The sequence below is a fragment of the Prosthecodimorpha hirschii genome (assembly GCF_001305515.1).
Taxonomy (GTDB): domain Bacteria; phylum Pseudomonadota; class Alphaproteobacteria; order Rhizobiales; family Ancalomicrobiaceae; genus Prosthecodimorpha; species Prosthecodimorpha hirschii.
This window is the reverse complement of sequence record NZ_LJYW01000001.1, coordinates 3,556,447-3,612,649: the sequence shown is the minus strand read 5'-3', so window position 1 is coordinate 3,612,649 and position 56,203 is coordinate 3,556,447. Positions and strand designations below refer to the sequence as shown.

The following is a 56,203-nucleotide window of genomic DNA, read 5'->3' as shown; positions in this document are numbered from 1 at the left end:
GATCGCCATTTCGATCGCGCCGCCATCATGGCGCGCTACCCCGGCGAATTCCCCGCCGCGGGCTTTGCCCCGGCGACCGCGCTGGCCGCCCTGGTGGCGATCGGCGGCATCGTGGCGTCCCTGGTCATCGTCGCCGGGGTCACGCCCGGGGCGTTCGGCCTTGCCGTGATCGCGGCCGGCCAGTCGATCGTCGGCGGGCTGGGCGAAGCCGGGCAGGCCCTTGCGGCGGCGGCCGCGCTCTTCGCCGGCGACCTTTCGGCGGCTGGAGGCGCCCTGGCGTCGGGCCTCGGCACCCTGATCACCCGCGTCGCCGCACCGCTCGGCTTTGCGGCGGTCGTGCCGTTCATGCTCTACGTCCTGTTCGTGGTGGTCGATGCCTTTCGGGCCTCCGGATCGAGCCGGGCGCTGACGCTCCTGATCTTCGGGGTGCTGGTCTCGCTCCTGATCGTCGGCCTCGGCGTGATGGGCTTTTCGATCGCGCGGATCGCGGCCGGGATGTCGCAGCTCGGCGTCTTCGCCAAGCTGATGCTGCCGCCCGACTGGGGATCGTCCGGAAAGCTGGCGCTCTACCTCCATGCCCTCGGCGAGACCCTGGCGATCGCCTTCCTGGGCACGCTGATCGCCGCCACGCTGGCCTTTCCGTTCGGCTTCCTGGCCGCACGCAATGCTGTCCCGGTCTGGCTCCTGCGCTTCGTCACAAGGCGGACCTTCGATACGCTGCGCGGCGTCGACACGCTGATCTGGGCGCTGATCTGGATCAACGTCGTCGGCCTCGGCCCCTTTGCGGGCGTGCTCGCCATCGTGTCGTCGGACTTCGGCGCCTTCGGCAAGCTCTTTTCCGAAGCGATCGAGACCGCGGACCGCAAGCCCGTCGAGGGCGTCCTGTCGACCGGCGGCTCGCGCCTGCACGCGGTGCGCTTCGGCATTCTGCCGCAGATCCTGCCGGTGATCCTGAGCCAGGTGCTCTACTACTTCGAATCCAACACCCGCTCGGCGACCATCATCGGCATCGTCGGGGCCGGCGGCATCGGCCTGCACCTGTCCGAGTCCATCCGGACGCTGGAATGGCAGCAGGTCTCCTTCCTGGTGCTGATGGTCCTGGTCACCGTCGCGGTGATCGACACGCTGTCGCAGCGCCTGCGCTTCGCCATCATCGGCGAGCGTCGGGCAGTGTGAAACCGGCCTTCCGTCATCGCAACGTCATGGCAAGGCGGCAAACCCGTCGCGCCGAACGGAGAGGGCGATGACAGGTTCCGCAATCGATTCCGAGACCGCCGCCCGCCGGCGCGCCATGGCGGCCTTCGCGGCGGCCACCCCGGCCGAACTCGCCGCAGCCTTCGATGCCGACACGATCGCCGGCGCGCGCGACCTGCGCCCGGCCGAGGCCGGCCTGGTCATGGTGCGTGGCCGGATCGGCGGCGGCGGATCGGCCTTCAATCTCGGCGAGGCGACGGTGGCGCGGGCCAGCATCCGGCTCGCCGACGGCCAGACCGGCCACGCCTACCGGCTCGGCCGCGACGTGGCCGCCGCCCGTCTCGCCGCGATCGCGGACGCGCTCTGGCAGGACCCCGCCCGACGCCCGTCGATCGAAGCGGCCCTCGTCGCCCCCGTCGAGGCCCGCCTCGCCGCTGCCGACGACGCGGCCTCCCGCCGGGCCGCCGCAACCCGGGTCGACTTCTTCACCATGGTCCGCGGCGAGGATTGAGACCGTCATGACCGCGATCGTATCCGCGGCCGGGTTCGAGAACCCGGTTCACGAAGCCCAGGCCACCTTCAGGGCGGCGATGCGGGCTCTTGCCGAGCCCGGGCTTGCCCAGGCGGTGACGCCGGCCCTCCTGGCGCCCCCGCCGCTGCAGCCGGCGACGGCCGCGCTCCTGCTCGCGCTCGCCGATTTCGAAACGCCGATCTGGCTCGATCCGGCGGCCTTGGCGATGGACGGGCTGGCCGATTTCCTGCGCTTCCAGACCGGCGCGCCGATCGTCGCCGATCCGTCGCGCGCCGCCTTCGGGGTGATCACCGACGCGGCCGCCTTCGACGGGCTCGACAGGTTCGCCCAAGGCACGCTCGACTATCCGGACCGCTCGACGACGCTGATCCTCCAGGTCGACGCACTGGCCGCCGAGGGCGCATTCGAGTTGTCCGGCCCGGGCATCGCGGGCCGGCGGCGGCTGGGCGTGACGCCGGCGATACCCGGGCTCGCACGCGCGCTGGCCGGAAATCACGAGATGTTTCCGCGCGGTGTCGACCTGCTGCTGGTCGCCGGCGACACCGTCGTCGGCCTGCCGCGGTCCACGCGCGTCACGGAGGATGCGGCATGTATGTAGCCGTCAAGGGCGGCGAACGGGCGATCGACAATGCCCATCGCCTGCTCGCCCACGAGCGCCGCGGCGACCCGGCCATTGCCGAGATCGCGCCCGAGCAGATCGCCGGACAATTGACCCTGGCGGTCGATCGCGTGATGGCCGAGGGCTCGCTCTACGATCCCGAGATCGCCGCCATCGCCATCAAGCAGGCCCGCGGCGACCTGATCGAGGCGATCTTCCTGGTTCGCGCCTATCGCACCACCCTGCCGCGCTTCGGCTGCTCGCAGCCGGTCGATACCGGCGCCATGCAGGTCGTCCGCCGCGTTTCGGCGACCTACAAGGACCTGCCGGGCGGCCAGGTGCTCGGCCCGACCTTCGACTACACCCATCGGCTGATCGACTTCGATCTCGCCGGAACCACGACGCCCGCCGCCCCCGCGGAGGCAGCGGCACCGCTCGACCCGGCCCCGCATGTCACCGCATTGCTCGACGGCGAGGGCCTGATCGAAAGCAATCCCGACCGGGCGGCGGAGCCTGGCGACCTGACCCGCGAGCCGCTCGCCTTCCCGGCGGGCCGCGACCTGCGCCTGCAGGCGCTCGCCCGCGGCGACGAGGGCTTCCTGCTCGCGCTCGGCTATTCGACCCAGCGCGGCTACGGCCGCACCCATGCCTTCGCGGGCGAGATCCGCATCGGCGATGTCGAGGTCGAAGTCTTCGCCGAGGAGCTCGGCTTCGCGGTGCCGCTCGGCCGTCTGCGCGTGACCGAATGCGAGATGGTCAACCAGTTCAAGGGCTCGGCGACCGTGCCGCCGCAGTTCACGCGCGGCTACGGACTGACCTTCGGCCAGCTCGAACGCAAGGCCATGTCGATGGCGCTGGTCGATCGGGCCTTGCGCGCCGAGGATCTGGGCGAGGAGACCGGGTCTCCGGCGCAGGACCAGGAATTCGTCCTGTCGCATGTCGACAACGTCCAGGCGACCGGCTTCGTCGAGCACCTGAAGCTGCCGCACTATGTCGACTTCCAGGCCGAACTCGGCCTCGTCCGGCAGATGCGGCGCGAACAGGCGGCCGCGCAGACTGAAGCGGACGGGCGGGCCGAAGCGGACAAGCCGGCCGAAGCGGACGACCTGGCCGCCACGGCCGCCACCCTCGATCGGGAGGCCGCAGAATGACGGCAGCCGCCTACAATTTCGCCTATCTGGACGAACAGACCAAGCGGATGATCCGCCGCGCCATCCTGAAGGCGATCGCGATCCCGGGCTATCAGGTGCCCTTCGCCAGCCGGGAAATGCCGATGCCCTATGGCTGGGGCACCGGCGGCGTGCAGGTCACCGCCTCGATCCTCGGCCGCGACGACGTGCTGAAGGTGATCGACCAGGGGTCCGACGACACCACCAACGCGGTCTCGATCCGCAAGTTCTTCCAGAAGACCGCCGGTGTGGCGACCACCACGGCGACCGCCGAGGCGACCGTCATCCAGACGCGCCACCGCATCCCCGAGACCCCGCTGCAGGCCGGCCAGGTGCTGGTCTACCAGGTGCCGATCCCCGAGCCCCTGCGCTTCCTGGAGCCGCGCGAGACCGAGACGCGCAAGATGCATGCGCTGGCCGAATACGGCCTGATGCATGTCAAGCTCTACGAGGACATCGCGCGCCACGGCCATATCGCGACCACCTACGCCTATCCGGTGATGGTTGCCGGCCGCTACCTGATGGACCCCTCGCCGACGCCGAAATTCGACAACCCGAAGATGCACCGCTCCGCCGCCCTGCAGCTCTTCGGGGCCGGCCGCGAGAAGCGCATCTACGCGGTACCGCCGCATACCGAGGTGGTCAGCCTCGATTTCGAGGATCATCCTTTCGAGGTCAACCGCTTCGAGCAACCCTGCGCGCTGTGCGGTGCCGAGGGCGTCTATCTTGACGAGGTGGTGCTCGACGACCGCGGCGGGCGGATGTTCGTGTGCTCCGACACCGACCATTGCGAGACCCGGCAGGCCGCCGGCCACCGCGGCACGATGGCCTCGCCAATCGCCGCCGGAGAGGGAGGCCGCCGTGCCGACTGACGAAGCCCCGCTCCTGATGGCGCGCGGCGTCACCAAGCTCTATGGCCACCGCATCGGCTGCCAGGACGTGACCTTCGATCTCCATGCCGGCGAAGTGCTGGCGGTGGTCGGCGAATCCGGCTCCGGCAAGTCGACGCTGCTCTCCGTGCTGTCGACCCGGGCCGAGCCGAGCGCCGGGCGGATCGAATACCGCATGCGCGACGGCGTCGCCCGCGACCTGTTCCGGCTCAACGAGGCCGAGCGCCGGCTTCTGCTCCGCACCGATTGGGGCTTCGTGCATCAGGACCCGCGCGAGGGCCTGCGCATGGGCATCTCGGCCGGCGGCAATGTCGGCGAGCGGCTGATGGCGGTCGGCGAACGGCACTACGGCCGCATCCGCGAAACCGCGATCGACTGGCTCGGCCGGGTCGAGATCGACGAGAGCCGGATCGACGATACCCCGCGCGCCTATTCGGGCGGCATGCGCCAGCGCCTGCAGATCGCCCGCAACCTGGTCACCGCGCCGCGCCTCGTCTTCATGGACGAGCCGACCGGCGGGCTCGACGTGTCCGTCCAGGCGCGGCTGCTCGATCTCCTGCGCGGCCTGGTCGCCGATCTCGGCCTCGCCGCCATCGTGGTCACCCATGACCTGGCGGTCGCCCGCCTGCTGTCGCACCGGATCATGGTCATGCGCCACGGCCGGGTGATCGAGACCGGCCTGACCGACCAGGTGCTCGACGATCCGCGCGAGCCCTATACCCAGCTTCTCGTCGCCTCGGTGCTGACATGACCGCGATGCTGCGCCTCGAACGGGTCTCCAAGAGCTTCGTGATGCACCTGCAGGACGGCAAGGTGCTGCCGGTCGTCTCCGGCGTCAGCCTGGAGGTCGCTGCCGGCGAATGCGTCGTGCTCGGCGGCCCGTCTGGCGCCGGCAAGTCGTCGATCCTGAAGATGATCTACGGCAACTATCGCTGCGATTCCGGCCGCATCCTGGTCCGCGATCGCGACGAGACCGTCGACGTGGCGAGCGCCGAACCGCGTCGGATCGTGCGGCTGCGCCGGACCACGCTCGGCTATGTCAGCCAGTTCCTGCGCGCCATCCCGCGCGTCTCGGCGCTCGATCTGGTCGTCGCCGCCGCGCGCGACCAGGGCGTCGCGGCCGACGAGGCGGAGGCGCGCGCGCGCGGCCTGCTCGGCCAGCTCAACGTGCCGGAGCGGCTCTGGAGCCTGCCGCCGGCGACCTTCTCGGGCGGCGAACAGCAGCGCGTCAACATCGCCCGCGGCTTCGTCGGCGACCACGCCGTGCTGCTGCTCGACGAGCCGACCGCCTCGCTCGACGCGCGCAACCGGGCCGCCGTGGTCGACCTGATCCAGACCAAGAAGCGCCGCGGCGTCGCCCTGATCGGCATCTTCCACGACGAGGACGTGCGCGACCGCGTCGCCGACCGGATCGTCGACGTGACCGCCTTCGCGGCCGCCGCGGCGGCATGACCCCATCCGATGAGGAGCCCGACACCGTCATGCTGAAGAGAACCGACCCGACGGAGGCGCGGGGTTCGACCGCGCTCGCCGCCCGCCGCATCGTGCTCGGCGACCGCGAGATCGACGGGACGGTGGTGGTCGAGAACGGCACCATCGTGGCGATCGAGGAGGGCCGCGCGCTGTCCGGCGCCATCGACTGCGGCGCGGACGTGCTGATCCCGGGCCTTGTCGAACTGCATACAGACCATCTGGAGCCGCATTATTCGCCGCGCCCGAAGGTGTTCTGGAAGCCCTTCTCGGCCGTCATCGCCTATGACGCCCAGATCGCCGCCTCCGGCATCACGACGGTGTTCGACAGCCTGCGCGCCGGCTCCGACGGCGACCGCAATTCTTTGGCCGGCGGCCTGTTCGCGCTCGGCGAGGGCATCGAGCACGCCCGCGCGACCGGATTGCTGCGCGCCGACCATCACACCCATCTGCGCTGCGAGATCTGCTCCCACGACGTGGTCGAGATGGCGCGCGACTATGTCGAGCGCTTCGATGTCCGGCTGATCAGCCTGATGGACCACACGCCCGGCCAGCGCCAGTTCCGCGACGAGCAGAAGCTGCGCGACTATTACCGCGGCAAGGCGAGCAAGACCGAGGCCGAGCTCGACGTCTATATCGCCGCCCGCAAGGCGCTGCACGAGAGCCATCATGACGCCCATCGCCGGGCGCTGGTGGCGCTCGCCCACGAGGCCGGCGTCGCGCTCGCCAGCCACGACGACACCACCGAGGACCATGTCGCCGAATCGCTCGCCGACCGGGTCGCGATCGCCGAATTCCCGACCACGCTGGAGGCCGCCCGCGCCTCGCACGAGGCCGGCGTCGCGGTGCTGATGGGCGCCCCGAACGTGGTCCGCGGCGGCTCGCATTCCGGCAACGTCTCAGCCTTGGAACTGGCCGAGGCGGGCTTTCTCGACATCCTGTCGTCCGACTATGTCCCGGTCAGCCTGATCGAGGGCGCCTTCGGGCTCGCCGGCGTCGCGGCCATGGGCGGTCTGCCCGGCGCGATCCGCACCGTCACGGCCGGCCCGGCCCGGGCGACCGGGCTCGACGACCGCGGCGAGATCGCCCTCGGCAAGCGCGGCGATCTTGTCCGCGTCGCCCTGCACGGCGATCATCCGGTCGTGCGGGAGGTCTACCGGCTGGGGCGGCGCGTGGCGTGATCGGACGTTCGGACGGCAATGGCAACGCGATCGAAGCCGACGGCGGGCCCTGCGTGATCGCCGTGGCGTCGAGCCCGGTGCACGGCTTCTCCAAGGCGGTCCTGCCGCGCATCGCGCTCGTTGCCGGGCTCGGCGTCGCCGGCGACGCCCATGGGGGTGAGACCGTCAAGCATCGTTCGCGCGTCCGGGTCGATCCGACCGCGCCGAACTGGCGCCAGGTCCACCTGCTGGCGGCCGAACTGCTCGACGAACTCGCGGCGGCCGGCCATCCGGTCGCGCCCGGCGCTCTCGGCGAGAACATCCTGACGCGCGGCCTCGATCTGATCGCCCTGCCGGTCGATACGCGCCTTCTCTTCCCGTCCTGGGCCGCACTGCGGATCACCGGCCTGCGCAATCCCTGCCGGCAGATCGAGGACTTCCAGGCCGGACTGCTCGACCGGGTGCTGGTGCGCCGGCCGGACGGCAGCCTGGACCGCCGCGCCGGCATCATGGCGGTGGTCGAGGCGGCCGGACCGATCGCGCCGGGGGATGCGGTCAGGGTCGTGCTGCCCGAACCGCCACATCGGCCGCTCGAAAGGGTCTGACCATGGGTGCCCCGATCGCCGCTGCCCGTTATGCGCTCTATTTCGCCCCGGCCCCGGAAACCGCCCTGTGGCGCTTCGGCTCGGCGGCCATCGGCTATGACGCGGCGACCGGTGCCGACCTGCCGATCCCGGCAGTTGCGGGCATGTCGCCGGAGCGGCTTCTGGAGATCACCGCCGAGCCGCGCCGCTACGGCTTCCATGCCACGCTGAAGCCGCCGTTTCGCCTCGCCGATTCGACGGATGTCGCCGGTTTTCTCGACGCCGTCGCGCGCTTTGCGGCCGAACGCCGCCCCTTCGAACTCCCGGATCTGCGCGTTGCGGCGATCGGCGACTTCCTCGCCCTCATGGTGGCGGGACGTCCGCAAGCGCTGCACGATCTCGCCGATGCCTGCGTCGAGAGCTTCGATCCCTGGCGGGCCGCCATGGACGCCGCGGAGGCAGCCCGGCGCGGCGCGGCGGGACTGTCCGAACGCGAACGCGATCATCTCGCCCGCTGGGGCTACCCGTATGTCTTCGATCGATTCCGCTTCCACATGACGCTGTCGGGCCGGCTCGGCGACCCCGAGCGCAGCGCTCTCGCCGACGCCCTGTCCGACCGCCTTGCCGCCATCGCGGCGCCGGTGCCGGTCGATGCGATCACGGTCTTCGTTCAGCCGGACCCGGCCGCCCGCTTCCGTGTCCTGGCGCGCTTTCCGTTCGGCTGAGCGATCGCGATGCCGGCCGCGATCCGCCGGAACGCAGGAACGACGCGAAGCCGGGCGGCGAAACGGGGATCGCCGCCCGGCTGCACGTCCGTCAGGCGGCCGGAGCCGCCAGGGTCGGCTGGTGTGCCGCCGGGACGGCCCGATCGCGCAAGGCCTCGAACAGGGCGAGCTGGGCCGGATCGAGACTCCGATCCGCCGCGCGTCTGACGAAGATCTTGAACATGATGGTGCCGTCCCCGTCGACGAACTGGATCGAGCAGGAGCGTCGGCCGAAGAACAGCCGGTCGACGCAATAGATCGCCGCGCAGCGGCTGGCGGCGATATGGCCGTGCAGGGCTGCGCCGGAGCCGACATTGAAATAGCCCTGCCCGACCGTGCCCGGCATCAGGGCGGTATCGATCTCGAACACGCCCGCGGCGGTATGGACGATCACCAGCACGTCGCCCCAGCCGGTCAGTTCGTTCCAGACGGACGCGAGGTCGGTGCCGTCCAGCCGCACGGCATCGCGGCCGGGCAGGCGCGCCAGAACGGCCCCCGGCGTCGTGCCGGCCTTCGCGGCAATCCGTTCGATGACGCCGTCCGGTTCGGCCGCCAGGGCCGCATCGATCCGGGCTTCGACCGCTTCGAACGTCATGTCCGACAGTTCCGTCATTCCGCGGCTTCCTTGTGCTGGTCGTTGGTCAGTTCCTGCACGACCTCGAAGCCTTCGAATTCCGGATGGCCGAGATAGGCGACCGGCGAGGAGCCGGCGCGGGCATGGGAGGCGCGGAAGGCCTCGGACTTGGTCCAGGCCTCGAAGGCGTCGTAGCTCTCCCAGACGGTGTGGGAGGAATAGAGCCGGTGATCCGGCTTCTCCGGGCCGCGCAGCAGGTGGAAGGCGATGAAGCCGGGCAGCTCGGCCAGACGGCTTTCGCGCGTCAGCCAGTGATGCTCGAAGGCGGCCTCCGAACCGAGGGCGACGCGAAAGCGGTTCATGGCGATATACATGCAAGTCTCCTTTTCACCTGAGATCGTAGCGGACGAGGGTCCGGAAGGTGGCGGTGGCCGGGGCGCCGTCCGGCGCCTGCGGATAGGGGGCGGCACGCCGGACGGTGTCGAGCGTGGCGCGATCGAGATCCGGGCTACCCGAGGACCCGACCAGTTCGGCCGAAACCAGGCGGCCGTCACGGGCGACCACGAAGGCGACCGGCACGCGGCCCTCCGTCCCGCGCTCGCGGGCTGCGTCCGGATAGCGCTTGTGCCGGATCAGGTGGGCGAGGACCTGCGCCTTGTAGGAGGCGAGCACCGCAGCGCCTTCGACGCCCGATCCGCGCAAGGCGGCGCCTCCGGCCCGGCTGTCGGCCGCATCACGGCTATCCGGCTTGCCGGTCGCCTGGCCGCGGGCCGTCGCAGGCTTCTCCGGCGCCTTGGCGGCAGTCCGGCGCGGCGCCTTGGGGGGAGCCTTGCGGACGTCCGGCACGGCGGGAACGGCCGGCTTCGGGACGGGCCGGACCACCGGCTTCGGCTCTGCAATGACGGTCGACAATGCCGGGTCGGGCGGGGGGGCGGCGACCGTCGGCTTAGGCTCCGGCGGTGGCGGCTCGACGACGGCAGGCTTCGGATCGGGCTGGGGCTCTGGCGGCGGCGGCTCGGCCGGCAGCGGTTCCGCGGCACGCACTTCCGCGACCGGCGCGGGCAGCGGCTCCGGCGGTGCGACTGTCTCGACGGCGGCAGGCGCCGGCGGCGGCAGATCGACGGGTTCCGGCTCGGGCGGTGGCGGCGCCTCGGGGGTGACGGCCGCGGTCGGTTCGGCTGCGGCCGGCTCGACCGGAGCGGGTTCGGGCTCCGGCACCGCGGCCGTGGCCGTCTCCGGCGGCACCACGGGTTCCGGCTTCGATTCGGGCTCCGGTTCCAGAACCGGCACGGGTTCGGGCGTCGGCACCGGTTCTGGAGCCGGCACCGGTTCTGGAACCGGCACCGGTTCTGGAACCGGCGCGCTGGCGACAACGGCTTCGGGCCCAGTCTCGGCGATCGGGGCCGGCGGGGTCTCCGGCAGGACTTCGGCGGGCACCGTGTCCGGCGGGGCGGCCGGGCCGGCCGCGGCGATGCGGTCGGCATCCGAATCGCCCGGGGGGACGAACTCGACGACGATCGTCTCCTCGCCCCCGGCGGCGGCCTGTTCGGACGGGCGCAGCATGACGGCCGCAATGGCGATGCCGGCATGCAGCAGAAGCGACAGCAGCGCCGGCCAGCGGCGCGGCCGGACCGGTGCCGCCTTCGGCACCGGCAAGCCGGCCTGGACGATCGGAGCGACAGCCGCCGGATCCGGTTCGGACGCGGCGGCCGGCGGCGAGACGACGAGCCGCACGACCGGAGTCCAGCCCGCATCGGCCGCGCCGGGTCGATTGAGACCGGGCACGGGGCGATGCGGCGGGAGCTCGGCCATTCTTCGGCGCGCCGCGCTCATGACGGTCAGAACCGGACGGTCGCGTTGACAGCGAAGGTACGGCCGGGCGAGCGATAGAGTTCCAGCTGGGTGTTGGTCGCGAGCAGACCGGCCACGTCGCGAGCGTTGAAATAGCTGCGGTCGAAGATGTTCATCACGCCGAAATTGAGCGAGAAGTTCTTGTTCGGCTCCCAGCTGGCGAAGGCGTCGACGACCGAGTAGCCGCCCGGCTTGAACACGGTCGGATCGCTGACGCGGTCCTTGCCGGCGACGCCCTTGATGCGCGCCTCGAGCCGCCAGCTCTCGTCCGGGCTCCAGCGCAGCGCGGCGACGGCCGTCAGCGGATCGACCGAGTCGATGCCCTTGTGGGTCTCCTCGTTGGTGCCGTAGGCGTAGGCGACGGCGCCGAACAGCGACCAGTCCTTGCGGAACTTCCACTCGCCGCGGGCTTCCGCGCCCTTGATGGTCACGCGGTTGACGTTCCGGTACTGGTACTGGATCAGCCCGCCCGAACTGGTGCCGACGATCTCGGTATCGATGAAGTCACGGTAGAGATTGTAGAATCCGGTCAGCTGGAAGCTCGAGCCGTCCTCGAGCTTGCCGCGCAGGCCGGCCTCGAAACCGTCGCTGGTCTCCGGCTTCAGATTGCCGTTGGGCAGGATCTCGTAGCCGAACATCGGGTTCGAATAGGCGAAGTTGGCATTGTCGTAGGGCGGCGCGCGGAAGCCGTGCGCATACTGGGCGACGAGCCGTAGCTGGTCGTTGAGGTCGTAGGTCGCGCCGAGCTTGGGCGAGATGGCGAATTCGGTCTGCTCCTTGATCTTGAAGCCGGCCGCATTGCCGTTGGCGAAGGCCTGATCCGGCTGCGGATCGAGATGGTAGACGTCGAACCGCACGGCCGGGATCAGCCGGAAGGCGCCGTAGCGGGCGACATCCTGCACATAGGCGGCCGCCTTGGTGGTGCGCGTATCCGGGAACTGCTTGTTCGGATAGGTCTCGCCGGCAATCACGTTGGTGGTCGTGCCGGTGGTCAGATTGGTCTCGGTGCGCTTGCGCAGGCGCGAGGTCTCGGTCGAGGTGAAGCTCGCCCCATAGGTCAGGTCGTGGTCGAAGCCCCAGAACGTGCGGCTGAGCGAGGCCTGCGCGTCGGCGCCGACGATGTCCTGATGGAAGGCGCCGCTGGTCCAGCGGTAGCGGTTCGGCTCGGGGGCGCCGCCGACGCCGCGATACTGCTTGCTGATCTCGGTCCGGTCGACGCCGGTATAGAAGACGGAGGCCTTCACGTCGTCGGCGAACCACTGATCGATGGTCTTCGACCATTCGAGACTGACCCGCTTGCGGTCGGTCGTGTCGATGCCGTCGCTGTCGAAGACGGACGTCGAGCCGACCACGCGATCGGTCAGGATTTCGGTCGTCGTGCGCTTGTGGAAGCTCTCGAAGGTCAGCTTGGCGATGCCCGTATCCGGCGTGCCGAAGACGAACTTGGCGAGCACGTTGTCGAGCGCCTGATCCTGCGGATTGGGCTTCATCGAGCCGTTCGGGCGCAGTTCGTCGCCGACCCGGCGGGTATAGATGACCATGCCCTCGACCGGCCCGGAGCGCCCGGCGACCGTGGTGGTGCCGGCGATCGAGTGGTCGGCGGAATCGTAGGCGGCCTTGAAGCCGATGTACCAATCCTTTTCGAAGATGCGCAGGAAGTCCGACGGATCCTTGGTGACGAAGGAGACCACGCCGCCGATCGCATCGCTGCCGTAGAGCGCGGAGGCCGGGCCGCGCACGATCTCGACCGACTTCAGCGAGTCGAAATCGACATAGTCGCGCGTATAGGTGCCGGGCCCGATCAGGATGGAGGGCGCATCGGGAATCTCGACGCCGTCGATCTGCAGGCGGACCCGGTTCTCGCCGATGCCGCGGATGACGTAGTTGGTGGTCCCGGTCCGGGTCGGCTGGTTGCCGACCGACACGCCGGGCTCGTCGAAGACCAGATCCTGCGGCCGCTTGATCTGCTTGGCGTCGATGTCGCCGGCCTTCTTCACCGAGACCGTCGAGGGCGTATCCCAGAGCTTGGTCGGCTCGCGTTCCGCCGAAACGGTGATCTCGTCGAACCCATTATAGTTGTTTGAGGATTCCGCCTGAGCATCGGCGGACGCGGCCAGACTCGAGATTGCGGTGCCCGCCAGCAAGGCGAGCCGCAACGGTGTTACGGCACGTCGGAAGGATCGAAACATCATACCAGCCCCATCGGATGTCGGCTGGCTGGAAGCGTCCCGCTTCTGGCTGGCGTCGTTGAGTGTTCGGACGGGCAATTCACCCGCCTGCTTGACAATGCGATAACGAGACAGAATAAACCCGTCAAGCCTCTCTGTAGACGGACTGAATTATACGAATTCCAAACTACGAGAACTGAGCAAAGACTCGGCGTTCTGTAGTTTTGAATTCCTCAAAATCGAAAATCACGCCGACGACAAGGACTCGACTGTGCCAGTACAAGAGCCCCCTGCCCGGCAGCCGGCATCACCCGCCTCCGGGGTCCGCCCGGAGGCCGACCGCGGCCTGCCGACCTTCGATTCCCGCGAACTGGTCGGCATCGGCCGCGAAGCCGTGATCCTGCACGAGGGGCAGGCCTATCGCCTGCGCATCACCAGCAACCGCAAACTGATCCTGACCAAATGACCCGCTCCCTGCGCCTCGCGATCGCCCTGGTTGCCCTTCTGGCCGGTGCGACGCCGGATCTGGCCGGTGCGACGCCGGATCCGGCCGCCGCGGTCGACCTTGCCGACACGCCGATCGTTTCGGTCGGCGGTGCCGTCACAGAGATCATCGCCAGTCTCGGAGCGGCCGACCGCATCCGGGCGGTCGATACCACCAGCACGCATCCGGCGGCCGCGGTCGCCGGTAGACCCAATGTCGGCTACATGCGGCAACTCTCCGCCGAGGGCATTCTGGCGCTCGGACCGGTGCGGGTGATCGCCGTCGAGGGCGCCGGCCCGCCCGACGTGCTGAAGCTGCTCGCCGAGGCCGGAGTCCGGATCGACCGGGTGACCGACGAACCGAGCCCGGCCGGCCTGCTGGCGAAGGTGCGGACGATTTCGGCCCTGGTCGGCCGCAAGGCCGAGGGCGAGGCGTTGGCGGCCGAGATCGAGGCGGGCTTTGCGGCGCTGGCGCAAGACCGCGCGACGCGAACCGCCCATCCGCGGGTGCTGTTCGTCATCGCGCTTCAGAACGGACGGCCGATGGCGGCCGGCGCGAAGTCGGCGGCGGCCGCCATGATGGGGCTCGCCGGCGCCGACAACGCCGTCTCGGGCTTCGACGGCTACAAGCCGCTCTCCGACGAGGCGATCGTGGCGGCCGCGCCGGACGCGGTCGTGTTCATGGACCGCCCCGGCCTGACCGCCGCCGACCTGCTCGCCCTGCCGGCCATCGCGGCGACGCCGGCCGGCCGCAGGCACGCGGTCTTCGGCATGGACGGGCTCGCCCTGCTCGGCTTCGGCCCGCGCGCGCCGGCCGCGGCCCGCGACCTGATGGCGGCGCTCGACCGGCATCTCGCCGGAGCGCCGAAGTGAGCGCGGCGGAGACGGTCGCCATCGCCGATCTGACCCGGGCCCGCCGCCGGACCGGCCGGATCGCGCTGGTCGGGCTCGGCCTGCTCGCGATGGCCGCCCTGGTCCTGTCGCTCGGCACCGGGCCGCTCGCCATCGCACCGGACCGCGTCGTCGCCATCCTGGCCGAGGCCGCCACCGGACGTGCCGTGACCGGGACGGATGCGGCCGTCGTGCTTGCCGTCCGGCTGCCGCGGACGTTGGCCGCCTTGCTGGCCGGCGGCGCCCTCGGCGTCGCCGGCGCTCTGATGCAGGGGCTTTTCCGCAATCCGCTTGCCGATCCGGGTCTGGTCGGCGTCTCGGCCGGCGCCGGGCTGGCCGCGGCCCTCGTGATCGTGCTCGGCGACCGGCTCGTCGGCGCCGCCGCTCTTCCGGCCATGGCGCTGCCCTTCGGCGCCTTTCTGGGCGGGCTGGCGACAACCGCCCTCCTCTATGCGGTGGCGACGCGCGGTGGACGGACCTCGGTGACCATCCTGCTGCTGGCCGGCATCGCGGTCTCGGCGCTGGCCGGCGCCGGAACCGGAATCCTGGTCTATCTGAGCGACGATCGGCAGTTGCGCGACCTGACCTTCTGGTCGCTCGGCTCTTTCGGCGGCACCACCTGGTCCAAGCTCGCCGCGACCGGCCCGCTGCTGGCGCTGGCCCTGGTCGGCGCCCTGACGCTGGCCCGCGCGCTCGACGCGCTCGTGCTCGGCGAGGCCGAGGCGCAGCATCTCGGCATCCCGGTCGAGCGGATGAAGGCGGCCGCCGTGGTGCTGACGGCATTGGCGGTCGGCGCCGCGGTCGCCACCGCCGGTGTGATCGGCTTCGTCGGCATCGTGGTGCCGCATCTGGTCCGCCTGATCGCCGGCCCGGCCCATGGCCGCGTCCTGCCGGCGTCGGCCCTGCTCGGAGCGGCCCTGCTCGCCGGGGCCGATACGATCGCGCGCGTCATCGTGGCGCCGGCCGAACTGCCGATCGGCATCGTCACCGCCCTGATCGGCGCGCCGGTCTTCCTGCATCTGCTGATCGGCCGCGGGACCCGGCTCGCATGACGCCCATCCTGAACATGCCCATCCTGGACATGCCCATCCTGTGCATGAACGGCATCACGGTCTCGGTCGGCGGCCGCAATCTCATCGAGGATGTCTCGCTCGCCTGCATGGCGGGGACGCTGACCGGCATCGTCGGTCCCAACGGGGCCGGCAAGTCGACCCTGATGGCGGTCGCCGCCGGTACGCTCAAGCCGCGCCGCGGGTCAGTCGCGGTAGACGGCCGCCCGCTCGGACAGTGGCGGCTGGCGGCGCTCGCCGATAAGCGGGCCGTGCTGATCCAGAGCGATGCGCTCGCCTTTCCGTTCGCGGTGCACGAGGTGGTGCAGCTCGGCATGGACGGCCGCGGCCGTGGCCTGACCGAAAGGCGGCGGCTCGCCATCCTGGAGCGGGCGCTCGGCCTCGCCGATGCCATCCATCTGGCCGCGCGCCTCTATCCGACCCTGTCCGGCGGCGAGCGCCAGCGGGTGCGTCTCGCGCGCATTCTCGCCCAGCTCGAAGCCGGCCGGACCGTCCACGACCGGCAGCTGCTGATCCTCGACGAACCTCTGGCGGGTCTCGACCTGAAGCATCAGGTCGCCGCGATGGCGGCCGCGCGCGCCTTTGCCGACGAGGGGCATGCGGTCCTGGCCGTGGTCCACGATCTGTGGGCGGCCGCGCATTATTCCGATTGCGTCCTGGCCCTTCAGAACGGCCGGGCGGCCGAATTCGGCCCGCCGGAGACGGTTCTGGCCCCCGAACGGGTGCGCGCGCTGTTCGACCTGCCGCCCGGGACGGCGGTCGAGGCCTATCTGACGGCGGCGCGCGATGCCGTCGGCCGCCGGCCCTCGCGGGCCGCTCAACAAGGCAATGCCGCCGACTGAATTGATGCGGTGGCCGGATCGACGCCGCGCCCGTCGATCCGGTCAGCCCGGCGCCCTGACCCCGCCCAGGAACCGGGCCGGGTGGCGCAAGGCAGGATCGAACGGCGACAGGCGGCGACCGATCGCCTCGGCTTCGCGGTTGAGCAGTTCGACCACCTTGGCACGCCGCTCCGCCGTCAGCCGCTCGGTCAGGGTACCGACCGACAGGGCGGCGACGACCCGCCGTGTGGTATCGAAGATCGGCACGGCCACGCCGATCATGCCGGTCAGCAGGCCGTAGTCGGTCGCCGCATGGCCGCTGGCCAGGACCTTCTCGATCTCGGTGCGCAGGAAGGCTTCGTCGATCGGACCGCGGTCGATCAGTCGCGGCAGGTTGAAGCGGATCACCTCCTCGCGCTCGTCCGGCGGCAGATAGGCCAGGATGACCAGCGAGCCCTGGCCCATGCCGAGCGGAATGCGCCCGCCGATATCGCCGGTGAAGCTGCGGATCGGGAAGGGACCGTCGGCACGGTCGAGGCAGACGACGTTCAGGCCGGAGCGCACCAGCAGGAAGATCGTGTCGTTGAGTGTTGCCGAGAGCCGGAGCAATGCGGGCCGGCAGATGTCGCGCAGGTTGTCGGCGGTCTCCGCCCGTGCCGCGATCGAGAAGAAATCGAGCCCGACCCGGTAGCGCCGGTCGGGCGTGCGGTCGACGAAGCCTTCCGCGGTCAATGCGCGGGCCAGCCGATGGGCGGTCGCCTCGGTCTCCCCGGCCAGACGGGCGAGGTCGGACAGCCGCATCCCGTCCGGCGGCGCGCCGGCCAGAACGCGCAGCAGCCGCAGCCCGCGCTGCAGGCTGGTCGGGCCTTTCGGCTCGTCGTCGGTTTTCTGCATTCGGAACACGCTGCGTCAGGCTGCACGATAAATTCCGTATGCCGGAATAATTCAAAAGTTTCTTCCGCATGTCGAGAGCCGGCGTTGACTCGCCGTCGTCACGATGCCGTCATCAGGGCGATCGGATCGGGCGGTGGGCATGGACGACGGACGCAAGGTGGCGATGATTTCGGGGGCTTCGCGCGGGATCGGCGCGGAGATCGCGGCTGCGCTCGCCGAGGCCGGCTATGCGCTTTCGCTCGGCGTCAGACGGCCGGAAGCCGTGCGGGACCGCTTTGGCGCGGACGGCCCCGATCTCCTGATCCATCCCTACGAGGCGACCGATCCGGCGGCGGCCCCGGCCTGGGTGGCGGCCACTCTGGAGCGTTTCGGGCGCATCGACGTCCTGGTCAACAATGCCGGCATCGCCACCTTCGTCGGCCTGGAGGATGGCGATCCCGACGAACTCGACCGCCTCTTCGCCGTCGACGTCAAGGCGCCCTTCTTGCTGATCCGGGCCGCCCTGCCGGCGCTGAAGGCCTCCGGTGCCGGCCGCGTCGTCAATGTCGCCTCGCTCTCGGGCAAGCGGGTGATGGGGCTCAATGCCGGCTACCAGATGGCCAAGCATGCGGTCGTCGCGCTGACCCATGCGGTCCGCCGGCTCGGCTGGGAGCATGGCATCCGCGCCACGGCGCTATGCCCCGGCTATGTGGCGACCGACCTGACCGCGGCGGTCTCCGATCCGCCGCCCGAGGCGATGACGGATCCGAAGGACCTTGCGCGCCTGGTCGTGACCGTGGTCGGCCTGCCCAACACCGCCGCCGTCGCCGAACTCCTCGTCAACTGCCGCTACGAGCACATGCTGTGACTGCCGCCCCCACCCAATCAGCGGCCGCTCCGGCGCCGCTCTTCCGCCGCCTGCACCCGCGGGCTGGCGAGACCGTCGCCTTCACGATCGACGGCCGGCCCGCCGCCGCGAAGGTCGGCGACCTGCTCCTGTCGGCGATCCTGCTCAATGGCGGCGCGCTGCGCCGGTTCGAGTTCGGCGATGGCCATCGCGCCGGCTTCTGCCTGATGGGCGCATGCCAGGATTGCTGGGTCGATCTCGCCGACGGACGGCGACTGCGCGCCTGCACGACGCCGGTCGAGCCCGGCATGGCGGTCGTCATCGACGGGGTCCGGCCATGACGGCACCGAAGTCCCCCCGCGTGGTGGTGATCGGCGCCGGCCCGGCCGGCCTCCGGGCGGTCGAAGTGCTGGCCCGCGCGGGTCTGAGGCCCGTACTGGTCGACGAGGCGTCGCGGCCGGGCGGACAGATCTACCGCCAGCCGCCGGCCGGCGCCGAGCGTCCGCCCGAGGCGCTCTATGGCCTGGAGGCCGGCAAGGCGCGCGCGCTGCATGCGCTGCCGGCCGAACTCGGCGCGGCGATCGACTACCGCCCCGGAACGTTGGCCTGGGCGATCGAGGACACGGGCATCGACCTGCTCGGACCGAAGGGCTTCGAACGGCTCGATTTCGATCGCCTGATTCTGGCGACCGGCGCCATGGACCGCGTCCTGCCCTTCCCGGGCTGGACCCTGCCGGGCGTGTTCACCCTCGGCGCCGCCCAGATCGCCCTGAAGGCGCAGGGCATGGCGATCGGCGCGCGGGTGGCGCTGGTCGGCGCCGGGCCGCTCCTGCCGCTGATCGTACATCAGTACCGCAAGGCCGGCGCGACCGTCGTCGCCGCGCTCGACGTGACGCCCTTCGGCGCCAAGGTGGCAGCGCTGCCGGGCCTGCTGAACGAGCCCGTGACGCTCGCCAAGGGCCTCTGGTACACCGCACGCAACGCCATGGCCGGGCTGTCCATCCGCTCCGGGGTCGCCGCCGTCGCCGTGCAGGGACGTGATCGGGTCGAAGCGCTGGTCTGGCGCGACGCGAAAGGCCGCGAGCATCGTGTCGCCTGCGATGCCGTCGGGGCTTCGTTCGGGCTCCGCAGCGAGGCGCAGCTGGCCGATCTCGCCAAGCTGGACTTCGTCTTCGAGCCGGTCACCCGGCAGTGGATCCCGCGCCGGGACCCGGCCGGCCGGTCGAGCCGGGCCGATGTCTACCTGGCCGGCGACGGCGCCGGCATCGGCGGTGCGGATGCCGCCGAACTGCAGGGCGCTCGCGCCGCGCTGGCGCTGCTCGAGGATATCGGGCGGCCGGTCGAGGCCGCGCGCGTCGCGGCACTGGACGCGCGGCTCGCCCGGCAGGCGCGCTTCCGCGCGGCGCTGGAGCGGGCCTATCCGTTCCCGGCGCATCTGGTCGACGCCATCGCCGACGACGAAATCCTCTGCCGCTGCGAGGGCATCACGGCCGGCACCGTGCGCGCCGCCGCGCGCGACCGGGAGGCCGGCGAGATGAACCGGCTCAAGGCTCTGACCCGGCTCGGCATGGGACGCTGCCAGGGGCGGGTCTGCGGGCAGGCGGCCGCGGAGGTGCTGGCGCGCGCACTCGATCGCGATGTCGCCACGGTCGGCCGACTGCGCGGCAATCCGCCGGTCAAGCCGATCCCGATCCGGGAGGCGCTGACATGAGCGAGCGGCTCGATTGTGACGTGACCGTCGTCGGTGGCGGCGTCGCCGGCCTTGCGGCCGCGGTCGCCCTGCGCCAGAGCGGCCTGAGCGTGACGGTGCTGGAGAAGCGCCTGTGCGGCGCCGGAGCGAGCGGGGTCAATTTCGGCGGCGTGCGCCAGCAGGGCCGCGAACTGGTCGAACTGCCGCTCGCGGCGCGCTCGCGCAAGCTGTGGGACGGGCTCAACGCCTTTCTCGGCGAGGATGTCGAGTTCGAGGCGACCGGACACATCAAGCTGGCGCGCTCCGAGGCAGATCTCGCCGAACTGGAGCGCTACGCCGCAGCGGCCGCCGAATGGGGCCTCGAGCTGACCATGCTCGGGCCGAATGCGGTGCGCGACGCGCTGCCCTGGCTCGGCGAGAAGGTGGTCGGCGCCTCGCTCTCGCCGACCGACGGCCAGGCCAATCCGCGCGTCGTCGGCCCCGCCTATGCGCGGCTCGCCCGCCGGCTCGGCGTCGACATCCGCGAGATGACCCCGGTTGTCGCCGCCACACGATCCGGGACGGACCGCTTCACGGTGGAAGCGGCGGGGCTGACGGTCACCAGCCGGCATCTCGTCAACACAGCAGGCGCCGGCGGCGGGCTCCTGGCGGCCGCCTTCGGCGAGGCCGCGCCGGTGACGCCGCTCAATCCCAACATGCTGGTCACCGAGCCGCTGCCCTATTTCGTCGAGCGCTCGATCGGCGTCGTCGGCGGCGATGTCTATGTCCGCCAGATCCGGCGCGGCAATGTCATCTTCGGCGGCGGCTCCGGATGGCACGATGCCGAAAAGGGCCTCGCACGCCCCGTGACGGAACAGTCGATCGGTGGGATGCTGCGAACGCTACAGCTGGTCCCCGGGCTGACCCACGCCCAGGTGATCCGCAGCTGGAGCGGCGTCGACGGCCAGATGCCCGACCACATCCCGGTGATCGGGCCGTCTTCGACGACGCCGGGGCTGGTCCACGCCTTCGGCTTTTCCGGCCACGGCTTCCAGCTGGGGCCGGCGGTCGGAGTGATCCTTTCGGAACTGGTCCTTGCGGGCCGCACCGAAAGTCCGATCGCGCCCTTCCGCATCGAGCGCTTCGCCGGCCATGCCGGCGCGGCACCGGCGGCCGGGCCGGTGCATGTGGAACACTGATATCCGCCCGTCCGGCACCCAGCCGGGCCGGCAGACCGGAAGACCGAGAACGACGGCCGATCACGGTCGCGAGACAGGAGAGCACCGATGAAGCGACATATCATTGCCGCCACTGCCGCCGCATTCCTCATGGGGGTGGCGTTGCCGGCTTCGGCCGAATCCGTCCTGACCGTCGGCATGGCCGCCGCCGATATCGGCCAGCTCGATCCGCACCGCGCCACCACCACCCAGGACAAGCCGGTCGTCTCCTGGATGTTCAACGGTCTGGTGCGCTTCAAGCCGGGCTCCTCGAGCCTCGAGGAACTCGAACCCGATCTGGCCGAGAGCTGGGACAAGAGCGCCGACGGCCTGACCTGGACCTTCAAGCTGCGCAAGGGCGTGAAGTTCCACGGCGACTGGGGCGAGATGACCGCCGATGACGTGGTCTATTCGCTGAAGCGCGCGGCCGATTCCAAGACCTCGTCCTTCGCCTCCGACTACGCGGCCGTCGCCGCCATCGAGGCGGTCGATCCCTCCACCGTCAAGATCGTCCTGAAGCAGCCGATTCCGGCGCTGCTCGGGATCGTCGCCAACTATCACGGCGGCAACATCGTCTCGAAGAAGGCCGCCGAAGCGATCGGCCCCGACTTCAAGACCAAGCCGGTCGGCACCGGACCCTTCGCGCTGGTCGAGTACAAGTCCAACGAAAGCCTCACCTTCGTCGCCAACAAGGCCTATTTCCGCGGCGCGCCGAAGATCGACAAGATCGTCTACCGCTTCATTCCGGCGGATGCCTCGCGCGACCTCGCCTTCACGTCCGGCGAACTCGACGTGGTCTATGGCCGCCAGGATCAGCGCTGGGTCGAGCGCTTCAAGAAGGAGCCGAACGTCGTCGTCGAGGTGGTGCAGCCGTCCGAACTGTCGCTGTTCCACCTGAACCGCGCCATGAAGCCGCTCGACGACCTCCGCGTCCGCCAGGCGATCGCCTATGCGGTCGACAGCAAGCAGATGGTCGCGTTCAAGGGTGCGGCGACCGCCCTGCCGCCGGTCTCGGTCATCCCGACCGGCTATCTCGGCACCGACGAGAAGGCCAAGCTCTATCCGTTCGATCCGGCCAAGGCGAAAGCCCTGCTGGCGGAAGCCGGCTATCCGAACGGCGTCGCCATCAAGGTCCTGCAGACCAGCCTGCCGACCATGCTGAACTCCATGCAGATCCTGCAGGCTCAGCTGAAGACCGTCGGTATCGACCTGCAGATGGAAGTGGTCGACCACCAGTCCTGGCACGCCCAGATCCGCAAGGACCTGTCCGGCGCCAACTACTATTCGGCCGCCCGCTTCCCCGTAGCCGACGTCTATCTGAAGCAGTTCTTCCATTCCTCGGCGACCGTGCTCAAGCCGACCGCGGTGACCAACTTCTCGCACTGCGACGTGGCCGACAAGGAGATCGACGAGGCCTCCGTGGCGGTCGATCCGGTCAAGCAGAAGGAACTCTGGTACATCGCGCAGAAGAAGATCATTGAGGATGTCTGCGCCGTGCCGCTGTTCGAGCAGCTGCAGGTCTGGGCCCGCCACACCAACGTGGACTACGGCTACCAGTTCAAGGGCGCGATCCATCTCGGCCCGGTGATCACCGAAGCCACCACCAAGAAGTGATCCGGATCGGCCGGGCGGCACAGCGGCCGCCCGGCCGCCACCGCCCGCGACGGCGGCCGGTGAACAATCCTCGGAGAATCACTTAGGGTGGGGCGATGCTGCGTTTCGTGATCAAACGGCTGATCCTGGCCATACCGACCCTCTGGGCGGTGTTGACCACGGTCTTCGTGCTCGTCCGGGTGGTGCCCGGCGATCCGACCATCGCCATCCTGGGCGACCAGGCCTCCGAGGGCGCCCGCGCGGAACTGCGCGACAAGCTCGGCCTGTCCAAGCCGATCCTGGCGCAATATGTCGACTTCATGAGCCAGATCCTGACCGGCGATCTCGGCCGGTCGCTGTCGACCAACCGGCCGATCGCCGACGACGTGCTGGCGGTGCTGCCCTACACGATCGAGCTGACGCTGGCCGCGCTGGTGGTCGGCACCGTGCTCGGCGTGCCGCTCGGCGTCCTGGCGGCGAAGAACCGAAACGGCTTCGCCGACTGGTTCGCCCGCATCTTCTCGCTCGCCGGCGTCTCCTTCCCGGCCTTCGTCTCCGGCATCCTGCTGCTGCTCGTCTTCGCGGTGGAACTGCGCTGGTTTCCGGTCATCTCCTCCGCCAATGCGGCCGATCCGGTCGAGCGTCTGCGCGCCCTGGTCCTGCCGGCGCTCAATCTCGGCCTGCTGATGGTCGCCTATGTCACCCGCGTGACCCGGTCCGGGATGCTGAAGGCGCTCAGCGAGGACTATGTCCGCACCGCCCGCGCCAAGGGCCTGCCCTATCGGACGGTGGTCTGGCGCCATGCCTTCCGCAACGTGCTGGTGCCGATCGTGACCGTGGTCGGGCTCTATCTCGGCGTGCTGATCGGCAATGCCGTGCTGACCGAGATCGTGTTCAACCGGCCCGGCATCGGCAAGCTGATCGTGACCGCCCTGAACCAGCGCGACTATTCGCTGCTGCAGGGGCTGATGGTCGTCTCCGCCTTCGCGATCGTGCTCGCCAACATCCTGACCGACCTGACCTATGGCCTCGTGGACCCGCGGGTGAAGACACAATGAGCGCGCCAGCCCCGACCGCCGCCGCCCCGCGCTCCTCGGCCTTCGGCCGCGCGACCCGCTCCGGCGGCCTCGCCCTCGGCGTGCTGATCGTGGTCGCCTCGATCGCGGCCGCCGTGGCCGCGCCCTGGATCGCGCCGTTCGATCCGAATGCGCAGGACGTGCTGCTGGTCCTGTCGCCGCCCGATACCGTGCACCCGCTCGGCACCGACGCCTTCGGGCGCGACGTGCTCTCGCGCATCCTGTGGGGCGCGCGCATCTCGCTCTATGTCGGCTTCGTCGCGACCCTGGCCGGCGTCGTGATCGGTACGGTGATCGGCGTCGTTTCGGGCTACTACGGCGGCCTCGTCGACCGGCTGGTGGTGGCGGCGACCGACGTGCTGCTGTCCTTCCCGCAGCTGATCATGGGGCTCCTGCTGGTCGCCGTGCTCGGCGCCTCGCTGACCAACCTGATCATCGCCATCGCGGTCACGGCGGTGCCGGCCTTCATCCGCATGGCGCGCGGCTCGACCATGGCGATGCGCGAGCGCGACTTCGTCGATGCCTGCCGGGCGCTCGGCTATTCGGACATGCGTATCATGTTCCTGCATGTGCTGCCGAACATCCTCGACGAACTGGTCGTGATGGCGTCGCTCTGGCTAGCGACCGCCATCCGCACCGAATCGACCCTTGCCTTCATCGGTCTCTCGGTGCCGCCGCCGACCTCGACCTGGGGCGGCATCGTGCGCGAGGGCTTCGACAACCTGCTCGACGCGCCCTGGATGTCGATCTTCCCAAGTCTCGCCATCCTGGCCGTGATGATCGGGCTCAACCTGATCGGCGATGGCCTGCGCGACGCCACCGATCCGAGGTCGCCGCAATGACCGCTGCCCTGCGCGACGATTTCATCCCCGATGCCGAGCCGCCCGCGCTGGTGGTCGACGAACTGACCACGCAGATCCGCGTCGGCCGCACCTGGTACGATGCCGTGCGCGGCATCTCGTTCGCGGTCCGGCCGCGCGAGACCTTGGCGCTGGTCGGCGAAAGCGGCTGCGGCAAGAGCCTGACGGCCCTCTCGGTGATGGGGCTGCTGCCGGCCGGCGTCGGCCGCGTCTCCGGCGGACGCATCGTCGTCGACGGCGTCGACATGACCGCCGCCGACGAGCCGACGCGCGAAAGCATGCGCGGCGACCGCATCGGCATGATCTTCCAGGAGCCGATGACCTCGCTGAACCCGGTCCTGCCGATCGGCTTCCAGGTCGCCGAATCGCTGATCCAGCATCGCGGCCTGTCCAAGAAGGCGGCGCTCAACCGCGCCCGCGAACTGCTCGAACTGGTCCGCGTTCCCGCCGCCGCCTCGCGGCTCGACGCCTATCCGCACCAGTTCTCCGGCGGCATGCGCCAGCGCGTGATGATCGCGCTCGCGCTCGCCTGCGATCCGAAGGTGCTGATCGCCGACGAACCGACCACCGCGCTCGACGTGACCATCCAGGCGCAGGTGCTGGCGCTGATGGCCGACGTGCAGAAGCGCGAGGGTCTGGCGCTGCTGCTGATCACCCACAATCTGGGCGTGGTCGCCTCGGTCGCCGACCGGGTCATGGTCATGTATGGCGGCGACGTGGTCGAGAGCGGGCCGGTCAGGGCCTTCTTCGCGCGGCCGTCGCATCCCTATTCCGAGGCGCTGCTCGCCGCCATGCCGCGCATCGACGGCGACACGCCGCTGCAGCCGATCGCCGGCCAGGTGCCGACGCTGACGCAGATGCCGACGGGCTGCCGCTTCGCCACCCGCTGCGCGCTGCGCCACGACCGCTGCGCCGAACTGCCGCCGCTGACCCCGGTCGGCGACGATCCCAACCATCTGGTCCGCTGCTGGGCGAGGATGTCGCCATGACCGCCACGCCCCTTCTGGACATTCGCGACCTGCGCAAGATTTACAAGACCCGGCGCGGCTGGCCGATCCCGAAGACCGCACTGGTGCGCGCGCTCGACGGCGTCTCCTTCACGGTCGGCCGCGGCGAGGCGCTCGGCGTGGTCGGCGAGAGCGGCTGCGGAAAGTCGACGGTTGCCCGCGTCGCGCTCCGCCTGCAGGAAGCCGATGGCGGCGCGGTCCAGTTCGACGGCACCGACGTGCTCGCCGCCGGCAAGACCGATCTCCGCACCCTGCGCCGGCGCATGCAGATGGTGTTCCAGGACCCGGCCTCCTCGCTCGACGGGCGGCAGCGGATCATCGACGCCCTCGGCGAACCCTTGCGCGTCCACGGCATCGCCAGCGGCGCGGCGGTCAAGCCGGCGGTGGTGCGGCTGCTCGACGAGGTCGGCCTGCCGCCGAGCGCCGTCGACCGCTATCCGCACGAATTCTCCGGCGGCCAGCGCCAGCGCATCGGCATCGCGCGCGCCCTGGCGCTCGGCCCGGACCTGATCTTCGCCGACGAGCCGGTCTCGGCGCTCGACGTATCGGTCCAGGCGCAGATCCTGAAGCTGCTCGAGACGCTGCGCCGCGAGCGCAACCTCGCCTTCGTGTTCATCTCGCACGATCTCGGCGTGGTCCGCTATTTCTGCCAGCGCGTGGTGGTCATGTATCTCGGCCGCGTCGTCGAAACCGGCCCGGTACCCGAGATCTTCGTCGACCCGCTGCACCCCTATACCAGGCTCCTGAAGCTGTCCTCGCCCGAGCCCGACCCGGCGCGCGCCGTCGCGATGGCGTTCCAGGAGGGCGAGCCGCCGTCACCGGTCGATCCGCCGTCGGGATGCCATTTCCACCCGCGCTGCCCGATCGCCGTCGACCGCTGCCGGACCGAGGCGCCGGCCCTGCGCGAGCTCCGGACGGGCCGCCACGCGGCCTGCCATCTCGCTACATAGGGGTCAAGGAGTTGGTGGTTCGGATTCACGAGCCGGATGGGTGCCATCCGTCTCGATCGAACCACCAGTGGTCAAAGAGTTAGTGGTTTGGATTCACGAGACGGAGGGGTACCATCCGTCTCGATCAAACCACTAGGGCCGGACCGGGATCGGTGCGCGGCATGGCCGGCTCGGCCCGGGCGCGCCCGCCTCTCAGCCGGGGCGGCCAGGCCGGGACCGCGCCAGTAGGTGGAAGAGGCTGCTGCTCGCCACGACGCCGGCGCCGACCAGCGTCCAGAGGCCCGGCATGGCGCCCCAGACGATCCAGGTGATGCCGGTTGACCAGATCAGGCCCGAATAGGCGAAGGGGGCGAGGTCGGAGGCTTGCGCCGACCGATAGGCGAGCGTCGCAAAGCCGATGCCGAAGCTGGAGGACAGCGCCGCACCGGCAAACAGGGCCAGGTCGTCGATCCGGATGGCGAGGCCGTCGCCGATCGCCAGCGGCGCGATGAAGACCGCCGAGAAGGCCGCGCCGAAGAAGCTGACCGTCCAGAGATTGTCGTCCTGCTTGAGCCAGCGGGCGGACAGCGAGATCGAGGCATAGAGGAACGCGCAGGCCAGGATCAGCAGCGAGGCCGGCTGGAACGCCGCCGATCCGGGCCGCATGGCGATCATCACCCCGCAGAATCCGACCAGGACGGCGACCCATTTCTGCCAACCGACCGTTTCCTTGAACAGCGTGGCGGAGGCGACGGTGATGATGAAGGGCGAGGCGAACAGGATCACAGTCGCCTCGGCGACGCTGAGATGCTTCAGGCCGTGAATGTAGAGATAGGCGGCCAGCAGATTGATCGCCCCGCGCAGGGCATAGAGCGGCGCATGCGCCGACCATCGGATCCGATCCCGCCCGATCACCACCGCCATGCCGGCCAGCAGCGGCATCGCCAGAAGGCTGCGCACGAAGATGATCACCGGCACGTCGTACCGGTCGATCAGGAACTTGGTCATCGTGTCGTTGAGCGTGAAGCACAACGAACCGAGGCACATCATGGCTATGGCCCGCACCGTCCCGGGGGTGGCGATCATCGGACGGCGGCCCCCGGCGGGGTCGTCGCCGCGCAGCGACCTTCGGCGAGCGGCCGCGCGGGCGGAGGGGCCGGGTCCCGGTCCGCCGGGACGGACCGGGATTTCGGACGGAAGTGACGCACGGACCCGCCTTTCCACCTGGGAATCGCAGAACATTGGACGCTTGTCCAACGTTTCGGAATGCTATCTTTATATAAGTTGGACGGCCAGCATATTTTCTGTTTACAGGATGGCCGCCCCCGCACTAACCTCCCTCCATCAGCGGATCGGACGAGGCCAGGACGGCATGAAGACGCGGGTCACCGAACTACTGGGCATCCGATACCCGATCATCCAGGGCGGCATGCAGTGGGTCGGCCGTGCGGAACTGGCCGCCGCCGTCTCCAACGCAGGCGGCCTCGGCATCCTGACCGCGCTGACGCAGCCCGACCCGGAAGCCCTGCGGGCCGAGATCGCCCGGTGCCGGCAGATGACCGACGCGCCCTTCGGCGTGAACCTGACCATCCTGCCGTCGACCCAGCCGCCGCCCTACGAGGCCTATCTGGATGCCGCGCTCGAGTCCGGCGTGCGGATCATCGAGACGGCGGGGCGCAGCCCGAAGGAATTCATCGCCAAGGCCAAGGCGGCCGGCGCGATCATCGTCCACAAATGCACGGCGGTCCGGCATGCCCTGTCGGCGGAACGGGCCGGCGTGGATGCGATCTCGATCGACGGCTTCGAGGCGGCCGGCCATCCCGGCGAGGACGATGTCGGCGGCCTCGTCCTGTTTCCCGCCGCGGCGCGGGCCGTCAAGGTGCCGCTGATCGCCTCGGGGGGCATCGGCGATGGGCGAGGCATGGCGGCCGCCCTGATGCTCGGCGCGGAGGGGGTCAACATGGGCACCCGCTTCTGCGCCACACGCGAGGCGCCGATCCACGATGCCATCAAGCGCGCCCTGCTCGATGCGTCGGAATGCGACACCAAGCTGATCTTCCGGACGCTGCGCAACACCGGCCGGGTGCTGAAGAACAGGATCTCGCAGGAGGTCGTCGCACTGGAGACCAGGCCGGGCGGATGCACCTTCGCCGATCTCCAGCCGCTCGTCGCCGGCGCCCGCGGACGCGGCGCGCTGCAGTCGGGCGAGGTCGACGAGGGGCTGGTCTGGGCCAGCCAGGTCGTCGGCCTGGTCGAAGACATCCCGACCTGCGCCGAGCTGCTCGATCGCATGGTGCGCGAATGCCGGGAGGCGATGGAAGGCGGGCTCCGGGCCTTCGCGGCCTGACGCCGGCCGTCGCGACCGACGACGACCCGATCCAGCCATGCGGCCGGTGCGCTCCGGCCGCACGACCAACCGACCGGGGGGCCGGTACAACAGAACCGGATCTCAATCCGGGCCAATCAACGGATCCACACAAGTGGGTCCAGAAGAATGGGAGGAAACCATGGAACTGCGCGTGATCATGGCGGTATCGGCCTTGGCTCTGGCGACGCCCGCCATGGCCGAAGAGACGGTCAGCTACGCTTCCTATGGCGGCGCCTATCAGGAGGGCGTCCGCAAGGCGATCCTCGACCGCCTGCCGGCCGAGAAAGGCATGAAGGTCGTCGACTATGTGCTGGCCGGCGGCATTCGCGACATCCGCACCAAGGTCAAGGCCAAGGCCGTCGATATCGACGTGGCCGAGCTCTACGGCGGCCTCTGCGACCAGGCCGCCAAGGAAGAGCTGATCGTCCCGCTCGACTATTCGAAGATCCCCAACGCCGCCGGCGTTCCGGAGCATCTCCGCAACAAGAACTGGGTCGGCTTTACCGCCTACACGACGGTCCTGGCCTACAACAAGGACGTCTACGGCAAGAATCCCCCGAAGAACTGGGCCGATTTCTTCGACGTCGAGAAGTTCCCGGGCACGCGCGCGATCGGCGGCACCTATCCGTCGACCAACCTGGAGATCGCCCTCCTGGCCGACGGCGTGCCGAAGGAGAAGATCTATCCGGTCGACATCGAGCGTTCGATCAAGAAATGGACCAAGTTCAAGCCGAACATCACCGTCCGCTGGGCGACCGGCGCGCAGGCGACGCAGCTCGCCACCGCGCGCGAGGTCGACATGCTGACCATCTGGGCGGCCCGCATCGACGCCGCCATCAAGGAAGGCGCGCCCTACGCCTATACGCTCAACGATGCGGTGATGGACGTCGAATGCCTGGTGGTGCCGCGCAATTCGCCCAATCCCGAGGGCGCCATGCGGCTGATCAACCACCTGCTCGACCCGAAATACCAGGCCCGTCTGCCCGACTACATCCCCTACGGGCCGATGAACCAGGATGCCTTCAAGCTCGGACTGATCTCGCCCGAGAAGGCCGCCAAGGTGGTGACCAGCACCGAGAACATCGCCAAGCAGCTGATCACCGACATGCCCTACTGGGCCGCGCACATCATCGAGGCGCAGACCAAGTGGGATGCGGCGATGCAATAGGTCCCTCCCGCACGAACCCGGCGCCCGCGGGCGTCGGGTCCGACTTTGCGATCGCCCTCGCCGCCGACGGCGGGGGCCGGACCGATGACGCGCGCGGAGCGATCCGCCGCGGCCGGTCCTGCCATGCACGGGTTTCATTCGGGATGTGGCGATGAACCAGCCTGCGACGCCGGCCCTGCCGGTGCAGATCCAACAGCTGTCGAAGCATTTCGGGTCTCTGCGCGCCGTCGAGGATGTCTCCTTCGACATCCGGGCGGGGGAATTCCTCACGCTTCTGGGTCCGTCCGGATCCGGCAAGACGACGCTCTTGATGATGATCGCCGGGTTCAGCCGCCCGACCCGGGGATCGATCCGCATCGCCGATCAGGAGATCGTCCATCTGCCGCCGCACAAGCGCAACATCGGCATGGTCTTCCAGAATTATGCGCTGTTTCCGCATATGTCGGTCGGCGAGAACATCGCCTATCCGCTGCGGCTCAGGAAGCGTGGCAAGGCCGAGATCGAGGAGCGCGTGCGCCATGTGCTCGATCTGGTCCAGCTCGGCGGCTATCAGGACCGCAAGGTCAGCCAGCTCTCCGGCGGCCAGCGCCAGCGCATCGCGCTCGCCCGCGCCATCGTGTTCGAACCGCGCATCCTCCTGATGGACGAACCGCTCTCGGCGCTCGACAAGCAGTTGCGCGAGACGATGCAGATCGAGATCCGCAAGCTGCACGACCGCCTCGGCATGACCACCATCTCGGTCACGCACGACCAGCGCGAGGCGCTGACCATGTCGGACCGCATCGCGGTCTTCTCGCACGGCCGCCTCGCCCAGATCGCCTCGCCGTCCGACCTCTACGAGAAGCCGGCGAACCGCTTCATCGCGGCCTTCATCGGCGAATCCGCCTTCCTGCCGCTGACGCCGACCGACCGCGGCCTCGCCTATGCGGGACGCACGATCGAAACCGCCGACGGGCAGCGGCCGCCCGCCGGCAAGGCGCTCCTGATGCTGCGCCCCGAACGGCTGAAGATCGTCGAGGCCGGTGCGGCGGACGGCGGCAACGCCTTTCCGGGCCAGGTCGTCACGGTCGTGTTCCAGGGCGACAGCCTGCTCTTCGAGGTCCGTCTCGACGGCGGCGATACCGTCTTCGCCCGCCTCCCCAACCGGGCCGAGGACCTCCGGCGCCTGCCCCAGGCCGGCGCGCGGGTGACGCTCGGCCTCGATCGCGCCGATGCGCGCATCGTGCAGGCGGAGGACTAGGCGATGCAGCCGGCGGCAATCCTCCCCCCCGTCACCGAGGCCGACCTCGCCGCCAACCAGCGCGCCCTCGACCGCGAGGCGCGCGCCGAGGACCGGCTGATGTTCCGGCTGACCGTGCCGGCGCTGGCGATCGTGGCGATCCTGATGGTCGTGCCGATCGGCTGGCTCCTGTCGATGTCCTTCATCGGCGGCGACGGCCAGCTCGGTTTCGAGAACTACGCGCTGTTCTTCTCCGAGCCGGCCTATGTCCAGATGTTCGTCAATACGTTCGCGATCGCCTTCGCGGTGACGGCGCTGTGCCTGATCCTCGGCTATCCGGTCGCCTATGTGCTGGCGATCCTGCCGCCGCGCTGGTCGGGCCTTCTGATGCTCGCCGTGCTGGTCCCGTTCTGGACATCCGGACTGGTGCGCACCTTCTCGTGGCTGATCATCCTGCAGCGCAACGGCCTCGTGAACAAGGCGCTGGTCGCCACCGGGCTGGTCGAACGGCCGATCCCGCTCGTGCACAACATGACCGGCACGATCATCGGCATGGTCCACATCATGGTGCCGTTCCTGATCCTGCCGCTCTACGCCTCGATGAAGACCATCGACGGCAACCTGATGCGCGCCGCCGCCAGCGTCGGCTCGACGCCGACCCACGCCTTCCTGCGCGTCTTCCTGCCGCTCTCGATGCCCGGCCTGGTCGCCGGCACCATCATGGTCTTCGTGATGTGCCTCGGCTTCTACATCACCCCGGCGCTGCTCGGCGGCGGCAGGGTCAAGATGATCGCGCAGCGCATCGAGGAATCCATCTCGCTCTATCCGACCTGGGGACCCGCGGCGGCGCTCGCCGTGCTGCTGCTGGTCGTCACCGCCCTCTGCCTCGCCGCCAGCATGGTGCTGGTGCGGCGGCTCAGCACCGACCGTTGAGGGAGACGACGATGGAATCCCACGTGTCCCATCGCAACCGGCTCTGGCTCTACGTGCTGGTCGGCCTGGTCGTCTTCTATCTGGTCGCCCCCGCGCTGATCGTGGTGCCGGTCTCGTTCAGTTCGACGACCTCGCTGTCCTTCCCGCCGGCCGGCTGGTCGACCCGCTGGTACGAGGCCTTCTTCGGCCAGGAGAAGTGGATCGGATCGCTGTGGGTGTCGCTGCGCGTCGCCTTCGGCACCATGATCCTCGCCACGGTGACCGGCATCGCCGCCTCCTATGCGCTGCACATGTCCGGCTTCCGGCTGCGCAGCGCCATCCGGGCGACCCTGGTCTCGCCGCTGGCGGTGCCGGCAATCCTGATCGCGGTCGGCATCTTCTTCGTCTTCGCCCGCCTCGGCGGCCTGCTCAACACCCTGCACGGCCTGATCCTCGGCCACACGGTCGTCGCCATGCCGTTCGTCGTCCTGACCATGAGCGCCGGCTTCGAAAGCTACGACATGAGCCAGGAGATGGTCGCCCGGAGCCTCGGCGCGACCCGGTTCAAGGCCTTCATGACCGTCACGCTGCCGCAGCTCAAATTCTCGGTGGCGACCGCGATGCTGCTCGCGTTCCTGGTTTCCTTCGACGAGCTGATCATCTCGCTGATGGTCTCCTCCGGGCCCGTCTCGACCCTGTCGCGGGTGACCTTCGCGACGCTGCGCGACGATGTCGATCCGACGCTGGCAGCCGTCTCGACCCTCATGCTGGTGATGACCTCGGTGCCGCCGCTGATCCTGCATATCGTCACGACCCGTTCCAAGCGCGAGGACGCCTGACATGCTGGCGGATCTCAACCGGGAGCTCGCCGGCTTCGTCGAACTGCATCGCGACGGACCCATCCTCGAAATCCGGATGGTCAAGCCGGCCGTCAACGCGATCTGCCGACGCTTCAGCCGGAGCCTCGAACAGGCGGCCCTGCACCTCCAGAACGAGCCGGACCTGCGTGTCGGGCTCCTGACCAGCGGTTGCGAGAAGGCCTTCTCGGCGGGCTTGGATTTCCGTCAGTCGACCGCGCAGGACGGCCGCGAACGGGAGCCCGGCGCGAAGGAGGGCGGCTTCGGCGGCATCACCACGCTGTGGTCGCTGAAGAAGCCCCTGATCGCGGTGATCGGCGCGCCGGCGATCGGCGGCGGGCTCGAACTGGCGCTCGCCTGCGACATCATCCTGATGGCCGACGAGGCCCATCTGCGCCTGCCGGAACTGGAGCGCGGCCTCATACCGGACGGCGGCGGGCTGCAGCGGCTGCCGCGGCGCATTCCGCACCATGTCGCGACCGCCATGATCTGGACCGGCGAGCCGATGTCCGCCGCGGACGCTCTGCGCTGGGGGCTCGCCTATCGCACCGCGCCGCGCGACCGGCTCGACGCCATGGCCTCAGAGGTCGCCCGGCAGGTGGCCCGCGGCGCCCCGCTGGCGCAGCAGGCGCTGAAGGAGGCCTTGCGGGCCGTCGACGGCCTGCCGGACCGCCAGGCGATGGCCCTGCGCGGCCTGCCGGGTGCCGACCTGACCGTTTTCGAACGCATGCTGAAATCGGACGACATGATCGAAGGGCAGCGCGCCTTCCTGGAGAGGCGCGCGCCGCGATGGACGGGACACTGAGCCGGCACCGCCGGCGATCGAGGCGCCCCGCAGAGGGCGGCCGCTGCCCGGCAAAGGGCGGCTACCGCCCTGCACGGGGCGCCGGCAGGACATTTCCGGGAGGCAGGAATGTACAGGTTTCTTGAGACGGAACGTCACGGCGCGGTCGGGGTGATCGCGCTCAACCGGCCGGAGGCGCGCAATGCGCTCGGCATGGGCATCACGATCGAACTGCGCCGGGCCCTGCGCGAGGCGGCCGCGGACCGGACGATGCGGGCCCTCGTTCTGACCGGACGCGGCGGGGCCTTTTCGGCCGGCGCGGATGTCAAGGAATGGGCCGACAAGAGCAAGGGCGACAATCCCTGGCCGGACATGAACTGGGTCGAGGAATCGCTGCGGCTGGTGCAGCAGGTCCACGACATGCCGAAGCCGACCATCGCGATGATCGACGGCGCGGCCGTCGGCGCCGGGCTCGACATAGCCCTCGCCTGCGACTTCCGCTACGCGTCCGAGCGCTCCAAGTTCATCTGCTCCTACACCAATGTCGGCTACAACCCCGATTGCGGCGGCACCTGGCTGATGCCGCGCGTGATGGGTCTGGAGGCGGCCAAGCGCTTCGCCTTCACGGGCGACCTCTGGACGGCGGCGGTCGCGCTGGAGAACCGCCTGGTCAGCCATGTCAGCCCGACCGAACGGCTCTTCGACGACACGCTCGCTTTCGCCCAGAGGCTCGCCGCCGGGCCGACCGTCGCCATCGCCCAGGCGAAGAAGCTCCTGAACAGCGCCCATAGCCGCAGCCTGTCCGACCAGCAGTTGGAGGAGGTGGCCGCGGGCAAGATCTGCGCCCAGACCCAGGACCATGCCGAAGGGCTGGCGGCCGCCAACGAGCGCCGCGCCCCCCGGTTCGTCGGCGCGTGAGGAGGCGGACATGGATTTCGCATTGGATTTCGAGCAGCAGGCGCTGGTGAACTCGCTGGAGGAATTCTGCCGCCGGGAGCTCTACCCGCACGAGGCGGTGGTCGAGGAGCTTCGCTACGTCCCCGACGAGATCAAGCAGGAGATCCGGCGCAAATCGCTGGAAGCCGGCTTCGACGGCATGAACCTGCCGGAAGAATGGGGCGGCCCGGGCCTCGACAAGCAGACCAAGATGCAGGCCGAACGGGTCATGGGCAAACCGTCCACGGCGCTCGGACAATGCATGAACCGCGGCGTCACCGGCATCCTGTTCAAGTGCCGGGACGAGCAGATCGAGGAATATCTGCTGCCGTCGATCCGCGGCGAACGCAAGAACGCCTTCGCGCTGACCGAACCGGGCGCCGGCTCGGATGCGCGCGCGATCGTCACCCGGGCCGAACGCCAGGGCGGCGAATGGGTGATCAACGGCGTCAAGCAGTTCATCTCGGGCGCCGACATCGCCGACTTCATCATCCTGATCGCCGTCTCCGGCACCGATCAGACGCCGAAGGGGCCGCGCAAGCGCTTCACGGCCTTCCTGGTCGACAAAGCCTCGCCGGGCCTGCGCGTCGAGCCGATGAAGTCGATCGTCACCCGCGGCTACAACCCGACCATGGTCTATTTCGACAATGTGCGCGTGCCCGACAGCAAGATCCTGGGCGGCGAAGGCGAAGGCTTCAACACCGCCAACGAGTGGCTCTACGACGGCCGCGTCGCCCTGTCGGCGCATTGCGTCGGGCGGGCCGAACGCATCTTCGACATGACCAAGGAATGGGCCGGCTCCCGCAAGGCCTTCGGACGGACCATCGGCGAGTTTCAGGGCATCGGCTTCAAGATCGCCAACATGGCCATCGACATCAAACTCGGCGACCTGATGGTCAAGGAGGCCGCCTGGAAGATGGACAACGACCTGATGAATCGGACCGAGGCGTCGATGGTCAACTACTATTGCTCCGAGATGGTCTTCCGGGTCGCCGATAACGCCGTCCAGATCTTCGGCGGCATGGGGATGATGGAGGATTTCCCGATCCAGCGCTTCTGGCGCGATGCGCGCATCGAGCGGATTTGGGAGGGAACGTCCGAAATCCACCAGGACGTCATCGCCAAGGACCTGCTGCGGCCCTATCGGAACTGACGACCGCAGAACCATCGGCCGGCGGCCGGAAGGAACACGATGAAACGGGCGACAAAGCACCGGCAAGCCGGCGAAACGCGACGGACCGAACTGATCGTTGCGACCCTGAAGTCGCTCCGCAAGCACGGCTACCTGAACTCGACGATCAACACGATCGCCGACGAGTCCGGATTGTCGCGCGGGCTGATCAACCACTATTTCGACAACAAGGACGATCTTCTGATCGTCGCGCATAAGTACTATCTGCAGAATGTCGACGACTTCTTTCGCCATGTCGTGATCTCGACCAAGAGCGGACACTTCGGCAAGTTGCTGCACTCGGTCTTCGTCCCGTTCCTGCGCGACACCGGCTACCAGAGGATGCTGATCCACTACATGAGCGCGGCCTTCATCCTGCCGCAGGTGCTCGACATGCACCGGACGATCTGGGGCCGCTACCGCGCCAACATCCAGCGGCGCATCGCCGCCGCGGCGCGCGAGCGCGGGTTGGAGATGGATACCCGCCTCGCCGCCATCACGCTGACGCAGCTCGCCGACGGGCTGTGGCTCGGTTGGGTGATGGAGGAGAGCTACTCGCAGGAGGACTGCCGGCGGATCCTGCGCCAGTGGCTGTGCGATCAGTTCCGCGAGGACCCCGAAAAGTACCCACTGATACCCGATTTCGACCTCGTCAACTTCGAGACCGACGCCCCGCTCCCCGACCCCGCGTGATGCGGACGCCGTCACCGCCGGCACCGCAGCGAGCGGTCGGACGCCTGGAGAGACACATGCACGATTTCCCCCTGGATGCGGCGGGCGCACGGATGCGCCCGGCCCTCCGCCGCAACTTCCGGCGCCTGCTGGCGCCGCAGCGCATGGCCTTCATCGGCGGCACCCAGGTCGAGCGGACGCTGACCACGCTGCGCGATCGCGAGTTCGTCGGCGAGGTCCATGTCGTTCATCCCAAGCGGTCGGAAATCGCAGGCTACCGCTGCGTGCCGCGGATCGCCGACATCCCAAGCCCGCCCGACGCGGTCTTTCTGGCCGTCAACGCGGATGCCACCATCCGGGCGCTCGACGAGCTGCGCCGGATCGATGCCGGCGGCGTCGTCTGCTACGCCTCGGGTTTCGCCGAGATCGGCGAGGCCGGAGCCGAGCGCAACCGGGCCTTCATCCAGGCTTCCGGCGACATGGCCGTGGTCGGGCCGAACTGCTACGGCCTGGTCAACTACGTCAACCACGGCAGCATCTGGCCGTCGCCCTTTCCGGTCCTGGAGACGGGACGCGGCGCCGCCGTCATCTCGCAGAGCGGCAACGTCACGGGGCATATCGTCTCGAACGGCCGCAGCGTGCCCTATTCCTATCTGATCAGCGCCGGCAACCAAGCGGTCCTCGGCTTCGAGGACTATATCGACGGCCTCGTCGACGATCCCAACGTGACCTGCCTCGGCCTGTTCATGGAGGGCATCCGGGACGTGCCCGCCTTTGCGCGAGCCTGCCTGCTGGCCCGCTCGAAGGCCATCCCGGTCATCGTCTGCCGCTCCGGCCGTTCGGACCTCGGCGCCGCCATGGCGGCCAGCCACACCAGCTCGCTCGCCGGTCGGAACGAGTATTACGAGGCCCTGTTCGCGCGGCTCGGCGTGATCGAGACCGAGACGGTGCCGCAATTTCTGGAGATGATGAAGATCGCCTCGTTGTCCGCGCCGCTCGCCGGCACGCGGCTCGCCGTCTCGTCGAGCTCGGGCGGCGACAACGGCCTGGCGGCGGACTACTGCTCCTTCGCCGGCCTGCAGCTGCCGCCGCCGACGGAGGCGCAGGTCGCCGCCATCCAGCCGCTGCTGCCGGAATTCGGCCATGTCTCCAATCCGTTCGACTTCACGGCCGGCAACTGGGGCAACGAGAAGCTGTTGACGCCGATGCTGACCACGCTTCTGTCCGGTGCGGTCGATGCCGGCATGCTGGTGGTCGATTTCGCCCCGGCCGGATCGCCCTATCGGGGCAGCCCGGCGCATGACGCGATGGACCGGGCGCTGGCCGCGGCCGGAAAGGCGGCCGGCAAGCCGGTCTATCACGCCTCGGTCAATACCGGCGGCATCACGCCGGAGGCAAGCCAGCGCATGATCGCCCAAGGCATCGTGCCGCTGCAGGGCCTGCACGATGCCGCGCAGGTGATCGCCCGATGGGCCGCCCATGGCGAACGGGTGCGCCGGGATGCCGCCGACGGCGGCGCCGCGCTCGATCGGCTGGTGCCCCATGCGGTGCCGCCGCTGTCGGGCGCGCCCCGAACCGTCAACGAGGCGGACTCCAAGCGCCGCCTCGCCGCCCATGGACTGACGGTCCCGGACGGCCGCGTGCTGTCGCGCGCCGAACTTGCCGGCCTGCCGGACGAGGCGGTCGCCGCGCCGATGGTGCTCAAGGCCCTGCACGACGACCTGCCGCACAAGACGGAGGCCGGCGGCGTCGCGCTCAACCTGCGCGGCCGGGCCGAAATCCTGGCCGCGGCCGACCGCATGGTCGACAGCGTCGCCCGCCATGCGCCGCAGATCCGTCTCGAACGGTTCCTGCTGGAGCCGATGCAGGCGCCGCCGCTCGCCGAACTGATCGTCGGCGTCAAGCGCGATCCGCTGTTCGGCATGGTGCTGGTGATCGGCGCCGGCGGCATCCTGGTCGAATTGGTCAAGGATGCCGTCCCGCTCCTGCTGCCGGTCGGACGCGACGATGTCGAGGCGGCCTTGCGCGGTCTGAAATGCTTCCCCCTGCTCGACGGCTTCCGCGGCCGGCCCGCTGCCGATCTCACGGCGGTCGTCGACGCCGTCATGGCCATTGCCGCCTTTGCGGGCGCCCATCTCGACACTCTGGCGGAGCTGGACGTGAACCCGCTGATGGTCGGCCCGGCCGGCGCCGTCGCCGTGGACGCGCTGATCGTCGAAGTGCCGAGACCGGACTGAGCGGCCTTCGTCTTGGTCGCCGGAGCCCCCAGGGCAGGGTCCAGGCCGGCGGGCGACATCCGAGGTTTCATCCGGGCCAGAACCCATAAGGAGAGAAGGCCATGGCAGAGGAACCGTCCGGCCGGGCGCAGACCGGGGCCGAGGCGCTCGTCCACACCCTGATCGCGGGTGGGGTCGACACCTGCTTCGCCAATCCGGGCACCAGCGAGATGCATTTCGTCGCCGCCCTGGATCGGATCCCGGGCATCCGCTGCGTGCTGGGGCTGCAGGAGAATGTCGTGACCGGGATGGCCGACGGCTATTTCCGGGTGACCGGCCGGCCCGCCGCGACCCTGCTGCATTGCGGCCCGGGCTATGCGAACGGCATCGCCAACCTGCACAATGCCCGCCGCGCCGGCAGCGGCGTCGTCAACATCGTCGGCGACCATGCCGTCGCGCATGTCGCCCATGACAGCCCGTTGACGGCGGATGTCGATGCGCTGGTCGGGGCGACCGCCGAATGGCACGCCTTCTCGACCGCGCCCGAGCGGATCGGCATCGACGCCGCCCGCGCCGTCGAGGCGGCCGGCGACGGCTACGGCCAGGTCGCCGCGCTGGTGCTGCCCGCCGACATCTCCTGGAGCACGGGCGGCGTCTCCGCCCGCCCCGCCCCGTCGCGACCGCCGCGCGCGCCCGATCCCGGCATGATCGGCCGGACCGCGCGCGCCCTGCGTTCGGGGCGCCGGGCGGTGATCATTCTCGGCACGCCGGCGGTGGCGGCGGATCTGCATCCGCTCCTCGCCGGGCTGGCAGCGGCGACCGGCGCCACGCTGATGGGCAGTTCGACCATCGCCCGCCAGCCGCGCGGCCGCGGCCGTCTGGTCCTGCCGGCGGTACCCTATCCGGTCGACGATGCGATCGCACGCCTCGATCCGTTCGATATCGTGGTGCTGGTCAACTGCCCGCCGCCGACCGGCTTCTTCCTCTATCCCGGCCGGCGCAGCCTGCTGCACCGGCCGGATGCCGACGTGGTCGTGCTGTCGCGCGAGGACCAGGACGCCGCAGCGGCGCTGCATGCGCTGGCCTCCGAACTCGGCGTCGGGCCGGCGTCGGTTCCGGTGCCGCCCGTCGGGTCCGCCCCCGAACCGTCCGGCCCGATCACGTCGGCCGGCTTCGCCGCGGTGGTCGCCGACGCTCTGCCGGCGGATGCGATCGTGATCAACGAGGCGATCACGCTGGGCGGCGGTTTCGCGGCGGTCATGCCGCACGCCGCGCCCTGCGACTGGATGACCGTGACCGGCGGCGCGATCGGCGGCGGCCTGCCGCTGGCGACCGGCGCGGCGATCGGGGCGCGTGCGGACGGACGGTCCGACCGCCGGGTCGTCACCCTGCAGGCGGACGGCTCGGCCGCCTATACGGTCCAGGCGCTCTGGACGCAGGCGCGCGAGAACCTGCCGGTGACCACCCTGCTCCTGAACAATCGGGCCTACGCGATCCTGCTCGGCGAATATGCCAAGGTCGGTGCCGAACCCGGCCCGACCGCGCGCGACATGATGAGCCTCGATCGGCCGGCGATCGACTGGTGCGGCATCGCCCGCGGCTTCGGCGTCGCGGCCGAACCTGCGGCAACGCTGGAACAACTCGCGGCGACGCTGAAGCGCGCCCTCGCGCATCCCGGGCCGATGCTTCTGGACGTCCAGTTCCCGCCGGAAGGATGAGCGGCCGCCCGGCCGCGATGCTATCCGAGCTGGGGCCGCGGACGGTACTCGGTAGGTCCCGGTCCACACGCGCTTTCCGATCAGAACGCATGGCGCCGACCGGACCTTGCTGGCAGAAGGCTGAAAAGCACTCCGGACCCGCCATTCTGCCATCCCCGGGCTTGTCCCGGGGAACCGGTGCGACGGCAAAGCCGTTTGGAAGTCTGGGTCCCCGGGACAAGCGCGGGGATGGCTGAGTTCAATTTGCCCGCATCCGATCGCGCGCCGACGCGGTCTCCAGCCGCCTGCTATACCCCGGCGCCGATGAGCGTTCCGTCGGCGACGAGCGCATCGATCGCCGCGGCCAGCCGGTGTTCCGCAGCCTGGGGCAGGGCCGTGACGGGAGGAAGGGACGCACCGATCGGCAGGCCGATCATCGCGAAGGCGCGGCGGACGCCTTCGGGAAACTGCTCGGCAAACAGGGCGTCCATCAGCGGATGCAGCCCGCGCTGCAGGGCCAGCGCCTCCGGCACGCGACCGGCCTCGACGAGCCGCAGGATCTCCGCCCAGCGGCCCGGGACCAGCGCGGCGGAGGTCAGGACGCCGCCCTTCGCCCCGAGCATGGCCTGCTCGACGAAGAGCGTGTCCTGGCCGGAGAGCAGGCAGAAGCGGTCGCTGACCCGGTCGGCGACCTGGGCGAAATGATAGAGGTCGGTGTTCGACGCCTTCATGCCGACGATCAGCCCTTCCGCCTCCATGCGCGCGATCGTCTCGGGCGCGGTCACCAGATGGGTGCGGTACGGGTTGTCGTAATAGATCACCGGGAGCTTCAGTTCGGGCGCCAGGGAACGGAAATAGCGCAGCACGCCCTCCTGGTCGGGGCGGGCATAGTAGGGCGCGATCACCATCAGGCCGTCCGCCCCGGCTTCGCGGCAGAGGCGCGCGGTGTCGAGCGCACCGCCGCGGCCGGGGTCGAGAACGCCGCCGATCACCGGCACGCGCCTAGCGGCCGCCGAGACCGTCACCTCCATGATCCGGCGGCGCGTGGCCAGATCGAACGACGTCGCCTCGCCGGTGCCACCGAGCGGGACCAGGCCGGAAACGCCGCGGGCGATCTGGAACTCGACGATGCGGGCGAGGCCGTCCTCGTCGAGCGAGCCGTCGGCCGCGAGCGGCGTCGGAAAGGCGGGGATGAGGCCGCGAAACATCAACTCTGCCATGGGCGGCCTCACTTGCCGAGATGGATCCAGGTCGCCTTGAGCTCGGTATATTTCTCCAGCGCGTGCAGCGACTTGTCGCGTCCGAAGCCGGACTGCTTGAAGCCGCCGAAGGGCGAGGAGATATCGCCGTGGTCGAAACAGTTGACCCAGACGACGCCGGCGCGCAGGGCCGAGGACGCCTTGAAGGCCTTGTTGATGTCGCGCGTCCAGACCGCGGCGGCGAGGCCGTAGGTGGTGTCGTTGCCGATCCGGATCGCGTCGTCGATGTCCCTGGCGGCGATCGTCGCCAGCACCGGGCCGAAAATCTCCTCGCGCGCGATGGTCATGTCGTTGGTCACGTCGTCGAACAGGGTCGTTTCGATGAAGCAGCCCGGCGCGGCGACGCGCTTGCCGCCGAGCCTGAGCGTGGCGCCTTCGGCGAGGCCCTTCTCGATATAGCCCATCACCCGCTCGGTCTGGCGCGCGTCGACCATGGCGCCCATCTCGGTCGCGGCATCGAGCGGGTCGCCGACCTTGATGGCGCTGCCGACCTCGATCACCTTCTCGACGATCCGGTCCTTGACCGAGGCTTCGACGATCAGGCGCGAACCGGCATTGCAGACCTCGCCCTGATTGTAGAAGATGCCCCAGGCGGCGGCCGTTGCGGCCTCGTCCAGATCGGGTGCATCGGCCAGGATGATGTTCGGGCTCTTGCCGCCGCATTCCAGGCCGACCCGCTTCATGTTGGACTGGCCGGAATATTGAAGGAAATACTTGCCGACTTCGGTCGAGCCGGTGAAGGCGACCGCATCGACGTCCATATGCAGGCCGAGCGCCCGGCCGGCGGTCTCGCCGAAGCCCGGCAGCACGTTGAAGACGCCGTCCGGGATGCCGGCCTCGCTGGCCAGGGCGCCGAGCCGGATCGCCGTCAGCGACGACTGCTCGGCCGGCTTCAGGATGACCGAATTGCCGGCCGCCAGGATCGGCCCGAGCTTCCACGCGGCCATCAGGAGCGGGAAGTTCCACGGCACGACGGCCGCCACCACGCCGAGCGGCTCGCGGCGGATCAGCGAAATCGCGGTCGGCGGCGTCGGGGCGATCTCGTCGTAGATCTTGTCGATCGCCTCGGCATACCAGTCGATGCACTGCGCGGAGAGCGGCAGGTCGACCGCGAGGCTGTCGCGAATCGGCTTGCCCATGTCGAGCGTCTCCAGCAGCGCCAGTTCCTCGGTGTGGCGCGCGATCAGATCCGCGAAGGCCTTCAGCCGCTTCTTGCGCTCGCGCGGCGCCATCCGGGACCACACGCCCGACACGAATGCCGCCCGCGCGACCGCAACCGCATGATCGACATCCGCCTGATCGCAGGCCGCCACCGCGACCAGAACCTGGCCGGTCGCCGGATTGATGCATTCGAAGGTCTCGCCGGACCGGGACGGTACATAGCGGCCGCCGACGAAGGCCTGACCGTTGAGGGTGAGCGCGGCGGCCCGTTGGCGCCAGTCGATCGGAGCGGACATGTGGACGGTTCCCGGAAAGGATGGCCGAAGCCGGACAGGGAATATGATAGGCTGTTCGCCAGAGGGGTACCACTCGAATTTTTGGATTTCTGAAAAATGAATTGGCAGGTCGGCGCCGCAACGCTATCCTCCCAAACCGTGCAAGCCCGCCCGACGGGGCGGCTTCGTGGCCGGACGACTTCGGATTTCCCAACCTCATGGCGCCCATGACGATCCCCGACACCGCCGCCCGCATGTCTCCCACGACGCCCAATCCGGACGAGGAATCGCTGAAGCTGGGTCAGCGCATTCGCGATCTGCGGTTGAAGGCCGGCATGACGCTGGCCGATCTCGGCAAGGCCACCGGCGTCTCGATCGGGACGCTGTCCCAGCTCGAACGCGGCCTGGTCTCGCCGACCGTGCGCACGGTCTATACCGTCGCCAACGCCCTCGGGGTGATGCCGGCATGGCTGATCGATCCGTCCCAAATGCCTGTTCCAAGTGCCGAAAGCCGCTATATCGTCAGGGCCGGACAGCGATCCCGCCTGCTCGACCTCAACGGCATCCGCAAGGACATCGCCTCTCCGGCGGCGAGCGACCGGTTGCGCGGCTTCTTCATGGTCATCCAGCCCGGATGCAACTCCGGCGCGCAGCCCTATTCGCACAAGGGCGAGGAGATCGGCTTCCTGCTGGCCGGCTCGCTCGAGCTGCAGATCGACGGCGAGACCTTCAGCCTGAACGAAGGCGACTGCTTCGCCTTCTCCAGCCAGAAGCCACACTCCTTCGCCAATGCCGGCCCCCGCCCGGCCACCGTGTTCTGGGTGAATGCGGACATTCCTCCGGCCTGATTTCAGAATTTTGAAATCCCGCATTGCGCTTCGAAAATCGCTCTGCCATATTTCGGCAGGACATCCCGGGTCCCCCGACGCACCGGCCGATGCCAGGGCCGGCCAGATCCCGGCACCGACCGGCACTCCCGGCAGGTCGCCCGGACCCGATTTTCGAAGGACGCGCCGACCGTGGCCTCATCCACTTCAGCATCGGATCTCGGTCCCGGGACGGCGCTCCTGCTGCTGGCCCCGCTGACGGTGCTGATGGCGGCGATCCTGCTCTATCCGCTGGGCGTGACCGTCTGGACGAGCGTCAACAATGGCGGCTTCACGCTCTCCGCCTATGCGGACCTCGCCCAGAGCACGCTGTTCCTCAAGGTCCTGCGCAACACCTTCGAGATCGCGATCGGCGGCACGCTGATGAGCCTCGTCATCGGCTACCCGGTCGCCATGCATCTCGCCGCCCAGCCGCCGACCCGGCGCACCGCCTACCTGATCATGGTCATGCTGCCCTTCTGGACCAGCATCCTCGTCAAGAGCTTCGCCCTGGTGGCGGTGTTCGGCAACCAGGGCCTCGTCAACCAGTTGCTCGGTTTCCTGAGCGGCGGCGCCATCAAGCTGCCGATGATGTTCAACCGCGTCGGCGTCATCCTCGGCATGCTGAACTTCCTGCTGCCGTTCATGATCCTGTCGATCCTCGGCAGCCTGCTTTCGCTCGACCGGCGCCTGATCCTGGCCGCCGAGACCATGGGGGCCGGACCGCTGCGCATCTTCTGGCGCATCACCCTGCCGCTTTCCATGCCGGGCATGATCGCCGGCATCCTGATCAACGTCACGCTGTCGATCGGCATGTACATCACGCCGGCCCTGCTCGGCGGGCGCCAGGACATGATGGTCGCCAATCTGGTCGACTTCTACACCCGCCAGACGCTCGACTGGACCGCCGCCTCGGCCACCGCCGTCGTGCTGCTGGTGCTGTCCGGCCTGCTCGTCGCCCTGCTCGGCCGCGTGCGCGGCGCAGCCGGCCTTTCGGAAGCCGGCGCATGAACGAGCTGTTCGGATCGAGCCGCGCCGCGCGCCGCATCACCTCGACGCTCGCCTGGCTGTGCTACCTGTTCCTGCTGGTGCCCAGCCTGATCGTCATCCCGATCTCGTTCGGCAATCCCGGCCAGATCGAATTTCCGCCGCGCCAACTGACGCTCGACCTCTACCGCCAGTTCTTCACCGATCCGGCCTGGTGGGGCTCGATGGTGCAGAGCCTGCTCGTCGCCGTGGCGACCACGCTGCTGACGCTGCTGCTCGCGGTTCCGGCCGCCTATGCGTTGGCGCGCTCGCGCCTGCCCGGCCGCCGCGGCCTGCAGGGCCTGTTCATGATGCCGATGCTGGTTCCGGTGATCGTGCTCGGCCTCGGTCTCTATCTGCAATTCTCGAGCTGGGGCCTGCTCGACACCACGGCCGGCATCATCCTCGCCCACATCATGCTGACCACGCCCTACATCATGGTCTCGGTCCTGTCCGGCCTGAAGCATTCGGACATCGCCCTGGAGACCGTCGCGGCGATCATGGGCGCGTCGCGCGTCACGATCTTTTTCCGCGTCGTGCTGCCGCAATTGAAAGCCGCGATCGCGGTCGGCGCCCTGTTCGCCTTCCTGATGTCGCTCGACGAGGTCGTCGTCGCCTATTTCCTCACCGGCACGCAGACCATGACGCTGCCGGTGAAGATGTTCAGTTCCATCCGCTGGGAGCTGACGCCGGTGCTGGCCGCCGTCTCCACCCTGCTCACCGTGCTGTCGCTGCTGATTGCGCTCGGCATCATCGCCCTGCAGCGCAAGACCGAGGCCTCGTCATGACCGTCACCACCGCTCCGGCCATGGTCGAATTGCAGGGCGTCAGCAAGCGCTATGCCGATGTCGACGCCCTGCACCCGGTCGATCTGACCATCGCCAAGGGCGAGTTCGTCACCCTGCTCGGCCCCTCCGGCTCGGGCAAGTCGACGCTGCTCAACCTGATCGCCGGCATGGTCGCGCCGAGTTCCGGGCGCATCGTCATCGACGGGCGTGACGCCACCACCCTGCCGACCAACCAGCGCGGCCTCGGCATGGTGTTTCAGAACTATGCCCTGATGCCGCACATGACGGTGTTCGAGAACATCGCCTTCCCGCTGCAGGTCCGGAAGGTGCCGAAGGCCGAAATCAGACGCCGCGTCGGCGCGGTGCTCGACCTGATCCAGCTCGGTCATGTCGCCAACCGGCGGCCGCGGGAACTGTCCGGCGGCCAGCAGCAGCGCATCTCGCTGGCCCGCTGCATCGTCTACAATCCGGCCCTGATCCTGATGGACGAGCCGCTCGGCGCGCTCGACAAGAAGCTGCGCGAGCAAATGCAGCTGGAGATCAAGCGGCTGCACGCCGAACTCGGCATCACCATGCTGTATGTGACGCACGACCAGGACGAAGCGCTGACCATGTCGGACCGCATCGTCCTGATGAACGGCGGTCGCATCGAGCAGCAGGGGACGCCGGACACGCTCTATTTCCGGCCCGAGACGGTGTTTTCGGCGGAATTCATCGGCAGTTCCAACCTCCTGGCCGGGACGCTCGAGGCCGGTCCGGACGGCGCGCCGGTGCTCAGGACGGCGCTCGGCACCTTCCCGGTTCCCGCTCCGGATCGGCCGATCGAGCGCGGGGCGAAGGCCATGCTGCTGGTGCGCCCGGAAAACATGACCCTGCAGCGCGGCGGCGACACGGTCCATGTCACCGGCCGGATCGAGGATTCGATCCTGCTCGGCGGCGTCGTCCGCCATTTCGTCCGCTGCGCCGACGGCTCGACGATCATCGTCCAGGAATTGAACCAGCCCGGCCGCGTCGATGCCGAACGCGGCCACGAGGTCGCAGCCGGTTGGCTGCCCCAGCACGGCCGGCTCCTGCCGGCACCGCCCGCCGGGTGATCCCGGCGAGCGGGCCCAGACTGCCGATCCCATCCCGACATCCGCAGAGGACTGCTGCCATGACCAAGATGACGTTCTCGACTTCGCGCCGCGGCCTGCTGCGCGGCGGTTCGGCCGGCCTCCTCGGCCTGATCGCCGCGCCGGCGGTCTTCACCGGCCGCTCGGCCGCCGCCGACACCACGCTGACGGTCACCTCCTGGGGCGGCGACTACAACAAGTCGGTGCGGGAGGTCTTCGCCGATCCCTTCACGGCGGAGACCGGCATCAAGGTGACGCTGGTCGACAACGGCGACATGGCCAAGGTCAAGGCGCAGGTGCTGGGCAATGCCGTGCAGTGGGACGTGATCGACGCGCCCGCCGCCTTCGCCACCTCGGGTGCCCGCGACAAGCTGTGGGAGCCGCTCGACATGGCGATCATCAAGCCGAGCGCGCTGGTCTCGCAGCCGGCGCCCGACTACATGCCGATGTATCTCTACAGCGGCGGCCTCCTGTGGGATGCGAAGCGCACCCCGGACGGCAAGCATCCGGTCGATTTCGCCGGCTTCTACGATTTCGAGCGCTTCCCGGGCCGCCGCGTCATGCGCTCGCTCGCCTCCGAGACGCTCGAAGTGGCGCTCGTCGCCGACGGCGTCGCGCCCAAGGACCTCTATCCGCTCGATGTCGAGCGCGCCTTCCGGGCCCTCGACCGGATGAAGAAGCACGTCACCAAATGGGCGGCGACCACGCCCGACCAGGTCAATGCGGTGGTCCAGAACGAGGGCGACTTCTCCTACAGCTACTACAACCGGGTGAAGTCCGCGCAGAAGTCGGGCGCCGCGCTCGCCTTCTCGTTCGAACAGACGGTCAACTCGCTCGATTATTTCGCCGTCCCGAAGGGCACGAAGAACAAGGAAGCGGCGATGCGCTTCATCGACTTCTGCCTGCGGGCCGATCGGCAGGTCGCCTGGTCGGTGCGCGGCTACTACCTGCCGAACAATGTCGCGGCCATCGAAGAGGTCCGCAAGTCGCCGTCCGGCGACTTCCTGCCGGATCTCACCAACGGCAAGAACGTCGTCGTGAACTCGGCCTGGTGGGGCGAGAACTACACCGCCATGCAGAAGCGCTACGCGGAGTGGATGCTCACCTGATCGCATCCGGCGGCCTGCCCCGGGACATCCGGGGCGGGATCCCCTTCCCCCGTTCCCATTCCGGTCCCGCATCATGCCCTCCGAAGCCGTGACGTCCGAAGCCCTTCTGGCCGAACTGAAGTCGATCGTCGGAGAGCGCTACGTGCTGACGGATCCGGTCGACACCGGCGGATTCCTGACCGATCACCGGGCGCGCTACCACGGCAGCGCGCTCGCCGTGGTGCGGCCGGGCTCGACCGCGGAGGTCGCGCAACTGGCCAGGGCCTGCGCGGCGGCCGGTGCGGCGATCGTGCCGCAGGGCGGCAATACCGGGTTGTGCGGCGGCGCGACGCCGCTGGAACCGCGCCCGACAATCGTCGTCCGGCTCGACCGGATGAACCGCATCCGGGCGATTTCGCCGGCGGAGGAGACCGTCACGGTCGAAGCCGGCTGCATCCTGCAGGCCATCCAGGGCGAGGCGGCGGCGCATGGGCTGCTGTTCCCGCTCAGCCTCGGCGCGGAGGGCAGCTGCCAGATCGGCGGCAACATTTCGACCAATGCCGGCGGCATCGCGGTCCTGCGCTACGGAAACATGCGCCAGCTGGTGCTCGGCCTCGAAGTCGTGCTGGCCGACGGCACCGTGCTCGACGGCCTGCGCCGGCTGCGCAAGGACAATGCCGGCTACGATCTGAAGCAGCTCTTCATCGGCGCGGAAGGCACGCTCGGCATCGTCACGGCCGCGGTCCTGAAGCTCTTCCCGGCGATCCGCACCCGTTCCATCGCGCTGATGCAGGTCGCCTCGGTCGAGGATGCGCTGACGCTGTTCGCCCGGGCCCGCGCGGTGTTCGGCGAACGCATCTCGAGCTTCGAGATCATCGGTTCGTCCTACATGGATTTCGTGCTGCACTACGTCGCCGGAACGGTCATGCCCTTCGCCGCCAAGGCGCCCTGGTATCTCCTGCTGGAGGCCGGCGATTCCCAGCCGGATGCGCCGCTCGCCGCCGCCATGGAGGGCTTCCTGGCGGCCGCGTTCGAGGCCGGCCTCGTCTCCGACGCGACCATCGCCGCAAGCCTCGCCCAGGAGGAGGCCATCTGGAAGCTGCGCCATGGCGTGACCGGCGAATTCAAGCTGGCCGGCAAGACCATGTCGCACGACACGTCCGTGCCGGTCGCCGAGCAGCCGGACTTCGTCAGGCGCGTCGAGGCCGGGATTCTCGCCGCCTATCCGGATGCCAACGTGATGATGGTCGGCCATATCGGCGACGGCAACATCCACGTGGTGGTCCTGTTCCCGCACGAGCGTTTCGCCACCACGGATGAATTCGAGGCGGCCTCCGACGCCATCGACGTGATCATCGACGATGTCGCCATGGAGCTCGGCGGCTCGATCACGGCCGAGCACGGTGTCGGCCGGACCTATCGCAAGCGCCTCGCCCGGACCAAGAATCCGGACGAGTTGGCCCTGATGCGCCAGATCAAGACCCTGCTCGACCCGGACAACCGGATGAATCCCGGCAAGCTGTTCCTGACGGCGACCGAAACCTGACGCCATGCCGACCGGGGCCCTGAACATTGACGACCTGCGCGCCCTGGCCCGGCGGCGCCTCCCGCGCGGTATCTTCGACTATGTCGACCGCGGCGCCGAGGACGAAGTCGGCCTCGCCCGGCTGCGCCGCGCCTTCGACGATCTCGTCTTTCATCCCCGCGTCCTGGTCGATGTCGGCAGCCGCGATCTCTCGACCACGCTGTTCGGCCGGCGGCAGGCCCTGCCGCTGGTCATCGCCCCGACCGCCGCCGCCGGCCTGGTGCATTTCCAGGGCGAGATCGAACTGGCCCGCGCGGCTGCAGCCGCCGGCATTCCCTTCACCATCGCCACCGGTTCGATCACCGAGATGGAGCGGATCCGCGCCGCCAGTTCCGGCGAACTGTGGTTCCAGCTCTACATGTGGCACGAGCGGCCGCTGTCCTTTCAGCTCGTCGACCGGGCCCGGGCGGCCGGGATCGAGACGCTGGTGCTGACCGTCGATACGCCGGCCCTGCCGATCCGCGAATACAACACGCGCAACGGCTACGAAGTGCCGATCCGGGCGACCCTGCGCGGCGGCATCGACATACTGCTGCATCCCCGATGGGTCTTCGGAATGCTCCTGCGCACCATCCTGGCCGAGGGCGTGCCGACCTACCGCCACTATCCGGCGGGATTCCGCTCGAAGATCACCCGCAAGGCGACCTGGGAGCAGGTCCGTCTCGCCGATACGCTCGGCTGGGACGACCTCCGGGATCTGCGCCGCCGCTGGCCGGGCCGGCTGATCCTGAAGGGCGTTCTGCGGCCGGACGATGCCGTCCGGGCCGTGGCGGCCGGGGTCGACGGCATCGTCGTCTCCAGCCACGGCGCCCGCAATCTCGATGCGGCGGTGCCGCCGCTGCAGGTCCTGCCGGCGATCGCCGAGGCCGTCGCCGGCCGGGCGACGCTGCTCGCCGACAGCGGGGTGCGCCGCGGCGCCGACATCCTCAAGCTGATGGCGCTCGGGGCCGACGCGGTCCTGATCGGCCGCGCCCCCCTTTACGGCCTCTCGGCGGCCGGCATGGCCGGCGCACGGCAGGCGCTCGACATCCTCCGCCGCGAGATGGACGCCACGCTCGGTCTGCTCGGCTGCCGAAGCCCGGCCGATCTCGACGCCAGCCTCGTGACCCCCGCCGCCCGCGCGGCCGCCGGACCCTGACCAAGATCATGCTGAAGCCCCTGCCCCCGAATGTCTATCAGCTCGACGCGCCGCCCGCTCCGGCCACGCCGCCGCTCGACGGATCCTGCCGCGCTTCGGTGGCAGTGATCGGCGGCGGCATCGTCGGGCTCACGACGGCGCTGCATCTGGCGGAAGCCGGCACCGATGTGGTCGTCCTGGAGGCGCAGGAACCGGGCTGGGGAGCATCGGGAAACAATGGCGGACAGGTCAATCCCGGCCTCAAATTCGATCCCGACACCGTCGAGCAGGTCTGGGGACCCGAACGTGGCCGGCGCATGGTCGAATTCGCCTGGGACAGCCCGAACCGCACCTTCGCGCTGATCGAGCGCCTCGGCATCGACTGCGAGGCGCATCGCGGCGGGACGTTGCGGGTCGCCCGCGGCGCCAAGGCGCGCGTGGGCGTCGAGGCGACGGCGCGCCAGTGCCTGTCCCGGTCGATGCCGGTCGACTATCTGGATGCCGCCGAAACTGCCCGGCGGACCGGAACGCCGGCCTATCACGGCGCCATGCTCGATCGCCGCGGCGGCAATCTCAATCCGCTCGCCTATTCGCGCGGCCTCGCCAGGGCGGCGATCGCCGCGGGGGCCAGGGTCCATGGCGCCACCCCGGCGACGGGCATCCGGCGCAAGGCCGGCGGGTGGGACATCGCCACGCCGCGCGGAACCGTGACGGCCGAAAAGATCCTGATCGCCACCAACGGCTTCACCGACGACCTGTGGCCGGGCCTGCGGCAGACCATCGTTCCGGTCTATAGCGCCATCGCGGCGACGGAACCGCTCGGGGAGCGGGCACGGGCGATCATGGCCGGGCGACCGAGCGTCTACGAGAGCGGCCGGATCACCGTCTATTACCGGATCGACGCCCGGGGACGGCTTCTGATGGGCGGCCGCGGACCGATGACGCCGATCGCCTCGGCCGACGCCGTCCGCTATCTGACCGACGCGGCCACGAAGCTGTGGCCGGAACTCGGCGCCTTGCGCTGGACACACGGTTGGAACAGCCGTCTTGCGGTGACCAAGGATCACTGGCCCCATGTCCACGAACCGGCCGAGGGACTGCTGGTCTATCTCGGCTGCAACGGTCGCGGGGTCGCGCTCGGCACGGCCCTCGCCGAACAGCTCGCCGCCCGCCTGCGCCTCGGCTCCAGCTTCGAACTCGACCTTCCGATCGTCCCGCCGAAGCCGATCGCCTTTCACGGCTTCTGGCCGCTCGGCGTCGTCGCCGCGGTCTGGCACGGCCGCATCATGGACCGCCTGGGCTTGTGACACCGGAGAGGACCGCCCGAGTCGTCGGGCGACCGGCCCGGCGATCGGGTTCCGCGACCGTGCACGTCACGAAACGGTCCCGGCTTCCCGCACCATCCAGGCCGCCAATGCTGCGGCCGGCGCCGAAAGGCTGGCCGCGGGCACCATCCAGTAGCCGCTTTGCGGACGGACGATCGGCGGTCCGACCGCCACCAAGGAACCGGCCGCCAGCGCATCGCCGATCAGACAGGTCCAGCCGAGCGCGATGCCCTGGTCGGCCATCGCGGCCTGCACGACCAGCCCGTAGGTGCTGAGGCTGAGATCGGCGGGGCCCGGGCGGCGTTCGATCGCCATCGCGGCGAGCCAGTCGCGCCAGATGAACCAACGCGGTCGCGGCGTGCTGTCGAGGTGCAGCAGCGGCAGTCCCGCGATCCCCTCCCCGGCGGCGGACAGCCCATGCCGCAGAGCGAAGGCGGGGCTGCAGACCGGCACCACCTCCTCCTCGAACAGTTGGACCGCGGCGGGACCGAAATCGGCGCGCGCGCCGAACAGGATCGACAGGTCGACCGCGTCGGCCTGGCCGGGATCGAGCGACGCCGACGCGACGATGTGCACGTCCGCTTCGGGCCAGGCCTTCCTGAAGGCGGCGACCCGCGGCATCAGCCAGAGCGACGCGAAGCCGTAGTCGGTGAACAGCCGGACGACCGACTGGCTCTGCAGGTTGCGGATCTCCCGCGCCGCCCCTTGCAACTGGGCGATCGCGACGCCGACGGCCCGGTACATGGCCGCGCCGGCGGGCGTCAGACTGCTGCCCCGGTGCTGGCGGACGATCAGCGCCGTTCCGACCTGCGCCTCGAGCGCGCGCACGACATAGCTGACCGCCGGCTGGGTCAGGCCCAGTTCACCGGCCGCAGCGGTCAGGCTGCCGAGCCGGCCGACCGCCTCGAAGACGCGCATCCAGCCCAGATCCAGCGGACAGTCAGCCATAAAGCCACTCTATGCCAATCATTCAAATTCGGCCTCTGCACAGCATAGGCTATTTGGCTGTTTGATGTCTCTCCGAGCAAGACGCCGCCCAGAGCGAACGGGCCGATCGTCCTGCCGCACGATCCCGCAGCACGAACGACACCCGAGGTGATCCGATGAAGCGCTTCCTCCTCGCCGCGGCCGTTTCGGTTCTGGCCAGCCTGCCCGCGACCGCAGCCGACAGTCCCGCCTGCAAGCCCATCCGCATGTCTGATCCCGGCTGGACCGACATCACGTCCACCAATGCGATCGCATCGACCCTTCTGAAGGCGCTCGGCTACGAGCCCGACGTGAAGACGCTCTCCGTGCCGATCGGCTATCAGGCCATGAAGAACGGCGAGCTCGACGTGTTCCTCGGCAACTGGATGCCGGCGCAGCAGCGCTTCATCGACGATCTCACCGCCGCCAAGGCCGTTGAGGTGGTGGGGACCAACCTCTCCGGCGCCAAGTTCACGCTCGCGGTGCCGAACTACGTCGCCGAGGGCGGCGTCAAGGATTTCAAGGACCTGGCGGCGCATGCCGAGAAGTTCGGCAGCGAGATCTACGGCATCGAGTCCGGTGCGCCCGCCAACCAGAACATTCAGAAGATGATCAATGCCGGCAGTTTCGGGCTGACCGGCTGGAAGCTGGTGGAATCCGGCGAGCAGGCGATGCTGTCGCAGGTGAAGCGTTCGGAAGGCCGCAAGAAGTGGGTCGTGTTCCTGGCCTGGGCGCCGCATCCCATGAACGAGGCCTTCAAGCTGACCTATCTGAGCGGCGGCGACGAGTATTTCGGCCCCAATTTCGGCGGTGCCGAAGTGCGCACCCTGGCCCGCACCGGCTGGACCGCCAAGTGCCCGAATGCCGCGGCCTTCTTCAAGAACCTGAAGTTCGACCTGGCCACCGAGAACGCCATGATGGGAAAGATCCTGGATCAGGGCCAGGAGGCCGGACAGGCGGCGCGCGCCTGGATCAAGGAGCATCCGGACGCGCTCGGCCCCTGGCTCGCGGGCGTCACCACGCTTGATGGCCGCCCCGGTCTGCCGGCCGTCAAGGCGGCCCTCGGATTGTGAACGCCGCGCTGCCGCCGGTCGCCGGGCCGGCGGCAGTGCGACCCTGGTCAGGACGATGCCGATGTCTGCCGCGAAGCCCCGCCCGAATCTCCTTGTCATCATGGTCGACCAGCTCAACGGAACCCTGTTTCCGGATGGGCCGGCCGATTTCCTGCACGCCCCGCATCTGAAGGCCCTGGCGGCCCGGTCGACCCGGTTCGCCAATGCCTATACGGCGAGCCCGCTTTGCGCGCCGGCGCGCGCCGCCTTCATGTCCGGTCAGTTGCCGAGCCGGACCGGCGTCTACGACAATGCAGCCGAATTCGCCTCCGACGTGCCGACCTTCGCCCATCACCTGCGGCGGGCGGGGTATCACACGGCACTCTCCGGCAAGATGCACTTCGTCGGGCCCGACCAGTTGCACGGCTTCGAGGAGCGGCTGACCACCGACATCTACCCCGCCGACTTCGGCTGGACGCCCGACTATCGCCGACCGGGCGAGCGGATCGACTGGTGGTACCACAATCTCGGTTCGGTCACCGGCGCGGGCGTCGCCGAGATCACCAACCAGCTCGAATATGACGACGAGGTCGCCTACCATGCCGGGCGCAAGCTCTACGACCTGTCGCGCCGGCAGGACGGCCGGCCTTGGTGCCTGACCGTCAGCTTCACGCATCCGCACGACCCCTACGTGGCGCGGCGCCGCTTCTGGGATCTCTATGCCGATTGCCCGGCGCTCGACCCCATCGTCGCGCCGATCCCGTTCGAAGACCAGGATCCGCATTCGCAACGGTTGATGCTGGCGAGCGACCATGCCGCCAGCAACGTCACGCCGGAGGATGTGCGGCGCTCGCGCCGCGCCTATTTCGCCAACATCTCCTACATCGACGAGAAGATCGGCGAGATCCTCGACATCCTCGATCGCGGCCGGATGACCGACGACACGATCGTGCTGTTCGTGTCCGATCACGGCGACATGCTCGGCGAGCGCGGTCTCTGGTTCAAGATGAACTTCTTCGAAGGGTCGGCCCGGGTGCCGCTGATGATCGCCGCCGCGGACCTCGCGCCGGGGCGGATCGACACGCCGGTCTCGACACTCGACGTGGTCCCGACCCTCGCCGCGCTGGCCGGGATCGATCTCGACGACCTGCGCCCCTGGACGGATGGCGAATCCCTGGTCGGGCTCGCCGCCGGCACGGCGACGCGCGGGCCGGTGCCGATGGAATATGCCGCGGAGGGCTCGATCGCCCCGCTGGTCGCGCTGCGCGACGGCCCGTGGAAACTCGTGCTGTGCAGGGCCGATCCGCCGCTTCTGACCAATCTCGCCGAGGATCCCGACGAGACCGTCAATCGCGCCGCCGATCCCGGCTGCGCCGGCATCCTGGCCGACCTCGCCGGCAGAATGGCCGCACGCTGGGATCTCGACCGGTTCGACGCGCAGGTGCGCGCCAGCCAGGCCCGCCGGCAGGTCGTCTACGGCGCACTGCGCAACGGCGCCTATTTCCCGTGGGACTACCAGCCGCTGCAGCGCGCCTCCGAGCGCTACATGCGCAACCACATGGACCTCAACGTGCTGGAGGAAAAACAGCGCTTCCCGCGCGGCGAATGACGCCGCCGCATTCGAGCCCCCCGGACGACGACGCCGGCCCGATCGGCCGGTCGCCGGCAGCACGGCGGGCGCGATCGAGGACCGGGCCTGGCCGCCGGGAGCGCCGAAATCCTCATCCGGGTGGACAGCGAAGGCGCGCGAGCGGCGCGTGAGCCGCGACGTCGTGCGGCGGACCCGGACGGCGCGGGCCGCGTCGAGACCCCGATCGGCTGCCCCATGGCGGGCCCCATGGCGGGCTCCCGCCAAGACCGACCGGCGTGCTCCGCTCCGGGGACCCGACGGTCCGGCGGTCAGACGAAATCGGATCGGCGCAGAGCGAACTTGTCCATCCGGTACCGCAGCGTGTCGCGCGAGACCCCGAGGCGGCGCGCCGCCAGCGTGACGTTGCCGCCCTGCTGCCGGAGCGCCTCCACGATCAGCGTACGCTCGGCATCGACCAGCCCGACCGCATCGCCCGGCTGTCGGCCTGCCGGCGCGATCAGCGGCGCCGGCTCGCGCAAGGATCAGCACCGGCGGACCGGGCTGGGTGGCTGCCGTGTCGCCGCTGCGCTCGGCCTGGATCAGAAACCGGATCCGTTGCTTCAATTGCAGAACCGGTGGCGACTGGCCGACGATCCGGTCGAGCCCGCTGCGGGGTCTGCTCGCGCGCGCGCAGAAACGACAGCGACTTCTCCATCTTGGCCT

Annotated in this window: 54 protein-coding genes; 44 read left to right on the top strand and 10 right to left on the bottom strand. The window is 69.5% G+C overall.

Going from position 1 to position 56,203, the window contains the following annotated elements; translation table 11 throughout:
* Nucleotides 1-345 precede the first annotated feature (345 nt).
* The 10 genes from phnE to ABB55_RS15760 all read left to right on the top strand — a co-directional run bounded on the left by phnE (nt 346) and on the right by ABB55_RS15760 (nt 8,322).
* Nucleotides 346-1,176 (top strand): phosphonate ABC transporter, permease protein PhnE, encoded by an 831-nt coding sequence (gene phnE / locus ABB55_RS15805; RefSeq protein WP_083464131.1) that lies wholly within the window; start codon nt 346-348, stop codon nt 1,174-1,176.
* A gap of 67 nt (nt 1,177-1,243) precedes the next feature.
* Nucleotides 1,244-1,705, top strand: coding sequence for a phosphonate C-P lyase system protein PhnG (gene phnG / locus ABB55_RS15800; RefSeq protein ID WP_054359665.1), 462 nt, complete (start codon nt 1,244-1,246; stop codon nt 1,703-1,705).
* Between the two features lie 7 nt (nt 1,706-1,712).
* Nucleotides 1,713-2,324, top strand: a complete 612-nt coding sequence (gene phnH / locus ABB55_RS15795; RefSeq protein WP_054359664.1) for a phosphonate C-P lyase system protein PhnH — start codon at nt 1,713-1,715, stop codon at nt 2,322-2,324.
* Nucleotides 2,315-3,475 (top strand): carbon-phosphorus lyase complex subunit, encoded by a 1,161-nt coding sequence (locus ABB55_RS15790; RefSeq protein WP_083463658.1) that lies wholly within the window; start codon nt 2,315-2,317, stop codon nt 3,473-3,475. The genes phnH and ABB55_RS15790 overlap by 10 nt, the downstream gene beginning before the upstream one ends.
* Nucleotides 3,472-4,365 (top strand): alpha-D-ribose 1-methylphosphonate 5-phosphate C-P-lyase PhnJ, encoded by an 894-nt coding sequence (locus tag ABB55_RS15785; protein ID WP_054359663.1) that lies wholly within the window; start codon nt 3,472-3,474, stop codon nt 4,363-4,365. The genes ABB55_RS15790 and ABB55_RS15785 overlap by 4 nt, the downstream gene beginning before the upstream one ends.
* 16 nt (nt 4,366-4,381) lie before the next feature.
* On the top strand, nt 4,382-5,134 hold the full coding sequence (phnK, locus tag ABB55_RS15780) for a phosphonate C-P lyase system protein PhnK (RefSeq protein WP_054362090.1): 753 nt from the start codon (nt 4,382-4,384) through the stop codon (nt 5,132-5,134).
* Entirely contained in the window at nt 5,131-5,835 is a 705-nt protein-coding gene (phnL, locus tag ABB55_RS15775; RefSeq protein WP_054359662.1) for a phosphonate C-P lyase system protein PhnL, read from the top strand. Before phnK ends, phnL begins: the two co-directional genes overlap by 4 nt.
* Nucleotides 5,836-5,864: 29 nt before the next feature.
* A complete protein-coding gene (locus tag ABB55_RS15770) occupies nt 5,865-7,034 on the top strand; it encodes an alpha-D-ribose 1-methylphosphonate 5-triphosphate diphosphatase (RefSeq protein WP_054359661.1) in 1,170 nt (389 codons plus the stop codon).
* Nucleotides 7,031-7,618, top strand: a complete 588-nt coding sequence (locus ABB55_RS15765; RefSeq protein WP_244472050.1) for an MOSC domain-containing protein — start codon at nt 7,031-7,033, stop codon at nt 7,616-7,618. The genes ABB55_RS15770 and ABB55_RS15765 overlap by 4 nt, the downstream gene beginning before the upstream one ends.
* 2 nt (nt 7,619-7,620) lie before the next feature.
* Nucleotides 7,621-8,322, top strand: coding sequence for a DUF1045 domain-containing protein (locus ABB55_RS15760; protein ID WP_054359660.1), 702 nt, complete (start codon nt 7,621-7,623; stop codon nt 8,320-8,322).
* Nucleotides 8,323-8,413: 91 nt separating this feature from the next.
* On the opposite strand, the gene hutX is transcribed toward ABB55_RS15760, so the two are convergent.
* Genes hutX through ABB55_RS15740 form a run of 4 tightly spaced genes read right to left on the bottom strand, consistent with a single transcriptional unit; the run spans nt 8,414 to nt 12,942 of the window.
* Nucleotides 8,414-8,974: a heme utilization cystosolic carrier protein HutX gene (gene hutX, locus ABB55_RS15755; protein ID WP_054359659.1), complete on the bottom strand. Its 561-nt coding sequence runs from the start codon at nt 8,972-8,974 to the stop codon at nt 8,414-8,416.
* Nucleotides 8,971-9,309 carry a heme-degrading protein HmuQ gene (gene hmuQ / locus ABB55_RS15750; protein WP_054359658.1) on the bottom strand — a complete coding sequence of 113 codons (339 nt, stop codon included), beginning with the start codon at nt 9,307-9,309 and terminating at the stop codon, nt 8,971-8,973. The genes hutX and hmuQ overlap by 4 nt, the downstream gene beginning before the upstream one ends.
* 13 nt (nt 9,310-9,322) lie before the next feature.
* A complete protein-coding gene (locus tag ABB55_RS15745; protein WP_054359657.1) occupies nt 9,323-10,747 on the bottom strand; it encodes an energy transducer TonB in 1,425 nt (474 codons plus the stop codon).
* 26 nt (nt 10,748-10,773) lie between these two features.
* Nucleotides 10,774-12,942: a TonB-dependent hemoglobin/transferrin/lactoferrin family receptor gene (locus ABB55_RS15740; RefSeq protein ID WP_054359656.1), complete on the bottom strand. Its 2,169-nt coding sequence runs from the start codon at nt 12,940-12,942 to the stop codon at nt 10,774-10,776.
* 283 nt (nt 12,943-13,225) lie between these two features.
* On the opposite strand from ABB55_RS15740, the gene hemP reads away from it, so the two are divergent.
* The 4 genes from hemP to ABB55_RS15720 are packed head-to-tail and all read left to right on the top strand — an operon-like array spanning nt 13,226 to nt 16,240.
* Nucleotides 13,226-13,420 (top strand): hemin uptake protein HemP, encoded by a 195-nt coding sequence (hemP, locus tag ABB55_RS30930; protein WP_054359655.1) that lies wholly within the window; start codon nt 13,226-13,228, stop codon nt 13,418-13,420.
* Entirely contained in the window at nt 13,417-14,310 is an 894-nt protein-coding gene (locus ABB55_RS15730; protein WP_083463656.1) for a heme/hemin ABC transporter substrate-binding protein, read from the top strand. The genes hemP and ABB55_RS15730 overlap by 4 nt, the downstream gene beginning before the upstream one ends.
* A complete protein-coding gene (locus ABB55_RS15725; protein WP_054359654.1) occupies nt 14,307-15,380 on the top strand; it encodes a FecCD family ABC transporter permease in 1,074 nt (357 codons plus the stop codon). The genes ABB55_RS15730 and ABB55_RS15725 overlap by 4 nt, the downstream gene beginning before the upstream one ends.
* A complete protein-coding gene (locus ABB55_RS15720; protein ID WP_244472049.1) occupies nt 15,377-16,240 on the top strand; it encodes an ATP-binding cassette domain-containing protein in 864 nt (287 codons plus the stop codon). The genes ABB55_RS15725 and ABB55_RS15720 overlap by 4 nt, the downstream gene beginning before the upstream one ends.
* Before the next feature lie 42 nt (nt 16,241-16,282).
* Here ABB55_RS15720 and ABB55_RS15715 read toward each other — a convergent pair whose 3' ends face one another.
* Nucleotides 16,283-17,113: an IclR family transcriptional regulator gene (locus ABB55_RS15715; protein ID WP_054359653.1), complete on the bottom strand. Its 831-nt coding sequence runs from the start codon at nt 17,111-17,113 to the stop codon at nt 16,283-16,285.
* 139 nt (nt 17,114-17,252) lie between these two features.
* Here ABB55_RS15715 and ABB55_RS15710 point away from each other — a divergent pair, with 139 nt between their 5' ends.
* The 9 genes from ABB55_RS15710 to ABB55_RS15670 all read left to right on the top strand — a co-directional run bounded on the left by ABB55_RS15710 (nt 17,253) and on the right by ABB55_RS15670 (nt 26,311).
* Entirely contained in the window at nt 17,253-17,960 is a 708-nt protein-coding gene (locus tag ABB55_RS15710) for an SDR family NAD(P)-dependent oxidoreductase (protein WP_054359652.1), read from the top strand.
* Nucleotides 17,957-18,280, top strand: a complete 324-nt coding sequence (locus tag ABB55_RS15705; RefSeq protein WP_420848232.1) for a (2Fe-2S)-binding protein — start codon at nt 17,957-17,959, stop codon at nt 18,278-18,280. Before ABB55_RS15710 ends, ABB55_RS15705 begins: the two co-directional genes overlap by 4 nt.
* On the top strand, nt 18,277-19,650 hold the full coding sequence (locus ABB55_RS15700; protein ID WP_054359651.1) for an FAD/NAD(P)-dependent oxidoreductase: 1,374 nt from the start codon (nt 18,277-18,279) through the stop codon (nt 19,648-19,650). Before ABB55_RS15705 ends, ABB55_RS15700 begins: the two co-directional genes overlap by 4 nt.
* Nucleotides 19,647-20,807 (top strand): NAD(P)/FAD-dependent oxidoreductase, encoded by a 1,161-nt coding sequence (locus tag ABB55_RS15695; protein WP_054359650.1) that lies wholly within the window; start codon nt 19,647-19,649, stop codon nt 20,805-20,807. The genes ABB55_RS15700 and ABB55_RS15695 overlap by 4 nt, the downstream gene beginning before the upstream one ends.
* A gap of 87 nt (nt 20,808-20,894) precedes the next feature.
* Entirely contained in the window at nt 20,895-22,439 is a 1,545-nt protein-coding gene (locus ABB55_RS15690; protein WP_054359649.1) for an ABC transporter substrate-binding protein, read from the top strand.
* A 95-nt stretch (nt 22,440-22,534) separates the two neighbouring features.
* Nucleotides 22,535-23,476, top strand: coding sequence for an ABC transporter permease (locus ABB55_RS15685; protein WP_054359648.1), 942 nt, complete (start codon nt 22,535-22,537; stop codon nt 23,474-23,476).
* Nucleotides 23,473-24,336: an ABC transporter permease gene (locus tag ABB55_RS15680; protein ID WP_054359647.1), complete on the top strand. Its 864-nt coding sequence runs from the start codon at nt 23,473-23,475 to the stop codon at nt 24,334-24,336. Before ABB55_RS15685 ends, ABB55_RS15680 begins: the two co-directional genes overlap by 4 nt.
* The gene (locus ABB55_RS15675; protein ID WP_054359646.1) at nt 24,333-25,343 is read left to right on the top strand and encodes an ABC transporter ATP-binding protein; all 1,011 of its coding nucleotides are present in this window, start codon (nt 24,333-24,335) and stop codon (nt 25,341-25,343) included. The genes ABB55_RS15680 and ABB55_RS15675 overlap by 4 nt, the downstream gene beginning before the upstream one ends.
* The gene (locus tag ABB55_RS15670) at nt 25,340-26,311 is read left to right on the top strand and encodes an ABC transporter ATP-binding protein (protein ID WP_054359645.1); all 972 of its coding nucleotides are present in this window, start codon (nt 25,340-25,342) and stop codon (nt 26,309-26,311) included. The genes ABB55_RS15675 and ABB55_RS15670 overlap by 4 nt, the downstream gene beginning before the upstream one ends.
* 192 nt (nt 26,312-26,503) lie before the next feature.
* On the opposite strand, the gene ABB55_RS15665 is transcribed toward ABB55_RS15670, so the two are convergent.
* Nucleotides 26,504-27,376: a DMT family transporter gene (locus tag ABB55_RS15665; protein WP_160321249.1), complete on the bottom strand. Its 873-nt coding sequence runs from the start codon at nt 27,374-27,376 to the stop codon at nt 26,504-26,506.
* A gap of 286 nt (nt 27,377-27,662) precedes the next feature.
* Here ABB55_RS15665 and ABB55_RS15660 point away from each other — a divergent pair, with 286 nt between their 5' ends.
* From ABB55_RS15660 to ABB55_RS15610, 11 genes are all read left to right on the top strand, one after another.
* Nucleotides 27,663-28,637 carry an NAD(P)H-dependent flavin oxidoreductase gene (locus ABB55_RS15660; RefSeq protein WP_054359643.1) on the top strand — a complete coding sequence of 325 codons (975 nt, stop codon included), beginning with the start codon at nt 27,663-27,665 and terminating at the stop codon, nt 28,635-28,637.
* A gap of 160 nt (nt 28,638-28,797) precedes the next feature.
* Nucleotides 28,798-29,826: an ABC transporter substrate-binding protein gene (locus tag ABB55_RS15655; protein WP_054359642.1), complete on the top strand. Its 1,029-nt coding sequence runs from the start codon at nt 28,798-28,800 to the stop codon at nt 29,824-29,826.
* A gap of 151 nt (nt 29,827-29,977) precedes the next feature.
* Nucleotides 29,978-31,066, top strand: coding sequence for an ABC transporter ATP-binding protein (locus ABB55_RS15650; RefSeq protein WP_054359641.1), 1,089 nt, complete (start codon nt 29,978-29,980; stop codon nt 31,064-31,066).
* Between the two features lie 3 nt (nt 31,067-31,069).
* Complete coding sequence (locus ABB55_RS15645) at nt 31,070-31,978, top strand: ABC transporter permease (RefSeq protein ID WP_054359640.1); 909 nt, start codon at nt 31,070-31,072, stop codon at nt 31,976-31,978.
* 11 nt (nt 31,979-31,989) lie between these two features.
* Nucleotides 31,990-32,796: an ABC transporter permease gene (locus ABB55_RS15640; RefSeq protein WP_054359639.1), complete on the top strand. Its 807-nt coding sequence runs from the start codon at nt 31,990-31,992 to the stop codon at nt 32,794-32,796.
* 1 nt (nt 32,797) lies between these two features.
* Nucleotides 32,798-33,619: an enoyl-CoA hydratase-related protein gene (locus ABB55_RS15635; protein ID WP_054359638.1), complete on the top strand. Its 822-nt coding sequence runs from the start codon at nt 32,798-32,800 to the stop codon at nt 33,617-33,619.
* A gap of 108 nt (nt 33,620-33,727) precedes the next feature.
* Nucleotides 33,728-34,516, top strand: a complete 789-nt coding sequence (locus ABB55_RS15630; RefSeq protein ID WP_054359637.1) for an enoyl-CoA hydratase/isomerase family protein — start codon at nt 33,728-33,730, stop codon at nt 34,514-34,516.
* 10 nt (nt 34,517-34,526) lie between these two features.
* Nucleotides 34,527-35,687, top strand: a complete 1,161-nt coding sequence (locus ABB55_RS15625) for an acyl-CoA dehydrogenase family protein (protein WP_054359636.1) — start codon at nt 34,527-34,529, stop codon at nt 35,685-35,687.
* 39 nt (nt 35,688-35,726) lie between these two features.
* Nucleotides 35,727-36,398 (top strand): TetR/AcrR family transcriptional regulator, encoded by a 672-nt coding sequence (locus ABB55_RS15620; RefSeq protein WP_054359635.1) that lies wholly within the window; start codon nt 35,727-35,729, stop codon nt 36,396-36,398.
* Between the two features lie 56 nt (nt 36,399-36,454).
* Nucleotides 36,455-38,614, top strand: coding sequence for an acetate--CoA ligase family protein (locus tag ABB55_RS15615; RefSeq protein ID WP_054359634.1), 2,160 nt, complete (start codon nt 36,455-36,457; stop codon nt 38,612-38,614).
* A gap of 101 nt (nt 38,615-38,715) precedes the next feature.
* Nucleotides 38,716-40,311, top strand: coding sequence for an acetolactate synthase large subunit (locus tag ABB55_RS15610; protein WP_054359633.1), 1,596 nt, complete (start codon nt 38,716-38,718; stop codon nt 40,309-40,311).
* A gap of 287 nt (nt 40,312-40,598) precedes the next feature.
* Here the strand turns inward: ABB55_RS15610 and ABB55_RS15605 are convergent, their stop codons facing one another.
* Entirely contained in the window at nt 40,599-41,510 is a 912-nt protein-coding gene (locus ABB55_RS15605) for a dihydrodipicolinate synthase family protein (RefSeq protein WP_054359632.1), read from the bottom strand.
* An 8-nt stretch (nt 41,511-41,518) separates the two neighbouring features.
* Nucleotides 41,519-43,006: an aldehyde dehydrogenase gene (locus tag ABB55_RS15600; RefSeq protein WP_054359631.1), complete on the bottom strand. Its 1,488-nt coding sequence runs from the start codon at nt 43,004-43,006 to the stop codon at nt 41,519-41,521.
* Nucleotides 43,007-43,203: 197 nt separating this feature from the next.
* Here ABB55_RS15600 and ABB55_RS15595 point away from each other — a divergent pair, with 197 nt between their 5' ends.
* The 8 genes from ABB55_RS15595 (at nt 43,204) to ABB55_RS15560 (ending at nt 51,874) form a co-directional block, all read left to right on the top strand.
* Nucleotides 43,204-43,833 (top strand): helix-turn-helix domain-containing protein, encoded by a 630-nt coding sequence (locus ABB55_RS15595; RefSeq protein ID WP_054359630.1) that lies wholly within the window; start codon nt 43,204-43,206, stop codon nt 43,831-43,833.
* A gap of 171 nt (nt 43,834-44,004) precedes the next feature.
* Nucleotides 44,005-44,862 (top strand): ABC transporter permease, encoded by an 858-nt coding sequence (locus ABB55_RS15590; protein ID WP_244472048.1) that lies wholly within the window; start codon nt 44,005-44,007, stop codon nt 44,860-44,862.
* Nucleotides 44,859-45,665, top strand: coding sequence for an ABC transporter permease (locus ABB55_RS15585; protein WP_054359629.1), 807 nt, complete (start codon nt 44,859-44,861; stop codon nt 45,663-45,665). The genes ABB55_RS15590 and ABB55_RS15585 overlap by 4 nt, the downstream gene beginning before the upstream one ends.
* Nucleotides 45,662-46,759, top strand: a complete 1,098-nt coding sequence (locus ABB55_RS15580; protein ID WP_054359628.1) for an ABC transporter ATP-binding protein — start codon at nt 45,662-45,664, stop codon at nt 46,757-46,759. Before ABB55_RS15585 ends, ABB55_RS15580 begins: the two co-directional genes overlap by 4 nt.
* Before the next feature lie 59 nt (nt 46,760-46,818).
* A complete protein-coding gene (locus tag ABB55_RS15575; protein ID WP_054359627.1) occupies nt 46,819-47,886 on the top strand; it encodes a polyamine ABC transporter substrate-binding protein in 1,068 nt (355 codons plus the stop codon).
* 73 nt (nt 47,887-47,959) lie between these two features.
* Nucleotides 47,960-49,411 (top strand): FAD-binding oxidoreductase, encoded by a 1,452-nt coding sequence (locus ABB55_RS15570; RefSeq protein ID WP_054359626.1) that lies wholly within the window; start codon nt 47,960-47,962, stop codon nt 49,409-49,411.
* Between the two features lie 4 nt (nt 49,412-49,415).
* The gene (locus ABB55_RS15565; RefSeq protein WP_054359625.1) at nt 49,416-50,588 is read left to right on the top strand and encodes an alpha-hydroxy acid oxidase; all 1,173 of its coding nucleotides are present in this window, start codon (nt 49,416-49,418) and stop codon (nt 50,586-50,588) included.
* Between the two features lie 8 nt (nt 50,589-50,596).
* A complete protein-coding gene (locus ABB55_RS15560) occupies nt 50,597-51,874 on the top strand; it encodes an NAD(P)/FAD-dependent oxidoreductase (protein WP_054359624.1) in 1,278 nt (425 codons plus the stop codon).
* A gap of 66 nt (nt 51,875-51,940) precedes the next feature.
* Here ABB55_RS15560 and ABB55_RS15555 read toward each other — a convergent pair whose 3' ends face one another.
* Entirely contained in the window at nt 51,941-52,840 is a 900-nt protein-coding gene (locus ABB55_RS15555; RefSeq protein ID WP_054359623.1) for a LysR substrate-binding domain-containing protein, read from the bottom strand.
* Between the two features lie 155 nt (nt 52,841-52,995).
* On the opposite strand from ABB55_RS15555, the gene ABB55_RS15550 reads away from it, so the two are divergent.
* Together ABB55_RS15550 and betC are read left to right on the top strand one after the other, a co-directional pair.
* Nucleotides 52,996-53,931: a choline ABC transporter substrate-binding protein gene (locus tag ABB55_RS15550; protein ID WP_054359622.1), complete on the top strand. Its 936-nt coding sequence runs from the start codon at nt 52,996-52,998 to the stop codon at nt 53,929-53,931.
* Nucleotides 53,932-53,992: 61 nt separating this feature from the next.
* Nucleotides 53,993-55,519 (top strand): choline-sulfatase, encoded by a 1,527-nt coding sequence (betC, locus tag ABB55_RS15545; RefSeq protein WP_054359621.1) that lies wholly within the window; start codon nt 53,993-53,995, stop codon nt 55,517-55,519.
* Nucleotides 55,520-55,809: 290 nt separating this feature from the next.
* On the opposite strand, the gene ABB55_RS15540 is transcribed toward betC, so the two are convergent.
* Entirely contained in the window at nt 55,810-56,019 is a 210-nt protein-coding gene (locus ABB55_RS15540) for a helix-turn-helix domain-containing protein (RefSeq protein ID WP_054359620.1), read from the bottom strand.
* Nucleotides 56,020-56,203 lie beyond the last annotated feature (184 nt).

Coding starts and splice junctions, on each gene's coding strand:
- phnE (WP_083464131.1), top strand. CDS start 346: ATGCTCTACGTCCTGTTCGTGGTGGTCGATGCCTTTCGGGCCTCCGGA.
- phnG (WP_054359665.1), top strand. CDS start 1,244: ATGACAGGTTCCGCAATCGATTCCGAGACCGCCGCCCGCCGGCGCGCC.
- phnH (WP_054359664.1), top strand. CDS start 1,713: ATGACCGCGATCGTATCCGCGGCCGGGTTCGAGAACCCGGTTCACGAA.
- ABB55_RS15790 (WP_083463658.1), top strand. CDS start 2,315: ATGTATGTAGCCGTCAAGGGCGGCGAACGGGCGATCGACAATGCCCAT.
- ABB55_RS15785 (WP_054359663.1), top strand. CDS start 3,472: ATGACGGCAGCCGCCTACAATTTCGCCTATCTGGACGAACAGACCAAG.
- phnK (WP_054362090.1), top strand. CDS start 4,382: ATGGCGCGCGGCGTCACCAAGCTCTATGGCCACCGCATCGGCTGCCAG.
- phnL (WP_054359662.1), top strand. CDS start 5,131: ATGACCGCGATGCTGCGCCTCGAACGGGTCTCCAAGAGCTTCGTGATG.
- ABB55_RS15770 (WP_054359661.1), top strand. CDS start 5,865: ATGCTGAAGAGAACCGACCCGACGGAGGCGCGGGGTTCGACCGCGCTC.
- ABB55_RS15760 (WP_054359660.1), top strand. CDS start 7,621: ATGGGTGCCCCGATCGCCGCTGCCCGTTATGCGCTCTATTTCGCCCCG.
- hutX (WP_054359659.1), bottom strand. CDS start 8,974: ATGACGGAACTGTCGGACATGACGTTCGAAGCGGTCGAAGCCCGGATC.
- hmuQ (WP_054359658.1), bottom strand. CDS start 9,309: ATGTATATCGCCATGAACCGCTTTCGCGTCGCCCTCGGTTCGGAGGCC.
- ABB55_RS15745 (WP_054359657.1), bottom strand. CDS start 10,747: ATGGCCGAGCTCCCGCCGCATCGCCCCGTGCCCGGTCTCAATCGACCC.
- ABB55_RS15730 (WP_083463656.1), top strand. CDS start 13,417: ATGACCCGCTCCCTGCGCCTCGCGATCGCCCTGGTTGCCCTTCTGGCC.
- ABB55_RS15720 (WP_244472049.1), top strand. CDS start 15,377: ATGACGCCCATCCTGAACATGCCCATCCTGGACATGCCCATCCTGTGC.
- ABB55_RS15715 (WP_054359653.1), bottom strand. CDS start 17,113: ATGCAGAAAACCGACGACGAGCCGAAAGGCCCGACCAGCCTGCAGCGC.
- ABB55_RS15710 (WP_054359652.1), top strand. CDS start 17,253: ATGGACGACGGACGCAAGGTGGCGATGATTTCGGGGGCTTCGCGCGGG.
- ABB55_RS15700 (WP_054359651.1), top strand. CDS start 18,277: ATGACGGCACCGAAGTCCCCCCGCGTGGTGGTGATCGGCGCCGGCCCG.
- ABB55_RS15695 (WP_054359650.1), top strand. CDS start 19,647: ATGAGCGAGCGGCTCGATTGTGACGTGACCGTCGTCGGTGGCGGCGTC.
- ABB55_RS15690 (WP_054359649.1), top strand. CDS start 20,895: ATGAAGCGACATATCATTGCCGCCACTGCCGCCGCATTCCTCATGGGG.
- ABB55_RS15685 (WP_054359648.1), top strand. CDS start 22,535: ATGCTGCGTTTCGTGATCAAACGGCTGATCCTGGCCATACCGACCCTC.
- ABB55_RS15680 (WP_054359647.1), top strand. CDS start 23,473: ATGAGCGCGCCAGCCCCGACCGCCGCCGCCCCGCGCTCCTCGGCCTTC.
- ABB55_RS15675 (WP_054359646.1), top strand. CDS start 24,333: ATGACCGCTGCCCTGCGCGACGATTTCATCCCCGATGCCGAGCCGCCC.
- ABB55_RS15670 (WP_054359645.1), top strand. CDS start 25,340: ATGACCGCCACGCCCCTTCTGGACATTCGCGACCTGCGCAAGATTTAC.
- ABB55_RS15665 (WP_160321249.1), bottom strand. CDS start 27,376: ATGATCGCCACCCCCGGGACGGTGCGGGCCATAGCCATGATGTGCCTC.
- ABB55_RS15660 (WP_054359643.1), top strand. CDS start 27,663: ATGAAGACGCGGGTCACCGAACTACTGGGCATCCGATACCCGATCATC.
- ABB55_RS15655 (WP_054359642.1), top strand. CDS start 28,798: ATGGAACTGCGCGTGATCATGGCGGTATCGGCCTTGGCTCTGGCGACG.
- ABB55_RS15650 (WP_054359641.1), top strand. CDS start 29,978: ATGAACCAGCCTGCGACGCCGGCCCTGCCGGTGCAGATCCAACAGCTG.
- ABB55_RS15645 (WP_054359640.1), top strand. CDS start 31,070: ATGCAGCCGGCGGCAATCCTCCCCCCCGTCACCGAGGCCGACCTCGCC.
- ABB55_RS15640 (WP_054359639.1), top strand. CDS start 31,990: ATGGAATCCCACGTGTCCCATCGCAACCGGCTCTGGCTCTACGTGCTG.
- ABB55_RS15635 (WP_054359638.1), top strand. CDS start 32,798: ATGCTGGCGGATCTCAACCGGGAGCTCGCCGGCTTCGTCGAACTGCAT.
- ABB55_RS15630 (WP_054359637.1), top strand. CDS start 33,728: ATGTACAGGTTTCTTGAGACGGAACGTCACGGCGCGGTCGGGGTGATC.
- ABB55_RS15625 (WP_054359636.1), top strand. CDS start 34,527: ATGGATTTCGCATTGGATTTCGAGCAGCAGGCGCTGGTGAACTCGCTG.
- ABB55_RS15620 (WP_054359635.1), top strand. CDS start 35,727: ATGAAACGGGCGACAAAGCACCGGCAAGCCGGCGAAACGCGACGGACC.
- ABB55_RS15615 (WP_054359634.1), top strand. CDS start 36,455: ATGCACGATTTCCCCCTGGATGCGGCGGGCGCACGGATGCGCCCGGCC.
- ABB55_RS15610 (WP_054359633.1), top strand. CDS start 38,716: ATGGCAGAGGAACCGTCCGGCCGGGCGCAGACCGGGGCCGAGGCGCTC.
- ABB55_RS15605 (WP_054359632.1), bottom strand. CDS start 41,510: ATGGCAGAGTTGATGTTTCGCGGCCTCATCCCCGCCTTTCCGACGCCG.
- ABB55_RS15600 (WP_054359631.1), bottom strand. CDS start 43,006: ATGTCCGCTCCGATCGACTGGCGCCAACGGGCCGCCGCGCTCACCCTC.
- ABB55_RS15595 (WP_054359630.1), top strand. CDS start 43,204: ATGGCGCCCATGACGATCCCCGACACCGCCGCCCGCATGTCTCCCACG.
- ABB55_RS15585 (WP_054359629.1), top strand. CDS start 44,859: ATGAACGAGCTGTTCGGATCGAGCCGCGCCGCGCGCCGCATCACCTCG.
- ABB55_RS15580 (WP_054359628.1), top strand. CDS start 45,662: ATGACCGTCACCACCGCTCCGGCCATGGTCGAATTGCAGGGCGTCAGC.
- ABB55_RS15575 (WP_054359627.1), top strand. CDS start 46,819: ATGACCAAGATGACGTTCTCGACTTCGCGCCGCGGCCTGCTGCGCGGC.
- ABB55_RS15570 (WP_054359626.1), top strand. CDS start 47,960: ATGCCCTCCGAAGCCGTGACGTCCGAAGCCCTTCTGGCCGAACTGAAG.
- ABB55_RS15565 (WP_054359625.1), top strand. CDS start 49,416: ATGCCGACCGGGGCCCTGAACATTGACGACCTGCGCGCCCTGGCCCGG.
- ABB55_RS15560 (WP_054359624.1), top strand. CDS start 50,597: ATGCTGAAGCCCCTGCCCCCGAATGTCTATCAGCTCGACGCGCCGCCC.
- ABB55_RS15555 (WP_054359623.1), bottom strand. CDS start 52,840: ATGGCTGACTGTCCGCTGGATCTGGGCTGGATGCGCGTCTTCGAGGCG.
- ABB55_RS15550 (WP_054359622.1), top strand. CDS start 52,996: ATGAAGCGCTTCCTCCTCGCCGCGGCCGTTTCGGTTCTGGCCAGCCTG.
- betC (WP_054359621.1), top strand. CDS start 53,993: ATGTCTGCCGCGAAGCCCCGCCCGAATCTCCTTGTCATCATGGTCGAC.